46 protein-coding genes (1 of these 46 running past the window's edge) are annotated in these 57,671 nt (G+C 65.1%); 25 read left to right on the top strand and 21 right to left on the bottom strand.

Annotation, left to right across the window (positions count from 1 at the left end; all coding sequences use genetic code 11):
* Positions 1–269 precede the first annotated feature (269 nt).
* The 5 genes from ACQ4MJ_RS04345 to ACQ4MJ_RS04325 all read left to right on the top strand — a co-directional run bounded on the left by ACQ4MJ_RS04345 (position 270) and on the right by ACQ4MJ_RS04325 (position 7,280).
* Positions 270–578: a DUF3649 domain-containing protein gene (locus tag ACQ4MJ_RS04345; RefSeq protein WP_176886506.1), complete on the top strand. Its 309-nt coding sequence runs from the start codon at positions 270–272 to the stop codon at positions 576–578.
* Positions 575–2,338 (top strand): PepSY-associated TM helix domain-containing protein, encoded by a 1,764-nt coding sequence (locus ACQ4MJ_RS04340; protein WP_431149795.1) that lies wholly within the window; start codon positions 575–577, stop codon positions 2,336–2,338. The genes ACQ4MJ_RS04345 and ACQ4MJ_RS04340 overlap by 4 nt, the downstream gene beginning before the upstream one ends.
* A 3-nt stretch (positions 2,339–2,341) precedes the next feature.
* Positions 2,342–2,677 (top strand): DUF3325 domain-containing protein, encoded by a 336-nt coding sequence (locus ACQ4MJ_RS04335; RefSeq protein ID WP_306555691.1) that lies wholly within the window; start codon positions 2,342–2,344, stop codon positions 2,675–2,677.
* A 171-nt stretch (positions 2,678–2,848) separates the two neighbouring features.
* Entirely contained in the window at positions 2,849–5,026 is a 2,178-nt protein-coding gene (locus tag ACQ4MJ_RS04330; RefSeq protein ID WP_431149797.1) for a TonB-dependent receptor, read from the top strand.
* A gap of 121 nt (positions 5,027–5,147) precedes the next feature.
* Entirely contained in the window at positions 5,148–7,280 is a 2,133-nt protein-coding gene (locus ACQ4MJ_RS04325; RefSeq protein WP_431149799.1) for a TonB-dependent siderophore receptor, read from the top strand.
* Between the two features lie 217 nt (positions 7,281–7,497).
* On the opposite strand, the gene ACQ4MJ_RS04320 is transcribed toward ACQ4MJ_RS04325, so the two are convergent.
* The 5 genes from ACQ4MJ_RS04320 to ACQ4MJ_RS04300 all read right to left on the bottom strand — a co-directional run bounded on the left by ACQ4MJ_RS04320 (position 7,498) and on the right by ACQ4MJ_RS04300 (position 10,552).
* Entirely contained in the window at positions 7,498–8,064 is a 567-nt protein-coding gene (locus tag ACQ4MJ_RS04320; RefSeq protein ID WP_431149801.1) for a GNAT family N-acetyltransferase, read from the bottom strand.
* Between the two features lie 66 nt (positions 8,065–8,130).
* Complete coding sequence (locus ACQ4MJ_RS04315; RefSeq protein ID WP_431149803.1) at positions 8,131–8,664, bottom strand: GNAT family N-acetyltransferase; 534 nt, start codon at positions 8,662–8,664, stop codon at positions 8,131–8,133.
* Between the two features lie 20 nt (positions 8,665–8,684).
* Positions 8,685–9,143 carry a hypothetical protein gene (locus ACQ4MJ_RS04310; RefSeq protein ID WP_431149806.1) on the bottom strand — a complete coding sequence of 153 codons (459 nt, stop codon included), beginning with the start codon at positions 9,141–9,143 and terminating at the stop codon, positions 8,685–8,687.
* 129 nt (positions 9,144–9,272) lie between these two features.
* Entirely contained in the window at positions 9,273–9,674 is a 402-nt protein-coding gene (locus tag ACQ4MJ_RS04305) for a hypothetical protein (protein WP_431149808.1), read from the bottom strand.
* Positions 9,675–9,781: 107 nt separating this feature from the next.
* Positions 9,782–10,552 carry a hypothetical protein gene (locus ACQ4MJ_RS04300; RefSeq protein WP_431149810.1) on the bottom strand — a complete coding sequence of 257 codons (771 nt, stop codon included), beginning with the start codon at positions 10,550–10,552 and terminating at the stop codon, positions 9,782–9,784.
* A gap of 477 nt (positions 10,553–11,029) precedes the next feature.
* Here ACQ4MJ_RS04300 and ACQ4MJ_RS04295 point away from each other — a divergent pair, with 477 nt between their 5' ends.
* The 10 genes from ACQ4MJ_RS04295 to ACQ4MJ_RS04250 all read left to right on the top strand — a co-directional run bounded on the left by ACQ4MJ_RS04295 (position 11,030) and on the right by ACQ4MJ_RS04250 (position 24,382).
* A complete protein-coding gene (locus ACQ4MJ_RS04295; RefSeq protein ID WP_431149812.1) occupies positions 11,030–12,259 on the top strand; it encodes a PepSY-associated TM helix domain-containing protein in 1,230 nt (409 codons plus the stop codon).
* Positions 12,256–12,516: a hypothetical protein gene (locus ACQ4MJ_RS04290; RefSeq protein WP_431149814.1), complete on the top strand. Its 261-nt coding sequence runs from the start codon at positions 12,256–12,258 to the stop codon at positions 12,514–12,516. The genes ACQ4MJ_RS04295 and ACQ4MJ_RS04290 overlap by 4 nt, the downstream gene beginning before the upstream one ends.
* A gap of 25 nt (positions 12,517–12,541) precedes the next feature.
* Positions 12,542–14,764 (top strand): TonB-dependent receptor, encoded by a 2,223-nt coding sequence (locus ACQ4MJ_RS04285; RefSeq protein WP_431149816.1) that lies wholly within the window; start codon positions 12,542–12,544, stop codon positions 14,762–14,764.
* Positions 14,765–14,950: 186 nt separating this feature from the next.
* Entirely contained in the window at positions 14,951–15,688 is a 738-nt protein-coding gene (locus ACQ4MJ_RS04280) for a TonB-dependent receptor (protein ID WP_431149818.1), read from the top strand.
* A 153-nt stretch (positions 15,689–15,841) separates the two neighbouring features.
* A complete protein-coding gene (locus ACQ4MJ_RS04275; RefSeq protein WP_431149820.1) occupies positions 15,842–17,977 on the top strand; it encodes a TonB-dependent siderophore receptor in 2,136 nt (711 codons plus the stop codon).
* A gap of 127 nt (positions 17,978–18,104) precedes the next feature.
* Positions 18,105–20,291, top strand: a complete 2,187-nt coding sequence (locus ACQ4MJ_RS04270; protein WP_431149822.1) for a TonB-dependent siderophore receptor — start codon at positions 18,105–18,107, stop codon at positions 20,289–20,291.
* A gap of 179 nt (positions 20,292–20,470) precedes the next feature.
* On the top strand, positions 20,471–21,307 hold the full coding sequence (locus tag ACQ4MJ_RS04265; protein WP_176886518.1) for a glycosyltransferase family 2 protein: 837 nt from the start codon (positions 20,471–20,473) through the stop codon (positions 21,305–21,307).
* On the top strand, positions 21,304–21,720 hold the full coding sequence (locus ACQ4MJ_RS04260) for a sugar 3,4-ketoisomerase (protein WP_431149824.1): 417 nt from the start codon (positions 21,304–21,306) through the stop codon (positions 21,718–21,720). Before ACQ4MJ_RS04265 ends, ACQ4MJ_RS04260 begins: the two co-directional genes overlap by 4 nt.
* 5 nt (positions 21,721–21,725) lie before the next feature.
* Positions 21,726–22,934, top strand: coding sequence for an NAD(P)/FAD-dependent oxidoreductase (locus tag ACQ4MJ_RS04255; RefSeq protein ID WP_431149826.1), 1,209 nt, complete (start codon positions 21,726–21,728; stop codon positions 22,932–22,934).
* A gap of 482 nt (positions 22,935–23,416) precedes the next feature.
* The gene (locus ACQ4MJ_RS04250; protein WP_055399553.1) at positions 23,417–24,382 is read left to right on the top strand and encodes a porin; all 966 of its coding nucleotides are present in this window, start codon (positions 23,417–23,419) and stop codon (positions 24,380–24,382) included.
* Positions 24,383–24,502: 120 nt separating this feature from the next.
* On the opposite strand, the gene ACQ4MJ_RS04245 is transcribed toward ACQ4MJ_RS04250, so the two are convergent.
* From ACQ4MJ_RS04245 to ACQ4MJ_RS04230, 4 genes are all read right to left on the bottom strand, one after another.
* Positions 24,503–24,847: a PepSY domain-containing protein gene (locus ACQ4MJ_RS04245; RefSeq protein ID WP_055399544.1), complete on the bottom strand. Its 345-nt coding sequence runs from the start codon at positions 24,845–24,847 to the stop codon at positions 24,503–24,505.
* A 211-nt stretch (positions 24,848–25,058) separates the two neighbouring features.
* On the bottom strand, positions 25,059–25,742 hold the full coding sequence (locus tag ACQ4MJ_RS04240) for a GNAT family N-acetyltransferase (RefSeq protein WP_431149827.1): 684 nt from the start codon (positions 25,740–25,742) through the stop codon (positions 25,059–25,061).
* Positions 25,739–26,287, bottom strand: coding sequence for a MarR family winged helix-turn-helix transcriptional regulator (locus ACQ4MJ_RS04235; protein WP_431149829.1), 549 nt, complete (start codon positions 26,285–26,287; stop codon positions 25,739–25,741). Before ACQ4MJ_RS04235 ends, ACQ4MJ_RS04240 begins: the two co-directional genes overlap by 4 nt.
* A 233-nt stretch (positions 26,288–26,520) precedes the next feature.
* The gene (locus ACQ4MJ_RS04230) at positions 26,521–27,957 is read right to left on the bottom strand and encodes an NAD-dependent succinate-semialdehyde dehydrogenase (protein WP_431149830.1); all 1,437 of its coding nucleotides are present in this window, start codon (positions 27,955–27,957) and stop codon (positions 26,521–26,523) included.
* Between the two features lie 88 nt (positions 27,958–28,045).
* Here ACQ4MJ_RS04230 and ACQ4MJ_RS04225 point away from each other — a divergent pair, with 88 nt between their 5' ends.
* On the top strand, positions 28,046–29,218 hold the full coding sequence (locus tag ACQ4MJ_RS04225; RefSeq protein ID WP_431149832.1) for a pyridoxal phosphate-dependent aminotransferase: 1,173 nt from the start codon (positions 28,046–28,048) through the stop codon (positions 29,216–29,218).
* A 997-nt stretch (positions 29,219–30,215) separates the two neighbouring features.
* Here ACQ4MJ_RS04225 and ACQ4MJ_RS04220 read toward each other — a convergent pair.
* The 4 genes from ACQ4MJ_RS04220 to ACQ4MJ_RS04205 all read right to left on the bottom strand — a co-directional run bounded on the left by ACQ4MJ_RS04220 (position 30,216) and on the right by ACQ4MJ_RS04205 (position 37,710).
* Complete coding sequence (locus ACQ4MJ_RS04220) at positions 30,216–31,715, bottom strand: efflux transporter outer membrane subunit (RefSeq protein WP_431149835.1); 1,500 nt, start codon at positions 31,713–31,715, stop codon at positions 30,216–30,218.
* Positions 31,716–31,815: 100 nt separating this feature from the next.
* Positions 31,816–35,049, bottom strand: coding sequence for an efflux RND transporter permease subunit (locus ACQ4MJ_RS04215; RefSeq protein WP_431149836.1), 3,234 nt, complete (start codon positions 35,047–35,049; stop codon positions 31,816–31,818).
* Between the two features lie 28 nt (positions 35,050–35,077).
* The gene (locus tag ACQ4MJ_RS04210; RefSeq protein WP_055400929.1) at positions 35,078–36,331 is read right to left on the bottom strand and encodes an efflux RND transporter periplasmic adaptor subunit; all 1,254 of its coding nucleotides are present in this window, start codon (positions 36,329–36,331) and stop codon (positions 35,078–35,080) included.
* Positions 36,332–36,831: 500 nt separating this feature from the next.
* Positions 36,832–37,710, bottom strand: a complete 879-nt coding sequence (locus tag ACQ4MJ_RS04205) for an alpha/beta hydrolase (RefSeq protein WP_176886528.1) — start codon at positions 37,708–37,710, stop codon at positions 36,832–36,834.
* Between the two features lie 176 nt (positions 37,711–37,886).
* Between ACQ4MJ_RS04205 and ACQ4MJ_RS04200 the strand changes: the two genes are divergently transcribed.
* From ACQ4MJ_RS04200 to ACQ4MJ_RS04190, 3 genes are read left to right on the top strand one after another with little or no spacing between them, the layout of a single operon-like run.
* Positions 37,887–38,804: a LysR family transcriptional regulator gene (locus tag ACQ4MJ_RS04200; protein ID WP_055400927.1), complete on the top strand. Its 918-nt coding sequence runs from the start codon at positions 37,887–37,889 to the stop codon at positions 38,802–38,804.
* Between the two features lie 43 nt (positions 38,805–38,847).
* Positions 38,848–39,180, top strand: coding sequence for a VF530 family DNA-binding protein (locus tag ACQ4MJ_RS04195; RefSeq protein ID WP_431149840.1), 333 nt, complete (start codon positions 38,848–38,850; stop codon positions 39,178–39,180).
* Between the two features lie 6 nt (positions 39,181–39,186).
* Entirely contained in the window at positions 39,187–39,678 is a 492-nt protein-coding gene (locus tag ACQ4MJ_RS04190; protein WP_431149843.1) for a hypothetical protein, read from the top strand.
* Here the strand turns inward: ACQ4MJ_RS04190 and ACQ4MJ_RS04185 are convergent.
* From ACQ4MJ_RS04185 to ACQ4MJ_RS04175, 3 genes are all read right to left on the bottom strand, one after another.
* Positions 39,644–40,603 (bottom strand): alpha-E domain-containing protein, encoded by a 960-nt coding sequence (locus ACQ4MJ_RS04185; protein WP_055400923.1) that lies wholly within the window; start codon positions 40,601–40,603, stop codon positions 39,644–39,646. The genes ACQ4MJ_RS04190 and ACQ4MJ_RS04185 overlap by 35 nt on opposite strands.
* 2 nt (positions 40,604–40,605) lie before the next feature.
* A complete protein-coding gene (locus tag ACQ4MJ_RS04180) occupies positions 40,606–42,141 on the bottom strand; it encodes a circularly permuted type 2 ATP-grasp protein (RefSeq protein ID WP_431149846.1) in 1,536 nt (511 codons plus the stop codon).
* 67 nt (positions 42,142–42,208) lie between these two features.
* Positions 42,209–44,689: a DNA internalization-related competence protein ComEC/Rec2 gene (locus ACQ4MJ_RS04175; protein WP_431153118.1), complete on the bottom strand. Its 2,481-nt coding sequence runs from the start codon at positions 44,687–44,689 to the stop codon at positions 42,209–42,211.
* 265 nt (positions 44,690–44,954) lie between these two features.
* Here ACQ4MJ_RS04175 and ACQ4MJ_RS04170 point away from each other — a divergent pair, with 265 nt between their 5' ends.
* Entirely contained in the window at positions 44,955–45,413 is a 459-nt protein-coding gene (locus tag ACQ4MJ_RS04170; RefSeq protein WP_121505846.1) for a RidA family protein, read from the top strand.
* Positions 45,414–45,545: 132 nt separating this feature from the next.
* Here the strand turns inward: ACQ4MJ_RS04170 and ACQ4MJ_RS04165 are convergent, their stop codons facing one another.
* From ACQ4MJ_RS04165 to ACQ4MJ_RS04145, 5 genes are all read right to left on the bottom strand, one after another.
* On the bottom strand, positions 45,546–47,351 hold the full coding sequence (locus ACQ4MJ_RS04165; RefSeq protein WP_431149849.1) for a methyl-accepting chemotaxis protein: 1,806 nt from the start codon (positions 47,349–47,351) through the stop codon (positions 45,546–45,548).
* Positions 47,352–47,682: 331 nt separating this feature from the next.
* Positions 47,683–48,789, bottom strand: coding sequence for a DNA glycosylase AlkZ-like family protein (locus ACQ4MJ_RS04160; RefSeq protein WP_431149851.1), 1,107 nt, complete (start codon positions 48,787–48,789; stop codon positions 47,683–47,685).
* A 4-nt stretch (positions 48,790–48,793) separates the two neighbouring features.
* Positions 48,794–51,151: a DNA topoisomerase IV subunit A gene (gene parC / locus ACQ4MJ_RS04155; RefSeq protein ID WP_431149853.1), complete on the bottom strand. Its 2,358-nt coding sequence runs from the start codon at positions 51,149–51,151 to the stop codon at positions 48,794–48,796.
* Positions 51,148–51,981: a lytic transglycosylase domain-containing protein gene (locus ACQ4MJ_RS04150; protein ID WP_431149855.1), complete on the bottom strand. Its 834-nt coding sequence runs from the start codon at positions 51,979–51,981 to the stop codon at positions 51,148–51,150. The genes parC and ACQ4MJ_RS04150 overlap by 4 nt, the downstream gene beginning before the upstream one ends.
* A 39-nt stretch (positions 51,982–52,020) precedes the next feature.
* Complete coding sequence (locus ACQ4MJ_RS04145) at positions 52,021–54,003, bottom strand: DNA topoisomerase IV subunit B (protein WP_431149857.1); 1,983 nt, start codon at positions 54,001–54,003, stop codon at positions 52,021–52,023.
* A gap of 130 nt (positions 54,004–54,133) precedes the next feature.
* On the opposite strand from ACQ4MJ_RS04145, the gene ACQ4MJ_RS04140 reads away from it, so the two are divergent.
* The 5 genes from ACQ4MJ_RS04140 to bamC form a co-directional block, all read left to right on the top strand.
* Complete coding sequence (locus ACQ4MJ_RS04140; protein WP_431149858.1) at positions 54,134–55,351, top strand: MFS transporter; 1,218 nt, start codon at positions 54,134–54,136, stop codon at positions 55,349–55,351.
* A gap of 24 nt (positions 55,352–55,375) precedes the next feature.
* Positions 55,376–55,543 (top strand): hypothetical protein, encoded by a 168-nt coding sequence (locus ACQ4MJ_RS04135; protein ID WP_176886539.1) that lies wholly within the window; start codon positions 55,376–55,378, stop codon positions 55,541–55,543.
* Positions 55,544–55,622: 79 nt separating this feature from the next.
* Positions 55,623–56,177, top strand: a complete 555-nt coding sequence (locus ACQ4MJ_RS04130; protein WP_431149861.1) for a class I SAM-dependent methyltransferase — start codon at positions 55,623–55,625, stop codon at positions 56,175–56,177.
* 30 nt (positions 56,178–56,207) lie between these two features.
* Positions 56,208–57,104, top strand: coding sequence for a 4-hydroxy-tetrahydrodipicolinate synthase (gene dapA, locus ACQ4MJ_RS04125; RefSeq protein WP_431149863.1), 897 nt, complete (start codon positions 56,208–56,210; stop codon positions 57,102–57,104).
* Between the two features lie 45 nt (positions 57,105–57,149).
* A protein-coding gene (bamC, locus tag ACQ4MJ_RS04120; protein WP_431149865.1) for an outer membrane protein assembly factor BamC crosses the window boundary here: on the top strand, positions 57,150–57,671 show its 5' portion. It continues 570 nt past the right edge of the window; only the first 522 of its 1,092 coding nucleotides appear in the window; it begins with the start codon at positions 57,150–57,152; its stop codon lies beyond the right edge, outside the window.

Genomic DNA, 57,671 nt, shown 5'->3' with positions numbered 1-57,671 from the left:
AAAAGTAGAATGCGTTCTTACGACCAAGGCCATTCCTTCTTGCAGCTCCCGATCTGCAAGGGCAGGTCCCGTGATTCCCTTTAACACCTAGCCAGCCAGTCAGCCGGGCTCTCCGCCGCTGCAGCCAGCGTTTGTACGTTTGCCGTACGACACCTACTGCCTGGAGCCTTTCTGATGCCGCGCAGCACCGCCAGCCCCTGCCCTGCAGGAGTTCTGCTTCTCTCCTTTTTTGAAGGCCGCACCGCCCTGGGTGCCGCCGCAGGTCGGCCATGAAGGCGGCCCGCGTTGACTGGCGCTACCGCCTGGTCATCACCTCCCGCGCCATGGCGGCCATCGCTGGCGGCTATGCGCTGGCGGCGGGGTTCACCGCTGCGCTTTCGCTGGTGTTGGCGCTGTGGATGCCTCGCGTGGAGGCCGTGCTGACCGCCACCATGCTGGCCTGGCTGGCCTATGCCATGGCGGCGGGATGGGCGTTTTATGCGCGCACGGCCTGGGGCGCCTGGGGCGGCACACTGCTGCCCGCCCTGGCACTGGGCGCGTGCGCCATGGCGCCGCAATGGATGAGGGGCACGCCATGACCACAGCGACCTCCACCGTGCGCAAGAGCGCCGACCGCGAAGGCTTTCGCCAGGCGATGTCGTGGCTGCACACCTGGGCAGGGCTCATCCTGGGCTGGCTGCTGTTTGCGATCTTCCTCACGGGCACGCTGTCGTTCTTCAAGAACGAGTTCAACCTGTGGATGCGGCCCGAGATGCACGGGCTGCCGCGCACCGACGCGGCCGATGCGCAGGTGGCCCAGAAGTCCGTGGACGCGCTGGTGCGCAAGGCCCCCGACGTCACCCAGTGGATCCTGCACCTGCCCGATGACCGCGACCCAGCTGTCAACATGCTCTGGCGCGGCACCGGCAACGGGCGCTTTGAAACGCTGCGCATGAACCCACAGACGGGCGAGCCCATCGAGGCGCGCCAGACCATGGGCGGTGATTTTTTCTACCGCTTTCACTTCGAGCTGCGTACCGCGCAAAAAGGCCGCTGGACTATCCAAGGCCGGTGGGTGGTGGGCGTGGCCACGATGCTGATGTTTGTGGCGCTGATCACTGGCGTGATCACACACCGCCGCATCTTCAAGGACTTCTTCACCTTCCGCCCTACCAAGGGCGGGCAGCGTGCCTGGCTGGATGCGCACAACGTCAGCGGCGTGCTGGTGCTGCCGTTCTATCTGATGATCACCTTCAGCGGGCTGATGATCTTCCACACGCTGTACATGCCTGCGGGCATTGCCGCCAACTACAAGAACGAGAAAGGCGTGGACTCCAACGCGTACTTTGCCGACCTTCAGGGCGAAAAGCCCGAAAGCCGTCCCCGCCGGGGTGCGGGCGACAAGGTGGAGCCCCTGCCCGCCATCGCCCTGCAGCCCATCATCGACGCGGCCACCACCCGCTGGCAGGGCGGGCGCATCGGCAGCGTGCAGGCGCGCCGCGATGCCAACGGCCGCGCCGTGGTGGAGGTAACGCGCCACGAAGGCGACCGCCTGCAGTACCGCCCACCGCGCCTGCTGTTTGATGCCACCACCGGCCAATGGCTGGACCAGGCCGACGCCACCAGCCCCGCCGTCAAGACCTATGGCGTGCTGTATGGCCTGCACATGGCGCGGTTTGCCGATGTGGGCCTGCGCTGGGCGCTGTTCGGTTTTGGGGTGCTGGGCAGCCTGATGATTGCTACGGGCATGGTGCTGTGGTCGGTCAAGCGCAGCGCCAAGTCGCAGACACAGGCCAGCCGCAAAGGGGCAGCCACAGCCACAGCCACAGCCACAGCCACCAGCACCGCGCCCGCTGCGCACCCCAAAGCGCCGTTTGGCGAGCGCCTGGTGGCTGGCATCAACATCACGACACTGGCCGGGCTGCCGCTGGCCTGTGGCGTGTACCTGGCCGCCAACCGCCTGATCCCTGTGGGCATCGAGGGCCGAGCGGATGCAGAGCTGGCCTGGTTCTTCAGCGCCTGGGGCATCACGCTGCTGTGGGCGCTGGCCTGCGCGGTGGTGCGCCCGCACCGCCTGGGCTGGACGGTGCCGCTGGCCGCTGCGGGCCTGGTGTGGGTCGCGCTGCCGCTGATCAACGCGCTGACCACACACACCCACCTGGGCGTGAGCCTGCCCGCGCGCGAATGGGTGTGGGCCAGCATGGACCTGTCGTTTTTGGCCACCGGGCTGCTGCTGGGCTGGCTGGCGTGGCGCGTGCGCCCCGGCCGCGTACCCCGTCGCGGTGCGCCTGCAAAGAATGCGCGGCCTGCCCCGTCGGTGCCCGTGGCGCCTGCCGAAACCTCCACCTCGGGAGCCTGAGCCATGTCTGCCTTTCTTCTGTGCTTTGCCGCCTGGTCGGCCATTGCGCTGGGCATGGATCGCCACCACGAAGACGCCCTGGGCCAGGAAGGCGCCGCGCGCCGCCTGGTGGCATTGCGCCGCTCGGGCTGGCTGCTGCTGGTGCTGTCTCTGTGGCTGGCAGCAGCGCACCCGCCAGGGGGCGTGCCTGCATCCCTGGGCGTAACGGCATGGACCGTGGCCCTGTCGGTGGCCGCCGTGGCGGTCACGGCAACCGTCACCTGGCAGCCCCGGCGCACGCCCGAACTGGCTGGCGCCGCCCTGCTGGCGGGCTTGCTGGCGCGGGCGCTGGGGTGGTGATGGACAGGCTCCACGCTCCCGCAGCCGTGCGCTGAGCCGCTCGGGCTCGAACTCGCTTATCTGTTTTCACGGCCCCACCACATCCCAGACAGCGGGCCTTTGCGGCGCGCGCCAGGCCACGAGGTGCAAGGGCTTTTCGCCAACCGCGTTGCGCTCACTCCAAGGAAAACCATGCACGCTTACACACCAACCCCCTATCGGCTCCACCCGCTGGTGGCCGCCCTGCTTGCCACGCTGTGTGGCACGGCACTGGCGCAGACGACGGCGCCGCCCCCTGCAGTTGCGCAGACCACGCCGCAGACGCTGGGCGAAGTCACCGTGCAGTCCACCACGGGCGATGACGGCTATTCGCCCGCCGCCAGCACCTCGGCCACCAAAGGCAGCGCGCCACTGCGCGATGTGCCCCAGGCCGTGAACGTGGTGCCCGCACAGCTCCTGCGCGACCAGGGTGCGCGTTCCATGGAAGACGCGCTGCGCAACGTGCCCGGCGTGGCCATGAGCCACGGCGACGGCCAGCGCGACCAGGTGGTGATCCGGGGCTTCACCGCCATTGCCGACCAGTTTGTCGACGGCGTGCGCGACGACGCGCTGTACTTCCGTGACCTGGCCGACATCGAGCGTATGGAAGTGCTCAAGGGCCCTGCCGCAGTGCTGTACGGGCGCGGATCGTCGGGTGGCCTGATCAACCGCGTGACCAAGAAGCCCAAGTTTGGCGAGACCTCGGGCGAGGCATCGCTGGGCCTGGGCAATTTCGATTACCGCCGCGCCACGGCCGACGTGAATGTGGGCATCAGCGACACCGCCGCCTTCCGCATCAACGCCGCCGTGGAAGACTCCGGCAGCTACCGCGACCAGCAGTTCGTCAAGCGCCACAACTTCGCGCCGTCGCTCGCGCTCAAGCTCGCGGCGCAGACCGACCTGCTGCTGCAGTACACCAATGCACGCGACAAGCGCCTGACGGACTTCGGCATTCCCGCGCTCAACGGCCGCCCCGTCAACGTGCCCGCCAGCACCTACTACGGCTCCAGCAACGCCGCGCAGGACGACACCACCACCAGCACACTGCAGTCGTTCGCGGCCACGCTGAACCACCGCTTCAACGACGACTGGTCGGTGCGCAACGTCACGCGCCTATACGACTACACGCTGGACCGTTACAACACCTTGCCCGGCGGCACCACCGACCCGGTGAACCTGACGGTGGGCCGCACGCGCTCGTTCATCCTGCGCGACGAAAAAGGCTTCTTCAACCAGACCGACGTGACGTGGCGCAACCAGCTGGGCGGCTTCAAGCAGGAGTGGCTGATGGGTGTGGAACTGGGCCAGCAAAAGAAACGTTCTGAGTCCGTCACCGGTGGCGCAGACCGCGTGCCACTCTTCAACCCCGGAAACCGCCCTGCCCCCGCCATCCCAGCGGCCAACTACAACGCCGACAACGCCATCCCCAGCCACACCACGCAAGACACGGCCGCGCTGTACTGGCAAAACCAGATCACGCTGGCGCCCCAATGGAAGGCGCTGGTGGGCGCACGCTACGACGTGTTCGGGCAGGAGACCACGTTCGACCGCAAGCTCAACAAACTCTCGCGCACCGACAAGAAGTTCAGCCCCCGCGCCGGCCTGGTGTGGCAGCCCAGCGACGTGGTGTCGTACTACGTGTCGTACAGCAAATCCTTCCAGCCCTCGGCAGAGACCTTTGCGCTGGCGGCTAACAACACTGCGGCCGAGCCCGAGATCACCGAGAACAAGGAAATCGGTGTGAAGCTCGACCTGCTCGATGGCCGCATGAACATCACCGGCGCGCTCTTCAACCTGGAGCGCACCAACATCAAGAACACCGACCCCACCAACCCATCGCGCCAGATCAACGTGGGCACCCAGCGCACCAACGGCCTGGAGCTGACCGCCAACGGCCGCCTGCCCGGCCGCTGGGATGTGAGCACCGGCTACGCCTGGCTGGACGGCCGCATGACGAAGTCACTGGCCACCACCACCTCCACACAGCTGCCCACCGCCGCCATCGCCGCCCAAGGCAAGGTGCCCGCACTCACGCCGCGCAACTCCGCCTTCCTGTGGGCCATGAAAGACCTGGGCCACGGCCTGCGCGTGGGCGGCGGCGTGAACTATGTGGGTGCGCGCTTCACCTCGCTGACCAATCTGGTCACCCTGCCCGGCTACACCACGCTGGACGCGGCCCTGCAGTACACGCTCGGCCAGTGGGATGTGGACGTGAACATCAAGAACCTGGCCAACCGCAAGTACTACGTGTCGGCCCACGGCAGCAACGACAACCTGATCCTGCCCGGCTCGCCGCGCGCGGTGCAGGTGACGCTGCGCACGCGGTTCTGACGCTGCGCCTGCAGGCGCAGCACGCAAATTTGAACAATTTTTGGCTGCTAGCGCTTGATGGATAAGCGCTAGAAGCTATTAATTTAATAGCAGATATCAAACACCGAGGAGGAGAAGCACCATGCAAATGCACCCACTGGCCCTTGCCGCCCTGCTGGCCACCGTGGCAACGGCGCAAGCACAGACCAGCTCCGGCCCCACCACGGGCACCCCCACCACGACAGCGCTGCCCGAAGTGAAGGTGACCGACGAGGCCAACAGCGCGGGGACCGAAGGCTCGGGCCAGTACACCGCCCGCGAAGTCAGCGTAGGCAAGCTCCAGCAGGCACCGCGCGAGACGCCGCAGTCCCTCAGCGTGGTCACGCGCCAGCAGCTGGATGACCGCAACCTGACCAAGGTGGAAGACGCCATCAAGCTGAGCACCGGCATGACGGTCACGCGCTTTGATGGTGCGGGCAACTACAACACCTTCCAGGCGCGCGGGTTCGATCTGGGCGCCATCCAGCTCGATGGCGTTCCGATTCCCCAGGGCAACTACAGCACGCTCGACACGGCCATGTATGACCGCATCGAAGTGCTGCGCGGCCCGGCCGGGCTGCTGCAGGGCGCGAGCGAGCCCGGCGGCACCGTGAACCTTGTGCGCAAGCGCGCCCCGGCCAAGCTGGCCATTGGCGCCGATGCGGCGGTGGGCTCCTTCGGCCTGCGCCGGGGCACCGTAGACGTGGGCGGCGGCCTCAATGCCGAAGGCACGATCCGCGCGCGCGCCGTCGCGGTGGTGGAAGACAAAGACAGTTTTGTAGATACCCTGTTCAACAACAAGCGCCTGGGCTACGGCACGCTGGAATGGGACATCGCGCCCTCCACCACCGTGTCGGTGGGCGCGGCGCAGCAACGCGTGCGCGCCGCCATCGACCAGGGCCTGCCCACCTATGCCAATGGCCGCCTGGCCGACCTGCCCCGCGGCGCCTTTGCCGGCCTGCGCGCCAACCGCCAAGACCTGGAGACCACCGACGTTTTCGCAGAGCTGGAACACCGGCTGGATGGCGGCGGCTTGGTGCGCCTGTCCGCGCGCGACATCGACCGCACGGCGTTCTACCGCTCGGCCCGCGCCAACAGTGCCCTGGCCGCCGACGGCAGCTTCACCATGGAAACCGTGGACGGCGACTTTCACGTGCGCACCCGCAACTACGACGCCTTCCTGGCCACACCGGTGCAGGTGGCAGGCCGCACCCACAAGCTGCTGGTGGGCGCGAGCCATAACGAGGGCAAGAGCTGGGACGGCAACTACGCCTACGGCCCCAGCCTGCCGTTCAACCTGCTGCAGCCCCACTACGACCTGGCCTACCCAGACATCCGGTTGCCGGGCTTCACCTCGATCGTCACGCGCCGCGAGAACGCGCTGTACGGACAGTCGCAGATCGGCCTGACCGACACGGTCAAGCTGCTGGCAGGCGGGCGTCTGTCGTGGGCGGAGGTGGTGACGCGCAGCACCAGCACGGGCGCAGTCACCGCATCGGCAGACCCCGGCCGCCAATTCGTGCCGTCGCTGGCTCTGATGTGGGACTTCCACCCGCAGTACACCGGCTACGCCAGCTATGCAGAGACCTTCGTGGTGCAAAGCCAGCTCAACGCGGCCAAGCAGTTGCTTGCCCCACGCACAGGCAAGCAGGTGGAGCTGGGCGTGAAGGGCGAGTTTTTGCACAAGCGCCTGCAGGCCCATGCAGCGCTGTTTCGCATCATTGACGAGAACCGCGCCATCGCCGACCCGGTGGTGGCAAACGCCTACATCGCCGGCGGCAAGGTGCGCGCGCAAGGCTTCGAAACCGAGATCAGCGGCCAGCCCCTGCCCGGCTGGGACATCTTGGCGGGCTACGCCTACAACGACACCCGCTACCTCCAGGCCCCCGTGGCGCAGCAGGGCCAGGTGTTCAGCCCCGTCACGCCGCGCCACAGCGTGAACCTGTTCACCCGCTATGCCTTCACCAGCCCGGCGCTGCGCGGCTTCAGCGTGGGCGGCGGCATGACCTACCGCAGCGAGTTCTTTGCGCAAAGCGGTGCGTTGCGCATCAACGCACCGGGCTACGCAGTGTTCAACGCCCAGGTGGGCTACCAGATCAACGACCACCTGTCTCTGAACCTGTCGGTGGACAACCTGCTGGACAAGACCTACTACGAGAAGGTGTCAGGCATTTCGCGCCAGAACTTTTATGGCGAGCCGCGGCGTGTGACGGTGGCGCTCAAGGCGCGGTATTGAAGCTCGCGCCCGACACACCCCGCGCCGAGTACCCCCGGCCGGGAGGACCTCTCATGAGGAGCGCCTGCACACTCAGCGCTTTTCAGTTCGCCTTGGCGAAGGTCGGTCAGGATGCGCCGGCTGGTGCAGTACCGCCAGCGCAGCCGCTGCTGGAGGCCTGGACACAACCCGCAGGCTTCTGAGAACAGCACAAGTCCGATTCACGGTTCAACGCCGCTCAGCGGGCGTCGAAGGCCGTCGGATGCCGCGGCTTGTCATGCCGATCTTTGGCAAGCGTCATGTGAACACCGTCGTGATACTGACCATCAAGGCATACAGCTTCAGACTCGACGCCGTACTCCACAAAGCCTATTGATTTGTAAAGCACGATGGCCGATTCGTTGGGCAGGTACACCTGCAGGTTCACCCGGTGCACGCCGTTGTCGAAGGCGTGTTGAAGTGCGGTTTCCACGACTTGCCGGCCTAGTCCCCGGCGACGGTGCCGAGGGGACGTGAACACGCCCCACATCACCATCTTGTGATGCGATGATGGGAACTGGCCTGCGCGGCTCACAGCCGCTGTCGCGGCAAGCTCACCCAGAACAAAACAGCCGAACACAGCGTTTGGAAGAGGTGCGGACAACTGCGCTCGAAAGCCTTCCAACGTGCGCGTGAGTTCTTCCTCGAACGTCAAACCCATGGGCACGGGGTCTGCTCGTGTGACCTCTCGTCGCAAAGCCGAAAACGCCGCAGCGTCATCGGCACCAAGACGGCGGACCTCCACTGGCTGTGCAATTTGGCTCATAGGGCAAAGCGTTCTTCGGAAAGGGTGGCCTGCGCTTTGGCGCAAGACCTTCCTTTGACGGCGGCGTCAGACGCCTGGGGGAACGAGGGAAAAGACATAGGCATCCGTAAAGCAGCCATGCACCTTGAGCCGATTCCGCGCGAGGCACTCTCGCACTGCGCCCGACTGCTCGGCCAGGCTGAGACTGGGTGTGTTGTGCTGGGCCACGACGATTTCAACGCGGCCCAGCTTGAGCTCTGCAAAGGCGAACTGACTGAGTGCCTGAACGGCGGCGAGCGCTGCGCCTTGGCGCTGCCAGGACTGGCGGACCCAGTAGCCCAGGTTGCAGAAGCCGTTGACTAGGTTGAATTGATTGAGGCCGCAGCCGCCCACAAGGGTATTGGACCCGGCGTCGAAAATGCCGAACTCGTAGCTGGAACCGCGCTCCCACTCGGCCTCGCAATGCGCAAACCAGGACGCAGCATCGGCGGTTGAGTAATTGGGATGGGCCCAGGGCATCCACTTCCCGACGGTGGCAGTGGACTCCAGAACGGCCTCGACGAAGGAGGGGAGATCGGATTCAGCGAAGGGACGGAGCTCGAAACGACCGGAGGCAAGCATGGGGCAGGAACTGCAGAGGTTTAACGTCGAAGCTGACCGGAACGCAGCGCCTTGCGATAGCGTTTGAGGTTCTTCGCCTTGCGTCCCGTCGGAAACTGAGTTAACTCCATGCCGCAGCCAGCGACCGCCAGCGCCGCAATCAGGTCGGCGGGAAAATGGTCAGACTGTACGACCACATCGCGCATAGCGATCCCAAAGTCCAAAGTCGCATGCTCCACGCCTGCAACTTCGCTCATGTTCTTCAAAATGCTTGAATGGGCACGGAGAAACTGGATTGCGTCGGCCTGCTGCTGCTCCAGGTCTTCAAACTCAGCGTCACTCACCACCAAGGTCAGCCCAGAAGTCACTGCAGGCCGACTATTCGGCCGGGAACTGCGCGGCACACCGCGCCGCCAAACGTTGCACGGTTCAACCGGACTCAGCGCGACGAGGCTTTCCACATCAGCCTCGCGGCCCACAAAGTGAAGGATGCAACCCATACGATTTAAGGTTCGAGAAGAGCGCTGGCACTGGGGACTGAAAAATTTGGTGCCCAGCGATTGACTACACGGATTTCACAGGTCTTCCATCGTAAGAAGATGGTTGATGTGCGCAAAAAATACCCACGGCTACCCATCCACATCTTCGTCACGCACAGCAGCAATCTCGCCAAACTCGGACTGCAACGCATTGCGAATCAGCGCGGGATAAGCAAACCAGTAGTGCCGACGAACCGCATCACGAACGAACTCCGCTCCAAACATCTCACTGAAATGGCGCTGCTCCCACACGGCAAGCCGGCTGCGATCATCCGCCAACAACGACCTGCGGTGCCGGGTCATCAGGCGTTTGAGATTACCTCGGTCTGCTATCCCAAACCTGCGTAGCTCTGGCAACAAGTCCTCGTACAGCGCCATGTCCTCCACGTAGTCGTTTTTCGGCGGAAAGATGCCACTCATGACCTGTCGCACCAGTTCAGCGTTCAGCAACTGAAGCGATGCTCTCTTTCTTGCGGAAACGTGCTTTTTCATGGATTCGGCAACTAACTTTTCAGGATTGGATGAATCGGAGAGGGCGACGCGTGCTCGCGAAGCCTTGCACAACAAGCTGCGGGCTCCTTCGACGAACCCGCTCCGCATCATGGGGGCGTCCCGCCTTTCTTGTGCACCTTGAAACTTTCATCAAGGTAGACCGTAGAACTCGTCATGCCGTAGCCTTCGCAGACAAACCCGTTCAAAGGCAGCACGCCAGGCGCATCGGTGAGCCGGCCTCTCACTTCCTTGTACTTCTTTCCCACACGCCGTGAATGAATGGCGGCGTTGGTCAGGTAGTTGAGACTCACTCGGTAAGAGGAGTTGCTGGAATAGTCTTCGTCATCCTGTTGCTCGCCGATGTGTTCCAGGTCTTCGGTCTTGGCGTTGTAGCGGAACTGCAGCGTGAAGCCCGAGAACCGAGCGGCGTCTGCGTAGTAGACCGCCTGAACGAACAACGAATTGTTTTTGATGTCCAGGTTGTAGAACTTGCTGGGGTGGCAGAACTCGCCGGAAACCGAGAGCACCTGATAGCTGCCATCTGCCCTTCCGGTCAGGACAAGCAACCGCTCCTCTCGCTGGCCTTCTCCTTTGTGCCTTGTCAGCAACAGGGCCAGGTCGGGAACGCCGTCGCCGTTCAAGTCGCCTTCTGCAGTGGTCCAGACAAAATCGGAATGCCGAAACTCGAGGGGTATTGCGAGCCGGGCCCTTTGCTCTGCGGATGTGTTTCCGTCTGCGGCATGTGCATTGCCCGTGCACAGCATGGCCAGAACAGCGGGCCCGAGCAAGGCAGCCCTGTGCAGCGCCCGACACAAGGCACCCATGCAAGCCGCAGATGCGTGCGCGGCAGGCTGAACGGCGCGGGATATCGTGGACACGGAACTCTCCTGAAAGCGGCTCGCAACCTGGTTTTGAAGCCGATGCACTGGTTTCAAACGCATGTGTGAATGCCTTCAAAACCAACGCGTTGTGGCGATGGGAATATAGCCTGCAGACTCAAACCCCGCCCTGCATCCGCAGCCCCTGTGCGCAAAGCCATCCCTCCCACAAAGCGCCTGATGGGCAGCAGGCGGAGCCGATTTCGCAACACCCTTACCCCCACGTAGTCACGAATAAAAACAATTCCCATTTGCAATGTAAAATTAGGTTTCCGCAAGCCACAGCCCTCCCCCGGAGCCTTTTTTGAACAGGCCTCCCGGCTGCAGCCAGCACCCACCGTCTTCCGATGTTTCCGGGTTGTCTGGCTTGATGAACCACTTTTTCGCCTTTTCTGTTGCGACAGCGCGCTCCGTGCCGTGGGCGGCGCTAGCGGTGGTGCGACTGCCCGACTGCCCTTGCCACCCCGCCCCCACGCCATGCTGAGCCCCACCGCCCTGCGCCGCTGGAGCTGGACCCACAAGTGGTCCAGCCTGGTGTGCACCCTCTTCATGCTGCTGCTGTGCCTCACCGGCCTGCCGCTGATCTTTCACCACGAAATTGGCCACCTGCTGGGCACCGAGGTCGAGGCGCCCGCCATGCCCGCCAAGACGCCGCGCGCCAGCCTCGACAAGGTGCTGGCCACCGCGCAGGCACTGCACCCGGATCGTGTGGTGCAGTTCGCGTCGCACGCCGAGGACGATGACAACGTGTGGTTCGTCACGCTCACGCCCACACCGGCGCCCACGGACGATTTCCGCTCCGTGGCGGTGGATGCGCGCACGGGCCAGGTGCTGGCGCAGCCACGGTTTGACGAGGGCTTCATGTACGTGATGTTCAAGCTGCATGTGGACCTGTTTGCGGGGCTGCCGGGCAAGCTGTTTCTGGGCTTCATGGGCTTGTTGCTGCTGGTGGCTATCGTCACCGGCGTGGTGCTGTATGCCCCCTTCATGCGCAAGCTGGCGTTTGGCGAGGTGCGGCGGGACCGCTCCACGCGCGTGAAGTGGCTCGACCTGCACAACCTGCTGGGCATCGTCACGCTGGTGTGGGCATTTGTGGTGGGCGGCACGGGCATGATCAACACGTGGGCCGATCTGCTCATCAAGTACTGGCAGTACGACCAGCTGTCGGTGCTGCTCAAGCCCTATGAGGGCCAGCCCATCGTGCCCGCCGCAGAGCGCGGGCCGCTGCAACAAGCGCTGGAGGTGGCGCAGGCCCAGGCGCCGGGCACCAAGCTGTCGTTCATTGCGTTCCCGGGCACGGCGTTCTCCAGCCCACATCACAACACGTTTTTTCTGCGTGGCAACGAGCCGCTCACCTCGCGCCTGCTCAAGCCCGTGCTGGTGGATGCGCGCACGGCGCAGGTCACTGCAGCGCCCCAGCTGCCGTGGTACCTGACGGCGCTGCTGGTTTCGCAGCCGCTGCACTTTGGCGACTACGGTGGCATGCCGATGAAGATCCTCTGGGCGCTGCTCGACGTTGCCACCATCGTGGTGCTGGGCAGCGGGTTGTACCTATGGCTGCGCAAAGGTGCGCAGGCGGGCAGCGCCAGCAACGCCAGTACCAGCACCGCCACGGCGGCAGCCACCGTGCACGGCCACACCGGCCTGCCGCCAACGGCTGCCGCACGCACTGGCGGCGCGCTGCCAAGCACGGAGGGCCGCGCATGAAGGCGAGCCCTTTCTGGTCGCTGTGGGGCTGGCCCATCGTGATGGGTGTGCTGACCACCACCGGCCTCATCACGGCACTGGTGTCTGACACCTGGGGCGACTGGTGGTCGTGGGTGGGTCTGGGCATTCCGGTGGTGGTGATGGGCTGGACCTGCTGGCCGCGCACCACGCCAAGGGCCACTGCGCAACGCGACCATGACAAACCCCACACCGATGCCGACGAAGCGGGCACCAAGGCCAACGCCACGCCACTCTGAAAATTCCCCGCACCTTCACCACGCCATGCGCAATTCCCATTCCCCTCGCCGCCCTACCCTGACCCCAGCCGCACTGGCCGCCGCGTTGCTCTTCACACTGGCCGCGCCCGCCGCTTGGGCGCAAGCGACGGCCAGCGGTACCGAGCCCGACGGCAAAACCCTGTCCACCGTCACGGTCAACGCCAGCGCCGACGCATCGGTGCAAGGCCTGTCGCCCGCCTACCCCGGCGGCCAGGTGGCCCGTGGGGGCCGTGCGGGCATCCTGGGCACCAAGGACGCGATGGACACGCCGTTTTCCATCACCAGCTACACCAACGAACTGATCCAGGACCGCCATGCCCGCAGCGTGGGCGATGTGCTGCAGAACGACCCCACGGTGCGCGTGGCACGTGGCTTTGGCAATTTTCAGGAGGCGTTCTTCATCCGGGGGTTCATCCTCGATTCGGACGACACGGCCTACAACGGCCTGTATAGCCTGCTGCCGCGCCAATACATCGCCACCGAACTGTTCGAGCGTGTGGAGGTGCTGCGCGGTGCATCGGCCTTTTTGAACGGCGCCAGCCCCAACGGCGGCGGCCTGGGCGGCAGCATCAACCTGCTGCCCAAGCGCGCGCCCAACGAGCCCTTGAACCGCGTGACCTTTGGCGTGGCCAGCGGCGGCCAGACGCAGGTGGCGGCCGACATTGCCCGCCGCTTCGGGCCGGATGGCAACACTGGCATCCGCGTGAATGCTGCTGCCCGCAATGGCGGTACGGCGGTGGACCACGAAGACGTGCAGCTCGGCCTGCTGGCCGTGGGCCTGGACTGGCGCAGCCGTGACGTGCGCCTGTCGGGCGACATCGGCTGGCAAGACCACAAGCTCAAGAACACCCGCACCAACGTCACGCTGGGCAGCGCTGTGACCACGGTGCCGAGCGTGCCCGACAACCAGACCAACTTTGCCCAGCCCTGGAGCTACTCCAACGAACGCGATGTGTTCGGCACGCTGCGTGGCGAGTGGGACCTGACGCCCAGCACCACGGCCTGGGCTGCGGCGGGCGCGCGCCGTGGCGAAGAAGCCAATTCACTGGCCAACCTCACGGTGACCAACGCCGCCAGCGGCGCCGCCACCACCTACCGCTTTGACAACACCCGCAAGGACAGCGTGAACACCGGCGAGCTGGGCCTGCGTGGCAAGCTGCAGACCGGCAGCGTGGGGCATGAATGGGTGGCGGTGGCGTCGCACTACGACTTCGAAAAGAAGAACGCCTACGCCATGGATTGGCGCAACACGCACGCCACCAATCTTTACAACCCCATAGCCACCAACCTGCCCGGCTTCAGCGCCAACACCCTGTTTGGCGGCGACCTGGCCAATCCCCTGCGCACCGGCAGCACGCGCCTGTCCAGCTTTGCGCTGGGTGACACGATGGCTTTCATGGACAACCACCTGCTGTTCACTGTGGGCTTGCGCCACCAGAAGATGGAGATCGCCAATTACGACTACGGCACCGGACTGCAGACCGACCGCTACGACCAGAGCCGCACCAGCCCGCTGCTGGCGGCTGTCTACAAGGTCAACAAGGGCCTGTCGGTGTATGCCAACTATGTGGAAGGCCTGAGCCAGGGCCAGACCGCGCCCAGCACGGCGACCAACCGGGGCGAGATGCTGGCGCCGTATGTCTCCAAACAAAAGGAAGTGGGGATCAAGTTTGACGCCGGCCGCGTGGGCGGCAGCGTGGCCCTGTTCTCCACCACCAAGCCGCGTGCGTTTTTGAACACGGCCAACCTCTTCAGCACCAGCGGCAAGGACCGCCACCAGGGCATCGAGCTGGCCGTGCAAGGCGAGGCCACCAAGGGCCTGCGCCTGCTGGGCGGCCTGACGTGGCTGGATGCCAAGCAGCTGACCACCGGCGCTGCCGCCACCGACGGCCAGCGCGTCATCGGTGTGCCCAAGCTGCAAGCCAACCTGGGGGCGGAATGGGACGTGCCCGGCGTGCCCGGCCTGGCCGTGGACGGCCGCTGGGTGCACACCGGCGCCAGCTATGCCAACGCCACCAACACCCTGCGCGTGCCCGGCTGGAACCGGCTCGATGTGGGAGCCCGCTATATGACGGAAGTGCAAGGCAAGCTCGTTACGCTGCGCGCGCGCATCGAGAACCTGACCAACCGCAACTACTGGGCCTCAGTCGGCGGCTACCCCGGCGCGGGCTACCTGGTGGTGGGTGCGCCGCGCACCTTGTCGCTGAGCGTGAGCGTGGACTTCTAAAGCGGCACCCCGCCCCACACGGGCATTGCCAAGACCCGTTTCAGGGTCAAAAAGCCACCCAGCGCTTATCCAACAAGCGCAGGCAGCTATCAAAAATGAGTATTTTCCCCCTGTAGCGCCGGGGGTGTGGAGCACTGCGCTCCGCTGTTTTTTGCTGTCACCAAAACCACCGAAAGGAAAACGTCCATGTCCTCGAACCAACGCCTCCAAGCCCCGCTGCTGTCCGCCCTGCTGGCCTGCGGCGCCCTCACCGCGGTGAACTCCGCCCAAGCCCACCAGGTCTGGCTCGAAAACGCTGGCGGCCAGGCGCGCCTGCACTTTGGCGAGTTCAACGAGAACCTGCGCGAGACCTCGCCCGGCCGGCTGGACCAGTTCAAGGGTGTGCCTGCACTGGAACAACAACGCGCAGGTGCCGCCGCCCAGCGCGTGGAAGGCCAGCTCGCCAAAGACGCTTTTGTCTACACCACCACGGGCACGCCCGACACGCTGTTCGCCGCCGCCAGCTACCCGCTGATCGACCGCAGCAAGCGCAATCTGCCAGCGATGGTCTGGCAGCCCTCCGCCCGCTGGGTGGCCAGCTTGGCACAGCCCGTGGCCCCCACCGCGCCGCTGGATCTGGTGCCCACCGGCAAGCCCGGTCAGCTGAAGGTGGTCTACAAGGGCGCCCCGCTGCCCAAGGCCAAGGTGCAGCTGGCCGCCCCGTCGGGCTGGACGCGCGAGGCCGAGGCAGGTGAAGACGGCACGGTGACCTTCGTCACCCCCTGGAAGGGCCAGTACGTGGCCGAGGTAAAGCACAGCGACAAGACCCCCGGCGAAGTGCAAGGCGAGAAGTACGGCGAAGCCAGCTACGTGACCACGCTCACGTTTGTGCTGGCCGACGGCATGGCGTCGCCTGCCCTGCCCGAGCCGCCCAAGGCCCACTGAGCCCCGGCTGCCGCGCAGGCTAACCACAAGCCACCGCCCTCTCCCGGCGCGTGGCGCTGCCTTGGCATGCCCGGGCGGTCGGCATTCATATCAACAAAAACGGGCTGTAGCGCTTTACCAACAAGCGCAGACAGCTATTAATTCGATAGCGCCATGATTCACCCCAATCTCTTGCGCACCGCGGTGGCGCACGCCGCACTGCTGGCTGTGTGCGGCACCGCGTTCGCGCAGAACAGCACAGCACCCGCACCTATACCCTCCGACGCTCCAGCAGCCGCCCCCTCCTTGCGCCAGGTCGATGTCATCGACTCCACAGCAGGCGAAGCCGCCACGCCCGCACGGCGCGCGCAAAGCAGCTCGCGTCTGGGCCTGTCGGTGCTGGAGACGCCGCGCTCGGTCAGCGTGATCGACAACGCGCTTCTGGAGCAGCAGATGGCCACCACCGAGCGCGATGTGCTGCGCAATGCCTCGGGCGTGTCGTCGCGCAGCGAGTACTACGGCTCGTACTCGCAGTTCTCCATCCGAGGGCTGTGGGCCAACAACACCTACAACTTCCTTCGCGACGGCGCCAAGTTCATCCACCTGCTGGACCCACCGCTGTTCAACATCGAGCGGGTGGAAGTCATCAAGGGCCCGGCCGCGCTGGAGTTTGGCCAGGTCGCGCCCGGCGGCCTGATCAACTACGTGAGCAAGCGGCCCCAGGCCGAGCCCCTGCGCACCGTGAAGATCGGCGCAGGCAGCCATGGCTGGCGCAGTGCCGAATTTGACCTGACCGGCCCGCTCAACACCGACGGCACGCTTCGCTACCGCCTGGACGGCGGCGCCAGCCGGGGCGGCAGTTTTGTGGACGGCAACACCCCGCGCAAACAGGGCGTGGCGGGCAGCCTGGAGTGGCAGGTCACGCCCGACACCGTCTGGCGCGCGCAGGCCGAGACCCAAAGCATCAACGGCACTTCGACCTCCGGTTTGGCCGTGCCCGACCCCAAGAATCCACGCAGCGCGGACGTGCTGCCGGTGGGCGCGTTCTACGGCGAGCCGTGGTTGAAAACCGATGGCCATCTGCGCTTTTATTCCACCGAGCTGCAGCACCGCTTTTCGGACCAGCTGGAAGGCCGCGTGCACCTGTCGCGCAACGAGACCTTTCGCAACGTGAACATCGTGTCGCCCATGGGCCCGGTGACCAACGGCCGCGTGGCGCGCGGCTACTGGATGGCGCCGGGGCAAAAATACACGTCGGACACGGCTCTGGCCGAACTGCGCGCGCAGCTGCAGACCGGCGCGGTCAAGCACACGGTGCTGGCAGGCCTGGACTGGCGCGCCATTGCGGGCTTCTATGGCGCGCGCACCACAGGCAACCTGGGCGCCATCGATCTCTACAACCCGGTTGCAGGCCTGGTGCCACCCGTGGCCTCCACGGGCGTGGGCAAGCTCTCCTCCGACGCCCGCAACACCGGCGTGTTTGTGCAAGACCGCATGGTGCTGGGCGATTTCGGCCTGCTGCTGGGCCTGCGCCACGACCGCTTCAAAGACGCCTACACCACACCCGTCACCGACGTGAGCAAGACACAGCCGAGCGCGGCGATCAGCTGGGAGCCCCGCCCGGGCAGCATGCTCTACGCGAGCCATGCGCGCTCGTTCCAGGCCAACTCGGGCACGCTGGTATGGGGTGCGCAGTCGGCCCCGCCCTCGGAGGGCAAGCAGCTGGAGGTGGGCTGGAAGCAGGAATGGCTGAACCAGCGTCTGATGACCACCGTCTCTGCCTTTGACCTGGAGCTGACCAACGCCCCCGCCACCGACCCGGCGCACCCCGGCTACTCGGTGCTCACCGCGCGCCAGCGCATCAAGGGCATCGAGCTGGAGCTGCAGGGCCGCATCACGCCCGCCTGGACGGTGACGGCCAACGCCAGCATCCACGACCCCAAGGTGCTGGCCGACACCACGGCCGGTGCCAATGTGGGCAACCGCGTTGCGCTGGCCACGCGCCGCAACGCATCGCTGTGGACACAGTACCGCCTGCCCCAGCTGCCCGGCCTGTGGGTGGGTGGTGGCCTGGTGCACCAGGGCGACAAGTTCATCGCCAGCGACAACAAGTGGCGCCTGCCCGGCTACACCGTGGTGGACCTGGCCGTGGGGTACCAATTTGCGGGTGGCGTGCGGCTGCAGGCCAACCTGAAAAACGCCGCCAACCGCCGCTACTACCTGGACGGCACCACCACCGCCGCCGGTTTTGGCGCCGTCGTGCCGGGCACGCCGCGCAGCCTGCAGGTGTCGCTGGACTACACGTTCTGAAGACCGGCGCCAAGGCTGCGCCTGTCCCATCGCCAGCCCCGAAAGCCAAGCGTTCCAGGCACTCCACGCACCGTGCCTGGCCTTCGGGCCTGCCCCTTTTTTTTTCAACCATCGGAGAAACAGCACCATGCAATCTGGCATCACCGTTTGCCGCACCGCCATCGCACACGCGGCCCTGCTTGCCCTGTGCGGCGCGGCCCATGCGCAGCAGGCCACACCCACGGTCCCCACCGCACCCGCGGCGCCCGCTGCAGAGAAAGCCCTGGCCCCCGTCACCGTGAGTGCGGGCGCCGAGCAGGAAAGCCCCACCGCGCCGGTCACCGGCTTTGTGGCCAAGCGTGCGCTGAGCGCCACCAAAACCGACACGCCCCTCATCGAAACACCCCAGGCCATCAGCGTGATCACGCGCGACCAGATGGAAGCGCAGGGTGTGCAGACGCTGCGCCAAGTCACGGCGTACACGGCGGGTGCTGTGTCCAACTATTTCGACAGCCGCCAGGACACCTTCAAGGCGCGCGGCGGCGACGTGACGCAGTACCTCGATGGCATGGTGCGCTTCATCGGCTACTGGAACGACACGCGGCCCGACCCCTACACGCTGGAGCGTGTCGAGTTCCTGCGCGGCCCCTCGTCGGTGCTGTATGGCCAGGGCAGCGTGGGCGGTGTGCTCAACCTCACCAGCAAGCGCCCGCAAGCCGAAACGCAGCGCGAAGTGCAAGTGCAGCTGGGCAGCAACGCACGCAAGCAGCTCGCCGCCGACATGACCGGCAAGCTCACGCAGGATGGCGAATGGCTCTACCGCCTGGTGGCCGTGGGCCGCGACAGCGACACGCAGGTGGACCATGTGCGCGACGACCGCTTAGTGATCGCCCCCACCGTCACCTGGAAGCCCAGCGCCGCCACCTCGCTCACGCTGCAGCTCGCGCACCAGAAGGACAAGAGCGGTTCGCTCATCGGCTTCTTCCCCTGGCAGGGCACGCAGCTGCCCAACCGCTACGGGCAGATCCCGACCAACACCTTCATCAGCGAACCCGGCTGGGACCGCTACAACTCCGAAAGCACCTCCTGGGGCTACCTGTTCAGCCACCAGATCGACAGCGCCTGGACTGTGCGCCAGAACCTGCGCCGCAGTGTGAGCGACGTGGACTACCGCACGCTGTACACCAGCTTTGCCGCCAATGCCGCACTGGGCCGCCCCGCGCGCCCCGTGTTCAACGCCGACAACCGCACCGTGCTGCGCGACGCCTCGTGGACGCTGGGCAACGCGCGCATGCTGCTGGTAGATACGCAGGTCGAAGGCAAGCTGCGCTGGGGTGAAACCGAGCACACCGTGCTGGGTGGCCTCGATGTGCAGCGCAACCATTGGGGCCAGCAAAGCTGGCGCGCCGTGGCACCGGCCATCGATGTGTACAACCCCGTGTACGGCAACTTCACGGCGCCATCGGCATCGGCCCTGGCACGCGTGCCCAGCGTCGAGCAGCGCCAGCTGGGCTTCTATGCCCAGGACCAGATCAAGTGGGGCCGCTTTACCGCCACACTGGGCCTGCGCCACGACAACGCCAAGAGCGACACCGAAGGCCGCCCCGCCGCTGCCGCCGACGACAAGGCCTGGAGCAAACGCACGGGCGTCACCTACCAGATGGATGGCGGGTGGGCACCGTATGCGGGCTACTCCGAGTCCTTCCAGCCGCTGGGCGGCGCCAATGCCTACGGCACCCCCTTCAAGCCCCAGCGCGGCGAGCAGTGGGAGGCCGGTGTGAAATGGCAGCCGCCTGGCCAGGGCATCAACGCCTTCGCCGCCGTCTACCAGCTGCGCGAAAAGAACCGCAAGACCACCGACCCGGGCAACCCGCTCAACAGCCTTCAGATCGGCGAGGTCAAGGTCAAAGGTTTTGAGGCCGAAGTGCAGGCCAGCCTGGCGCGCAACTGGGACTTCACGGTCGGCTACGCCTTTACCGACGCCAAGATCAGCCGCAGCAACACCGGCGACCAGGGCCAGCCCGTTGCCAGCACCCCGCGCCACACCGCATCCGCCTGGTTGAGCCACCGCTTCGCCAGCGAAGGCCGTGGCGGCTGGACGGTGGGCGCTGGCGTGCGCTACACCGGCTCGCAGTGGAGCGGCACCAGCGCCATCAGCACCCCGGCCGCCACGCTGGCCGATGCCATGGTGGCCTACGACGCAGGCGACTGGCGCGTGGCCTTCAACGTGGTGAACCTAGCGGACAAAGTGCACATCACGCAGTGCTTGGCGCGAGGGGATTGTTTCTATGGGCAGGCGCGGACGTACACGCTGACTTCGACGTACCGGTTCTAACGACTGGAAGGGGCACCCCAAGCGCACTGGGGGTACGCCGTGGGGTGCCCCAACTTAGCCCCCACTCTGCCTCGGCATTCACGCACGCAGCAGGCGTGAAGTGGAGGTGGGCGGGTTACCGCACCGCCCACCTGTTCAGTCCCACTACACTGGGCGTTGGCGTTCACTTCACCCAACCCATGCAACCCCATTCAAAGCCCTCCAAAGTGGCCGCGCTGGTTCCGGCGTGGCAGTCTTCGGCGTTCATTCAAGCAACCCTCGACTCTCTCTCAGCCCAGACTTACCCACACCTGGAAGTCATCGTCTCTGTCGATGAGTGCAATGATTCGACCTATGAGATTTGCATCGCCCATGCTCAGAAAGATGCTCGTTTCCGAGTAATCCGCCAATCGCAGCGGCTAGGGTATGTGGGCAACTGCAACTTTTTGCTCAATCAGGCCGAAGCTGATTACGTACTTTTTGCATTTCATGATGACATCCTGAACCCTGACTACATCACGCTGCTGGCAGAAGTGCTTGACGCACGGCCAGAGGTCGTCATGAGTTATTCAGACGTTCACCTGACAAACACCAACGGAACGGAAGAACACTGGGTATTCACCGAACTTGAAGGCGTTCGTGACCCGGTTCAGCGGGGTGTTCTCATGATGAGTGGAAAAAATAAATGGTGGGTGCCCAACCGAGGGTTATTTCGCCTCGGTCAAGCTCGGCAAATCAACGGCCTCAAAACCCACCATGCGGGAGAATTTTCGGCAGACTGGCCATGGCTGTTCCATATGAGCCTTTTGGGAGAATTCGCACGGGTTCCCAAAACCCTGTGCTACAAGTATTACAAGCCTGGAAGCTTATCGAGAAGCTGGCAGTTTTCCAAGCACCAGATCTATGAAGTTTACGCGGCCATAATGCGCGAAATCTGGATATCCGGCCTTACCACTGAGCAAAAGCTCACGCTTGCCAGTCCCTTGGCAAGATGGCTCTACCACAATAATCCTGATCGACTCGGCGAGGGCAAGTGATAAATACCACCGACCCGGCTTCCTGTTCGAGCTGGTTTGGAGGGCGAGCTCGCCTGGTTGATCTCCCCATTCATTCAGACGAGCGTGGCGACCTGCTACCGCTCGACTTCGACCGCCTTCCGTTCATGCCACGCCGCGTATTCACCGTAACAGGCGTCCCCGCCGGCTCCATCCGGGGGGAGCATGGCCACCGCAGTGGGGAACAACTGCTCGTTTGCCTGCAAGGGAAAATCGACCTTTTGCTTAGAAAGGGGTACGAAGAAGCCACTACTGCGCTCACCCCAGCGGGGCCAGGCCTCCTTTTGGGCGCAGGCGTGTGGTGCCGCCAGACTTACCTCGTCTCGAATTCCGTACTATTGGTATTGGCCAGCGAACCGTATGATCCAGAGTCATATATATCCACCTGGAACTGATATAAATGCGAAAGACTCCCCGAATTGCCATCCTTGGCGCCGGAATCATGGGCTGTTCGACTGCGATATTTCTGGCCCGCAAAGGAATCGAAGTATCTGTCTTCGATATGGCAGAGCAACCATTCAGCGCAGCGAGCCGATGGAATGAAGGGAAAATCCACTTAGGCTGCCTCTACAGCGCAGATCCGTCCCTGAGCACGGCGGACCGTGTCATTCCCGGTGGGCTCAAATTTCGCCCCTTGATCGAGGAATTGGTCGGCACATCCCTCGCTCCAGCGATCACTTCCGAAGATGATCTGTACCTGTGTCACCGCAAATCCGTGACATCTGCAGCAGAAATGAAGACGTACATGGAGAAGGTCGTCGAGCGTGTACGCAATCACCCAGATGCGGCGCAATACCTGGCAGATGCGTCTGGCAGTCGGGTTCACCCGCTGAGCACTTCTGAACTGGCTGGATTGACCTCATCGACAGATATTGTTGCGGGCTTTCGGACTCCTGAGAGATCCGTTGACACCAATTGGGTGGCTGAACGATTCATACCTGCGATGGACGTAGAAGCATCGATCCAGCAGTTTATGAAAACCCGCATCACGGCGGTGCGCCCCGCAAAAGATGGAATCGACGGCAAGTGGGAAATTGAAACTTCCGAAGGCATCTTTGGACCATTCGACTACGTCATCAACTCGCTGTGGCAAGGCCGATTGGCCATAGACCGGACTGCTGGGCTGGAGCCCACGGGAGTTTGGTCACACAGATACCGCCAATCCCTGTTCTTGCGCACCAAAGAACCGGTTCATACGCCTTGCGTGGTCATTGCCACCGGCCCCTTCGGAGACATCAAAAATTACAATGGGCGGGATTTCTATCTCTCCTGGTATTCCGATGGCTTGCGCGTGGACAGCTCCGATATTTCACCACCAGAGCCTCATTTGACTGCCCAGAACTTGGAGAACTTGCCAAACTCCATTTTCGACCATCTCCAATCCTTGTTACCGTGGGTAGCACAAATTCGCGAGCAAGCGGAGCGCTCCACCATTCAAGGCGGATGGGTCTTTGCTGTCGGGCAAGGTGTGCTTTCGGACCGAGATTCCACACTGCACTCCCGTTCGGAATATGGCATTCAAAGACTCGGAAACTATATATCCGTCGACACCGGCAAATACTCAACAGCACCCGCCATGGCCCGCGCCTTGGTAGAAGCGATTATCTAACCGCCTCAGAAATATCGCTCCTGATGGGCGCCATATCCATCCGAGCATTTGATTGGCCCCGAAGTCTCTGAAGCCTGTGAATACTTGATCGTCGGAACTGCACGCGATCAGGCTTACACCACCCACACGCCGCGTGTAGGGCGTGCGGCCACAGAAGAGCCTCGTGCGCCGCATCGGTGCTCGCCCGGACGGGCCTGCACCATCGGCATCGACGAAGCGCCCGAGAGCCCAGCCGGGGCGCTGCAGGAAAAATGTTCCACTTTGTTGCACAGCACCAACACCCCCACGGGTAAAAGGTGTTTACCCCTGTGGCGGACATACAAATAGGCCATTAGCATCCCCCTCCGTTGCAAAGAGCAACGATCACATCACCACAGGCATCAAACTTGCTTGTAGCGACGGCCCGAAAGCATCACCCCTGTGCGTTTTTGGCCGGTGATTATTTGTCATCAAACAAAATTTGATTTAAGGAAACCTTGCTAATGAAAACGATTAACCGCTGCGCCCTCGCCGCGCTGGCCCTGGTGGGTACGTCTGCTGCCTTTGCACAGAGCAGCGTCACCCTGTACGGCCGGGTCAACACCACGTTCGAGCACCAAAAAGAAGGCAATGTGTCCAAGACCGGCCTGTTCAACAACTCCTCCCGCTTCGGCTTCAAGGGCCAGGAAGACCTGGGCGGCGGTTTGATGGCAGGCTTCCAGCTGGAAAGCGGCTTTGACTCCAGCACTGGCGCCACAAGCTCCACCTTCTTCGGCCGCCAGAGCGAAGTGAACCTTGCCGGTGGCTTCGGCATGCTGCGTCTGGGCAACTTCACTTCGGAGTCCTACTACGCCACCGCTGACTTCATCAGCAACCACAACCACGACACCGGTTCGTCGTCGGATGCGCTGTACGCCTACCCTGCCCGCGACGCAAACAAGATCGCCTATCGCGCCCCCAGCCTGGGCGGCGCCACGTTCGAAGCCGGCTGGGCCATGCATGAGCAAGCCAGCGGCACCGGCGGCAAGAACAGCCTCGACCTGGCTGCCAACTACGAGATCGGCAAGCTGGGCCTGGGCGCCGGTTACTCCAAGCTGGACGACCAGAATCAGTTCGCGGTGCGTGCTTCGTACTCGACCGGCCCCTTCGTGGTGGGCGCCTACGTGCAGCGCGACAAGAACGTGTTCTTCGCCAACGGCGGCAACCGCACCAACGTGCGCCTGTCGGGTGCCTACATCATGGGCGTGTCGGAATTCCACCTGAACGTGGGCCGTGCCGGCAAGTACTCCAACGTGGCCGACAGCGCCGCCACCCAGTACACCGTGGGCTACAACTACAACCTGAGCAAGCGCACCAAGATCTACACGTACTACACCCGCATCAACAACAACCACAACGCCAGCTACGGCGTGGCCACTGCGGGCAACGACTTCAGCTCCTTCGCGATGGGTGTGCGCCACAACTTCTGATGACCTGATCCCGCTGCTGCCCTAACTGGTGGGAGGGCAGACATACAGCTATTTACCCCCGCACTTCTTCGGAGTGCGGGGTTTTTTTACGCTACAGCATCCGGCCTTTTTGCAGCGGTTTTATTTGGCAATATTCTGCCGCACGAGTTTCGACGTGACAGGATCGAAATAGGCCTCAACCATATTGCCACTCTTGAATCCGTATATTTCGTAGCAACTGCCATTGGCGATTTTGAACGTGGCGATTTTGTAGCCACGAAACTCCGCCAGCAGGCGCATTTCCGCCTCAGGCAACCACTGGCTCCGCGGCTCCCGCGTACACACATCTTCAGTGCGCTCGCGGCTGAAACTGGATGGCCCCGCCGACTGGACGGGCGGCTTGTCGGCCTCCGCCGCCAGCGCGGACACCGCCAAGGCCAAGGCTCCCACCGCACTCGCAGCGACGTTTCTCACAGCATGGTTCATCGACAGGCCTCCAATGGAATGATGGTTCCATGCTAGCCATGCCAGATTAATTTTTGCTTAACTCAATTGATCCCGCAAAAAATATCAATGGTTCGGTGCATTTTATTTTCACTCTTCAGAATTTCATTATCCCAAGTCCGCTTAACCCCTTGAGATGGTCAGCATAAAATGCGGCGGTCTGGGATGGCGTGTCCTCAGCCGGTCTACTGCCTTATTTTCCCAAGACAGCCACCTGCACCTCCGTGCGGATTTCAAACCCCAAGCTTTCGTACAAGGCAATGGCGGCTTCATTCGTGGTCCAGGCATGCAAAAAGGGCTGGTCCCCCCGCTGTTGAATGGCGTGGGCCACTACGGATGAAAGCCGGCGGGCATAACCGCGCCCTCGAAACTCGGGGTGGACACACACGCCGCTCACTTCGGTGCCGCCTTCAAAACGCATGCGTTCACCCGCCATGGCCACCAGCACACCTTCGGACCGGATGCCCACAAAGCGGCCCATGGTGTGGGTGCGCGCAAGGAACGGACCGGGTTCGGTCAACTGCGCCAGGGCCAGCATGGCGGCAGCATCGGCATCACCCAGCACGACGACGGCCTCCGCGCCGGGCTCGGCTGCGATAGCCCGCCCGGCCACCATCTGCACGCCCTCGGCGCGGCGAAGGGCCTGCAGCCCCTTGGGCACCGGCATGGGCTGCGCTTGCAGCACGAAGACCGATTCCCCCTCGGCCATCAGACCGGCCAGCGCGGCAAGGCTGGCGTCATCGGCGTCATCCCGGGCCGAAGCAAACAGGTTGACGTCCCGCCGGTAGCGCTTGGCCAGGTCGCCACCTTCTGCCAGGCCGGGAGTGGAGGTCAGCGATGCCCAGACGGGCCGGTCGAAGGGGTTGGTGGTGGTCATCGTGCTGTTTCCTTTCCTGGGGCACGGGGAGTTTTCTTGCGACGGCCTGTGGCGTGCTCTGCGGCGATGGTGACAGCCGAGCGCTGCAGCAGCGAGGTGCGCGCGAGCCCCGCCTCCAGCGCCTCCAACTGGTCCAGCAAGGGGCCTTCAAGCGACGCACACACCTGGGCTACGGAGGCTTCCAGCACGGGCCAGACATCGCGTTGCGCCCGCTGCACAAGTGCCTGGCCTTGCGAGCTGAGCGCCACGCGGCGCACACGCCGGTCACCCTCCACCGCCTCCGACTGCACCAGCCCGCTGTCTTCCAGCCCTTTCAAGGAGCGCGTGACCACCGGCTGGCTGACGCCGACGGCCTGGCTCAGCTCGCCCACGCCCAGCGCACCATGCCAGTCCAGCGCCGCCAACAACGGGAAGTGCGCTGCAGGCATGTCGATGCCGTGCTGGGTCAGCAGTGCCTGCGTTTGCGCCTGCAGCGCCTCGCCAATACGCTTGAAGCGGGTGCCGAGCGTGAGGAATCCGAGTTCCTTGACGACGTCTTCGATCATGTTTTTTCCTTGGATATATATCATGATATGTATTTCACAGACTGCGTCAATCGATTTCTTCGCGGCTGCCTTGGCACTGCTTGTCAGACTGGTTCCAACGCGCAAAAACAAAAGCCTGCGGACGATCTCGCAGAAAGGCTCCTGAAAGATCGCCCGCAGGCTTTGACTGGGCTGCACCCGCAGCCGGGCTGCGCGCGACAGCCCAGCCGCGCCAGGTCTTCGGCGTTTCGTCCCTACACGTTCATGATCGAGACCAGGCGCGTGTTCAGGTGCGCCTCGATGGCCTCGGGGCCGCCTTCCGAGCCATAGCCCGAATCCTTCAGGCCGCCAAACGGCAGCTCGGCTGCCGGTGCAGCAGCCTGGTTGATCCACAACATGCCCACTTCCAGGCGCTGCGCCAGCAGGTGCGCGTTTTTCAGCGACGAAGTGAACGCATAACCGGCCAGGCCAAACGGCAGGCGGTTGGCTTCGGCAATGGCGTCTTCAATCTTTTCAAACCCGCGAATCGCGGCCACGGGGCCGAAGGGCTCTTCATTCACGATGCGGGCCGACAGGGGCACGTCGTTCAGCACCGTGGGCTGGAAGAAGTTGCCTTCGGTGCCGATGCGCTCACCGCCGGTCACCAGCGTGGCGCCCTGCTGCACGGCGTCGGCCATCAGGTCGGCCATGGCGGTGATGCGGCGCGGGTTGGCCAGCGGGCCCATCTGCGTGCCGGCCGTGAGGCCATCGCCCACCTTCAGGCCCTGCGCGTACTTGGCGAAGGCAGCCACGAAGTCGGCACGGATGCTTTCGTGCACCAGATAGCGCGTGGGCGAGATGCAGACCTGGCCTGCGTTGCGGAACTTGGCCCCGCTGCCGATCTTGATGGCGAGTTCGAGGTCGGCGTCTTCGGCCACGATGACCGGGGCGTGGCCGCCCAGTTCCATCGTCACGCGCTTCATGTGCTTGCCGGCCAGCGCGGCCAGTTGCTTGCCCACGGGCGTGGAGCCGGTGAAGGTAACCTTGCGGATGATGGGGTGCGGGATGAGGTAGCTGGAGATTTCAGCGGGGTCGCCATAAACCAGGCCCACGGTGCCTGCGGGCACGCCGGCATCGGCAAACGCGCGGATCAGTTCGGCGGGGCTGGCGGGGGTTTCTTCGGGTGCCTTGACCAGAATGGAGCAACCGGCGCCCAGCGCGGCGGCCAGCTTGCGCACCACCTGGTTGATGGGGAAGTTCCAGGGCGTGAAGGCCGCCACGGGGCCCACAGGGTCCTTCAGCACCATCTGCGTGGCCTTGAGGTTGCGCGAGGGCACGATGCGGCCATACACGCGCAGCGACTCGTCGGCAAACCATTCGATGATGTCGGCAGACGCCATGGTCTCGACCTTGGCCTCCGCCAGGGGCTTGCCTTGCTCTTGCACCATGATCGCCGCGATGGCCTCAGCACGCTCGCGCATCAGGGCCGCAGCGCGGCGCATGGTCTTGGCGCGCTCGGCGGCAGGCATGTCGCGCCAGGCTTCAAAACCCTTTTGTGCGGCGTCCAGCGCGCGGTCCAGGTCGACCTTGGTGGCGTGGGCCACACGGCCAATTTCCTTGCCCGTGGCGGGGTTGAACACGGCAAGGGTCTTGCCTTCAGCGGCGTCTTGCCACTGGCCTGCGATGAAGAGCTGGGTGTTGGGATAGGTCATGAGCGTTGGTTGGTCAGCCAAGGTGGTGAAAAAATCGAAAAAACGACTATACGCCTGCGATGATGGCTGTGTATTTCAAGGAGATTGCATGCGAGAAGTAGTCCAAAGCCTCGAGGAGTCGCGCATCCGCGAAGTGGCCAACGAAGGCCTGGGGCGCGGCGATGTGCTGAAGTTCTGGTTCGGCGAGAGCGACGAGGTGACGCCCGATTTCATCCGCGACGCGGCCATTGCGTCGCTGCAAAAGGGCGAGACCTTTTACGCCCACAACCTGGGCCTGCCCGAACTGCGCCACGCGATTGCGGGCTACATGCACGGCCTGCACCCGCAGCAGCATACCGATGCGTGGTTTGACCGCATCGCAGTGACATCCGGCGGCGTGAACGGCCTGATGGTGGCCGTGCAGGCGCTGGTGGACGCGGGCGACGAGGTGGTGCTGGTTACCCCCGTGTGGCCCAACCTGGTGGCGCAGCCGCGCATTCTGGGCGCACAGGTACGCACCGTGCCGCTGGTGGCCGACGCACAGGGCGCGTGGCAGCTGGACATGGACGCGCTGCTGGCCGCCATCACGCCCGGCACGCGCCTGCTGGTCGTCAACGCCCCCAACAACCCCACGGGCTGGACGCTGACGCGCGAGGAGCAAGCCACCATCCTGGCGCACTGCCGCCACACGGGCACGTGGATCCTGGCAGACGAGGTGTACGAGCGGCTGTACTACGCGGGCGACACGGCCAATGGCGCGGCCCCCAGTTTTCTGGACGTGGCCGAGCCCGAGGACCGGCTGATCGTGACGCACAGCTTTTCCAAGAGTTTTCTGATGACCGGCTGGCGCCTGGGCTGGCTGGTGCTGCCGCCGTCGCTGACGCATGCCGTCGGCAAGCTGATCGAGTTCAACACCTCGTGCGCACCGGTGTTTGTGCAGCGCGGGGCCACAGTGGCGCTGCAGCGCACGGAGGAGGTAACGCCCGCGCTGGTGAACCATCTACGCAACTGCCGCGACACGCTGGTGCCGCTGCTGGCCGAGGTGCCGGGAGTGTCGGTGGCCACGCCGCGTGGGGGCATGTATGCGTTCTTCCACATCGACGGTTACGACGACTGCCTGACGCTGGCCAAGCGGCTGGTGCGGGAGGCGGGGTTGGGGTTGGCGCCGGGCAGTGCGTTTGGGGGGGAGGCGTCGGGGTGGTTGCGGTGGTGTTTTGCGAGCCGGGATGTGGGGAGGTTGGGGGAAGGGGTGGGGAGGTTGAGGGGGTGGTTGAAGGGGTGATGGAAAGGGATTTTTGAACGATTTTGGCTGCTGGCGCTTTTGGAATAAGCGCTAGCAGCTATTGTTTTTATAGTTATTGGGGCTCTCCTTCCCGTTCGCGCTGAGCTTGTCGGAGCCGGTGGAAGCTCGTTCTCTAGTTTGGGCGGCGTGCTTGGGTTGAGGGCAGAGGCCGGGATGTCGCCCCGGCGGGCGAGTCCCTTTCTTTCGCGTCGCCGAAAGAAAGGAACCAAAGAAAGGGCGACCCTGCTGTCTGCGACCCCTTCGCTGCGCTGCGGGGCAACCTGGGGTGCTCGGTCACGGGGTGCACTGCAGAACTCGCTGCGCGCCTGCGGCGCTCCGCTCGGACAACTGCGGTGAGTCAGTTCACGAAGCATGCGCGCTCCGACGCGCATGCCACCCCGCGCCCTGCGCGCCCCGGCGCATCCAGAAGGGAACCCGGGGGAGCGGACTTCCACACGGGCCATTGCTTCGCTCGGCCCCATCTCGCGGGCGCAAGCGCCACGCGCTGCGGCGGCAGGGCCGAGCGCAGCGATGGCCCGAAGGGCAGTTTGGCTGTTCGGATGTTCTGCTGCCCCACCCCTGCTGGCTGCGCCTGCGGCGGGGCGGTTGCGGGGTGGCATGGGCGTCGAAGCGCCCATGCTTCGTGAACTGACTCGCCGTGGTTGTCCGAGCGGCGCTGCGCAGCAGCAAAGCGAGTTCCACGGCGCACCCCGCAACCGCCCCGACGCAGGTTTGCCCCGTAGCGAAGCGCAGGGGTCGCAGACTGGGGGTCGCCTCTCTTTTGCTTACTTTTCTTTGGCGAAGCAAAGAAAAGTGAGTCGCCCGCCGGGGCGACAACCCGGCCTCCGCCCTCAACCCCAGCATGCTTTTCAAACCAGCACGCCCCAGCTTCGACAAGCTCAGACCGAACGGCCCAAGTCAACCCCAGTAGCTACAAAAATAATAGCCACCTCCGCTTGATAGATAAGCGCCAGCAGCCAAAATCACTCAAAAAAAACTACTGCGACACCTGCGCCACCTTCACAGCAGGCTGATCCCCCCACCCGCCTCCAAGCGCCCGAATCAACCCCACCGTCGCCACATACTGCGCCGTCCGCACCTGCAACTCCTGCCGCCGATTGCGCAATTCGCTGCGCCGCGCGTCCAGCAACTCCAGCTGACTCACCAAGCCATTGCGATACCGCACATCCGACAACTGCGTGGCCCGCCGCGCCGCAGTCACCGCACGCCCTTGCGCCTCGGCCTGGCCGGATAACAGACGCAGCGAGGTCAGCTGATCCTCCACATCACGAAACGCGTTGAGGACCTGCCCCCGGTGGTCCGCCAGCGCAGCCTCCAGGCGGGCCTTGGCGCCCTCGATCTGTGCATCGCGCTGGCCGCCGTCAAAGATCGGCAGCGACAGCAGCGCACTCACGCCCCAAGCACGGGCCGACCACTTGAACAGGTCACCCAGCTCTGGCGACGCATGCCCCGCATTGCCGGTGAGCGTGACGGCCGGGAACCACGCCTTCTGCGCCACGCCCACGCGTGCCTGCGCGGCCAGCACGGCAGTTTGCGCGGCCGACACATCGGGCCGGCGCGCCAGCACCGTGCCGGGCACGCCCGGCGGAATCACCGGCAACGCGGCATCGCCCGTTGCGGGCGGCAGCACAAAGCCGCTGGCCACCTCGCCGGCCAGCACAGCCAGCGCGTTGGTCAGCAAGGCCTGCTGGCGCTGCAAGCCCAGGGCATCGGACTCGGTGGCCGCCACCTCGGTCTGTACACGGGCCACGTCCAGCTCGGCCACATCGCCGGCTTGCAGGCGGCGCTGTGTCAGGCGCAGGGTGTCCTGGTAAGCGGCCAGACTCTCTTGCACCAGCACCTGCTCGGCCTGCACGGCGCGCAGTTGCAGGTAGGTTTGCGCCACATCGGCCTGCACCATGAGGCGCGTGCTCTGGAGCAAGGCCTCGCGCGTGTCGGCGTCGAGGCGTGCGGCGTCGCTGGTTTGCGAGAGGCGGCCGAACAGGTCCAGCTCGTACGAAGCATTGAGCCCCGCCGTGCCCAGCGTGGATGGCACCACGCTGCCCGTGCTGTTGGCACCGGCCTGGCGTGCAACGCCCGCCGAGGCGCCCACTTGCACCGAGCGCGCGGCGTCGGCAGAACGCAGCAGCGTGCGCGCTTCGGCCAGCCGCGCGGCGGCCTGCTGGATGCTGGTGTTGGCCTGGCCCGCGCGCTGCACCAGATCGGCCAGCACCGGGTCTTGAAAGCCGAGCCACCACTCGCCGCGCGGCTGCGCTTCGGCGGGGGCAGCGACTGTCCAGGGCGCCGCGGGCAGTGCGTCGCCACCTGCCGTGAAACTGATGGGCACGGGCACACCCGCATGCGGCGCGGGGGCCACGGGCTGGGTCATGCAACCGGCCAGCACCAGGGCGGCGGCCAGGGGCGCCAGCAGGCTGCGCTTGCGCACGGCAAAGGCAGCACCCTCGGTGGAGTTTTTCTTCAAAAGCAAATCGGTCATGGTTGTTCTCCTGCCCCAGTCGTTACGCCCGCTGCATTCGGCAGTGCGGAGCACGTGGCGAGGGCCACAAAGATTTTTCTTGTCACCGTTTTCAAAAGCATCATTCGTGCTCCTTGCGCGGCGCTGCCAGCACCGGGTGGGCAATGCCGCCGCTGCCCGGGGTGTGCGAGATAGGCGCCACATGTGCGCCATGCTCCACCAGCGGGCGGTTGCCAGCCAGCTTGCGCAGCAGCACGTAGAACACGGGCGTGAGGAACAGGCCAAAGGCCGTCACCCCGATCATTCCGGAGAACACCGCCACACCCATGGCGCTGCGCATCTCGGCGCCGGCACCGGTGGACAGCACCAGGGGCAGGACACCCATGACGAAGGCCAGCGAGGTCATCAGGATGGGGCGCAGTCGCAGGCGGCTGGCCTCGATGGCGGCCTGCACGGGCGTGCGCCCGGCAAACTCCAGCTCGCGCGCAAACTCCACGATCAGGATCGCGTTCTTGGCCGATAGCCCCACCAGCACGATGAGCCCGATCTGCGTGAACACGTTGTTGTCGCCGTTGCTCAGCCACACCCCGGTCATGGCCGCCAGGATGCCCATGGGCACGATCAGGATGATGGCGATGGGCAGCGTGAGGCTTTCGTACTGCGCGGCCAACACCAGGAACACCAGCAGGATGGCCAGTGGGAACACCAGCACGGCAGAGTTGCCGGCCAGAATTTCCTGGTAGGTCAGCTCGGTCCACTCGAACGTGATGCCCTGGGGCAGCGTCTCCTTGGCGATGCGCTCGATGGCTGCCTGGGCCTGGCCCGATGAATAACCGGGCGCAGGGCCGCCGTTCACATCGGCAGCCAAGTAGCCGTTGTAGCGCATGGCACGCTCGGGGCCGAAGCTCGGCTCCATCTTCATCAGCGCCGACAGCGGCACCATCTCGCCGGTGCTGGAACGCACCTTGAGCAGGCCCACGTCTTCCGCCCGCGCACGGTAGGCCGCATCGGCCTGCACGCGCACGCTGTAGGTGCGGCCAAACTGGTTGAAGTCGTTGGCGTAGAGGCTGCCCAGGTAGATCTGCAGCGTGTCAAAGATGTCCGTTACCGGCACACCGAGCTGGCGTGCCTTGGTGCGGTCGATGTTGGCGTACAGCTGCGGCACATTGACCTGCCAGCTACTGAAGATGCCGGTCAGCTCGGGCGTCTGGTAGGCCTTGGCCATGAAGGCCTTCACGGCGCCGTCCATGGCTTCGTAGCCCAGCGAGGCACGGTCTTCGATCTGCAGCTTGAAGCCGCCCGTGGTGCCCAGGCCCGCCACCGGGGGTGGCGGGAACATGGCGATGAACGCGTCCTGGATGCTGCCAAAGGCCTGGTTCAGCTGGCCTGCCACCGCGCCGCCGCTCTGGTCGGCGCGGGTGCGCTCGGCAAAGGGCTTGAGCGTGGCGAACACGATGCCGGCGTTGGAGCTGTTGGTGAACCCATTGATCGACAGACCCGGGAAGGCGATCGCGTCTTCGACGTTCGGGTTCTCCTTCATGATCTCGCCCATGCGGCGGATCACGTTCTCGGTGCGGTCCAGCGTGGCGCCGTCAGGCAGCTGGGCAAAGCCGATGAGGTACTGCTTGTCCTGCGCGGGCACAAAGCCGCCGGGCACGATCTTGAACAGACCCATGGTGGCACCCACCAGCGCGAGATAGATCACAAACATCAGCGCCTTGCGGCCGATGACGCGTTTGACACCGCCGCTGTACGCCTCGGAGCCACGGTGGAACAGGCGGTTGAAGCCCCGGAACAGGCCGCCGAAGACTTTGTCCATACCGCGCGTGAGCGCGTCCTTGGGCTCGTTGTGGCCCTTGAGCAGCAGTGCTGACAGGGCGGGCGACAGCGTCAGCGAGTTGATCGCCGAGATCACCGTGGAGATCGCGATGGTCACCGCGAACTGCTTGTAGAACTGGCCTGTGAGGCCACTGATGAAGGCCAGCGGCACGAACACTGCCACCAGCACCAGCGCAATCGCGATGATGGGGCCGGACACTTCACGCATGGCGCGGTAGGTGGCCTCGCGCGGGGTCAATCCCGCCTCGATGTTGCGCTCCACGTTCTCCACCACCACGATGGCATCGTCCACCACAATGCCGATGGCCAGCACCAGGCCGAACAGGCTCAAGGCATTGATCGAGAAGCCCAGCAGGTGCAGCACCGCAAACGTACCCACCACCGACACCGGCACAGCCAGCAGCGGGATGATGGACGCGCGCCAGGTCTGCAGGAACAGGATCACCACCAGCACCACGAGGGCGATGGCTTCGAGCAGCGTGTGGATCACGGACTTGATCGAGGCACGCACGAACTGCGTGGGGTCGTACGCAATGCGGTACTCCACACCTTCGGGCATGTTCTTCTGGATCTCGTCCATGGTGGCGCGCACGTTCGACGAGATGTCGAGCGCGTTGGAGCCCGGCGCCTGGAACACGCCCATGCCCACGGCCGGGTCGTTGTTGAGCAGCGAACGCAGCGAGTAGTCGGCCGCGCCCAGCTCCAGGCGGGCGATGTCGCGCAGGCGCGTCACCGCGCCGTCGGCACCGGTCTTGACGATGATGTCGCCGAACTCTTCTTCGGTCTGCAGACGGCCCTGCGCGTTGATGGACAGCTGCAGGTCCACGCCGGGCAGTCCGGGCGATGCGCCCACCACCCCGGCAGCGGCCTGCACGTTCTGGCCGCGGATGGCGGTCACCACGTCGCTGGCCGACAGGCCGCGCTGCGCGACCTTTTGCGGGTCGAGCCAGACACGCATGGAGTAGTCGCCGCCGCCGAAGATCTGCACCTGGCCCACGCCGCCGATGCGGGCGAGGCGGTCCTTCACATTGAGCACCGCGTAGTTGCGCAGGTAGTCGATGTCGTAGCGGTTGTTGGGCGAGACCAGATGGACCACCATGGTCAGGTCCGGCGCGCTCTTCACAGTGGTGACGCCCAGGCGGCGCACTTCCTCGGGCAGGCGCGGCTCGGCCTGCGAGACGCGGTTTTGCACCAGCTGCTGGGCCTTGTCGGGATCAGTGCCCAGGGCAAAGGTCACGGTCAGCGTCATCACGCCGTCGGTGGTGGCCTGGCTGCCCATGTAGAGCATGCCTTCCACGCCGTTGATGGATTCCTCCAGCGGCGTGGCCACGGTCTCGGCGATCACCTTGGGGTTGGCGCCCGGGTACTGGGCGCGCACCACCACGGACGGCGGCGCGACTTCAGGGTATTCGGAGATGGGCAGACCGCGCAATGCGATCAGCCCCCCGAGGAAGATGAGCACCGACAGCACCCCGGCAAAGATGGGGCGGTCGATGAAAAAACGGGACAGGTTCATGGATGCAAATTCCTGGTGTCCAGCGCGCTCAGGCGGCTGGCGACTTGGCGGCGTTCTTGGCTTCCTTGCGATCACCCGCAATCTCGGCCTTGGCGGTCATGGGCACAGGCTGTGGCGCCACCACGGCGCCGGGGCGCACGCGCTGCAGGCCGTTGACGACGATGTTCTCGCCCGCCTTCAGGCCCGAGGTGACCACGCGCAAACCGTCAATCGGCGCGCCCAGGGTGACCTCGCGGTACTCGGCCTTGTTGCCCTCGCCCACCACCATCACGAACTTCTTGTTCTGGTCGGTGCCCACCGCACGTTCGTTGATGAGCAGCGCCTGCGTGTTGCGGGCCTGGCCCATGCGGACGCGGGCAAACTGGCCGGGGATGAGCGAGCCGTCTTCGTTGTCGAACACGGCGCGCACGCGCACGGTGCCGCTCTTGGCATCGACCTGGTTGTCGATGAGCTGCAGGCGACCGGCGTGCGGCGTGCCGCCCGCAGTGCCGGTGCCCATCTGCACAGGAATGCGCTCGATGAGCTGGCGGGCGCTGTTGCCGCGCTGGCCGCTTTGCAGGTCGGCCAGGGCCTTCACCACGATCTGCTCATCGGTGTCGAAGCTCGCGTAGATGGGGCTCACGGAAACCAGCGTGGTCAGCACGGGAGCGCCCGGACCGGCCGCCACCAGGTTGCCCACGGTGACTTCGATGCGGCCCACACGGCCCGCCACCGGGGCGCGCACCTGGGTGTAGCCCAGGTTCAGCTTCGCGGTCTGCAGCGCAGCCTGGGCGGCGCGCAGGTTGGCATCGGCTTCGCGCTGGGCGTTCAGGCGCTCATCGTGCTCGCGCTGGGCGATGGCTTTTTCTTCGAGCAGGCGCGTGGCGCGCTCCAGTTCGCTGCGGGTGTACGACACGCGTGCCTGTGCAGCCACCACCTGGGCTTCGGCGCGGTCCACTTCGGCGGCGTAAGGGGCGGGGTCCACCGTCACGAGCAGCTCGCCCTGCTTGACCAGCGAGCCTTCGCGGAAGTGCACGGCCTGCACGGCGCCCGAGACGCGCGGGCGCACGTCCACGCGCTGCACGGCTTCGAGGCGGCCGGAGAACTCGTCCCACAGGGCGATGTCTCTTTGGAGCACGGCCGCCACCGACACCGGCATGGCCGGGGGCGCAGCAGGGGTGCCATCGGCCTGGGCGGCGGGCGCCTGGAACACAAGGATGATGGCGGCCACGGTGGCCGTCACAGCAGTGGCAAGGGTGGCCAGTCCCAGCGGGCGGCTCTTGGAGAGAGGATTGGAGTTCATGGTCGTTTCAATCGTTAAGGCCGCCCTTGTGGAGCGAGCCGGTGGAGGTTTTCTGCCGCGCCCCGGTAGGTGGCGTTGTGCCGACAAGAGTCAAAAAAGGTGTCACAACCGTGGGCAGATGGGCAGTCTCGGCAATGACACCGTGGCAAAGTCAAGGCCCCGGCAGCACACCGACGGGACACTGAGAACCGACGTCAGAAGACGCGGCAACACTGTGTGTTGTGACAGCCGTGGCTGCAGACAGGCAAGTCGCCCAACGGGTTGTTCATGGTGTGATTTCCTCCGTATGTATCGTTGACATCAATGGCACCTGCCCGCCGTCTGCGCCCTGATGGGCTCGGCGTGCAGAAATACGTGGGCAAAGCTTCTCCCTCCGGCACGTGTGGGCCGGAAAAATCAGCGTTGATAACCAGGTGGTTGGCGGTAAGGCCGCAGTATCAAACCTCAACCAAAGTTGAGGTCAATGACTTTCTGGAGACAGCCTTGCCGGGTTCAGGGTCTCAGGAAGGCACCGGACATCGGGTGGCTTCAAAGAACAGGCGGAACTGTTCCTGCGCACCGGTTGCGCAAGGGCATTCGTGGGGGCCGGTTTGCAGCAAGGCATCGGGCCACTGCGCCGTTTTCGAGAAAACATGGCGGGTCACCTGCAGGCCCGCCGCCTCCAGCCGGGCGGCATAGGCCAGTGCCTCATCGTGCATGGGGTCGGTGTCGCCCACCAGCACCAGCGTAGGCGGCAAGCCGGCCAGACGGTGTGCTGCGGCAGGCACTGCATAGGGGTGCTCGGCATCGCGCGGGCAACGCAGAAAATTGCGCCAGCCTTCGGCCCATTTGCAGCCAGTGGCATTGCCCGTGGCTTCGCGCAGCGAGGCTGTGCCCACACACGGGTCCAGCATGGGCGAGAGCAGGATCTGCCCGGCCAGCGGCGGGTGCGACTGGTCGCGCGCCATCAGCCCCACAGCCGCAGCCAGATTGCCGCCCGCTTCTTCACCCGCCAGGTAGACCAGTGCACCTTGCCCGCCGAGCTTGGTGCGGTTGCGGTGCACCCACTTGAGCACGTCATAGCCCGTGTCCACCGGCTGCGGGAACGGGGTGAGCGGGTACGCCACCGACACCACAACGGCCCCCACACCTTCCAGCAGCGAGGCCACGGTGCAGCCGTTGTCCAGCCCCCCCGAGGTAAATGCGCCTCCATGAAAATGCACCACCACCGGCGACGCCTGGCCCGTCTTCTTGCGCCCATACATGCGCACGGCCACATCCTGCCCCTTGGTCACTTCAATAGTGGAGTCGGAGCACACGGAGGCGGCCTTGCCCCCTTCGGTGGGTTTGGCAACGGGTGGCAATGTGGAAGATAGCGAGGACGGCTGGTCGGGCTGCATGGCATGTACCCATTGGATTGACGATGGATGAAATGTAGTGGCTCGGGCCTTTCAGATAAACAGGTCAAACACCACCGCACTGTTTCCAAAAGCTCAACAATCAAATGGCAGTGCCCGTGTGAGAATTCCGCAGCACCCACTGGTGGGTGCTGACGTTCCAGATTCAAGGAGAAGCCATGGACCAAATACAGGCCATGCGCATATTCGTGCGGGTGGTGGAGGCCGGCACGTTTACCCGGGCAGCGGATTCGCTATCGCTGCCCAAAGCCACCGTGACCAAGCATGTGCAGGCGCTGGAGGAGCGCCTGCGCGTAAAGCTGCTCAACCGCACCACGCGGCGCGTGACAGTGACGCCCGACGGCGCCGCCTACTACGACCGCACCGTCCGGCTGCTGACCGACCTGGATGACATTGAGGCCAGCATGACCAATGCACGCGCCAATCCGCGCGGTCGCCTGCGCATCGATGTCGGCACGTCGGTGGCACAGCTGCTCATCATTCCGAACCTGGCAGAGTTTCATGCACGGTACCCGGACATCCAGGTGGACCTGGGGGTGAGCGACCGCATCGTGGACCTGATCGGAGATAACGTGGACTGCGTGATTCGCGGTGGCGAGCTCAGCGACCAGTCGCTGGTGGCGCGGCGGGTGGGCAACCTGGAGTTCATCACGGTGGCATCGCCCGACTATCTGGCGCGCAAGGGCACGCCCACCCATCCGCTGGAGATCGAGGAAAAACACGCCAGCGTGATCTATTTTTCTCCGCAAAGCGGCCGGCACTACCCGCTGGAGTTCGTCAAGGGCTCCGAATCCATCGACATCACGGGTCCCTACCAGTTGAGCGTGAATGAAGCCAATGCCTATGTGACGTCCGTGCTGGCGGGGCTGGGTATCGGGCAGATCACCAGCTACCAGGCGCAACAACACCTGCAAAATGGCGCCCTGGTGCGGCTGATGCCTGAGTGGACCCAGCCGCCACTGCCTGTGTACGTGGTGTATCCACCCAACCGCCACCTGAGCGCCAAGGTGCGTGCGTTTGTGGACTGGGCGGCCGAGCTGTTTCAGCGCGAGACCCACCTGCAACGCACGCAGTGAAGGCATTCCACAAAGGCAGGCGGGGGCCTTTATGCTTGGGCCCATGAACGCTACCGAGTCCACCCCCACCCCTGACGCGCGCACCACCGAGGGCAGCCACACCGCGCAAGCTGCTGAGCCCGCACCTCCAGCAGCTTCTGCCAAACAGCCCCGCAACCCCCTGCACGGCGTAACGCTGGAAGCCATGGTAGTGGGCCTGGCAGACTATTTTGGCTGGGACGAGCTGGGCCGACAGATCCCCATCCGCTGCTTTCAGATCGACCCCAGCGTGGGCTCCAGCCTCAAGTTTTTGCGCAAAACCCCCTGGGCACGTGAGAAGGTCGAGAGCCTTTACCTCTTCATGCTGCGCGACCAGCGGCGCAACGCGCAAGAATGACTGGCAATGCGCGCTACCACGCCCCAAACATCGCCAACCCCGAATGCGTATTCGGCACGGCTGAGCGCGCGGTATCGCAATTTTCTGGTACCCCTGCTGACGCTGGGCGTCATCGGTGGTTTCAATGCTTTGCTGGCGGCTCGGTCTGGAAGGGGTGATGCGGGATGGTGGCCTGTGGCCTGGCTGGCCACCATGTTCTTGGGGGTTTTCTTCAGTGCAGCCTTCATGGCCATGGCGGGTCGCCGCAAGCTGCCGGTGGCCTACGGCATCGCTCTGGGTGCGACTGTAGGTCTGGGGCTGACGACCTATGGGTTTCTGCAGACGAGCCTGCACGCCCCTTGGGGCGCAGTGATGCCCGACTGGCTGCGTGGCGCGCAGGCAAGAGCCTGGCTGGGCTCTCCCTGGGCACCGCTCATTCCCTACGCAGCGGGGCTGGCCTTGCATGGCGCGGCCATGCTGGTTTTCAATCGCCGGACGTCACCAGAAAATCGCGGCTGATGCCGCCACCCAGGTCGTTGACCCGGTCCAGGAACTGCGTGAGGAACGCGTGCAGGCCCGTGGCCAGGATCTCGTCGATGCGACCGTACTGCAGGTCGGCCAGCAAGCGCCCTGCCCTGCGGCTGGTTTCGGCGGACTGCCCGTTGGCCAGCACGGCCAGGTTGTCCACCACCTCGCGCAGACAGGCGTGCAGCGATCGGGGCATATCGCGGCTCAGGATCAGCAGGTCGGCCACGCGCCCCGGCGTGATCACATCGCGGTAGACCTTGCGGTACACCTCGAACGCCGACACGCTGCGCAAGATGGCGCTCCAGTGGTAGAAGTCGCTTTCCTGGTTGCGGTCGCTGGGGCGGCCAAAAAAGTCATTCTTCACGGCGTGGAACTTCACATCCAGCAGGCGCGCAGTGTTGTCCGCGCGCTCCAGGAAGGTGCCCATGCGCAAAAAGTGAAACGCCTCGTCCTGCAGCATCGTGCCGAGCACCACGCCGCGTGAGAGGTGCGAGCGGTACTTCACCCATTCAAAGAACTGCCCCGGGTCGCGCTCAAAGGCGCCCCCCTCCAGCTGGCGGTGCAGCTCCAGCCAGGTCTGGTTCTGCGTCTCCCACACCTCGGTGGTCAACGCACCGCGCACGGCCCGCGCGTTCTCGCGTGCGGCGCGCAGGCACGACAGGATGGACGACGGGTTGTTGCCATCGTGCACCATGAACTCCAGCACGTTGGCGGGCGTCACTTCACCATGTTTGGCGGTGTAGGCAGGAATCAGCTCGCTGATGGACAGCAGGCCCTCCCAGCCTTTCTGCGCCACATCGGCAGCCTGGGGCAGCAGGGAAGTCTCGTAGCTCACATTGAGCATTCTTGCTGTGTTCTCAGCCCGCTCGGTGTAGCGGGACATCCAGAACAGATGGTCGGCGGTGCGGCTCAGCATGTTCAGAGGCTCCCTTGCGATTGACTTTGCGACTGACCTTGTCCCTGCGATTGCGACTGGGATTGCACGGCCTTGGGTTGCGCGGCAGGCGCACCCTCGCCCAGCACCCAGGTGTCCTTGGTGCCGCCGCCCTGCGACGAATTCACCACCAGCGAGCCCTCTTGCAGTGCCACGCGCGTGAGGCCCCCTGCGGCCATCTGCACCTCGCGACCGCTGAGCACGAAGGGGCGCAGGTCGATGTGGCGCGGGGCGATGCCGCTTTCCACATAGGTCGGGCAGCTCGACAGGCTGAGCGTGGGCTGGGCGATGTAGCCCGCCGGGTTGGCCAGCAGCGCACGGCGGAAGTCCTCGATCTCGGCCTGCGTTGCGGCCGGGCCGATCAGCATGCCGTAGCCACCCGCGCCGTGCACTTCCTTCACGACCAGGTCCTTCAGGTTGGCCAGCACATACTGCAGATCCTCCTGCTTGCGGCACATCCACGTGGGCACGTTCTTGAGGATGGGCTCCTGCCCCAGGTAGAAGCGGATCATCTCGGGCACGTAGGGGTACACCGACTTGTCGTCGGCCACGCCCGTTCCCACGGCGTTGCAGATGCCCACGTTGCCTGCGCGGTAGGCCTCCATGAGACCGTGGCAGCCCAGCGTGGAGTTGCGGCGGAAGACCTGCGGATCGAGGAAGTCGTCGTCCACCCGGCGGTAGATCACGTCCACCCGCTGCAGGCCGCGCGTGGTGCGCATGTAGACGAACTTGTCCTTGACGACGAGGTCCTGCCCTTCGACCAGCTCCACGCCCATCTGCTGCGCGAGGAAGGCATGTTCGAAGTACGCGCTGTTGTGCATGCCGGGCGTGAGCACCACCACCGTGGGCTCGTCGGCCGCTGCGGGCGCGCTGGCGCGCAGGGTTTCGAGCAGCATATCGGGGTAGTGGGCCACGGGCGCCACCTTGTGCAGGCTGAAAAGCTCGGGGAAGAGCCGCATCATCATCTTGCGGTTTTCCAGCATGTAGCTCACGCCGCTGGGCACGCGCAGGTTGTCTTCCAGCACGTAGTACTCGCCCTCGCCCTGCGCGTTGGGCGCGCGCACGATGTCGATGCCGGCAATGTGCGCGTAGATGTTCTGCGGCACATGCAACCCGGCCATCTCGGGCCGGTACTGCGCGTTGTTGAGGATGAGGTCGGCGGGCACGATGCCGGCGCGGATGATGTCCTGGCCGTGGTACACGTCGTGGATGAAGCGATTGAGCGCCGTGACCCGCTGCACCAGCCCCTGCTGCATGCTGCTCCACTCATGGGCCGGAATGATGCGCGGAATCAGGTCAAACGGAATCAACCGTTCATTGCCCGCGCCGCCCTCGTCCTTTGCGCCGTAAACGGCGAAGGTAATGCCCACGCGCCGGAAGATCATCTCGGCTTCGGCCCTGCGGGCCTGCATCACATCAGGGGGCTGTTTGCTCAACCACTGCGCGTAGCGCTTGTAGTGTTCCCGCACATCGCTGCCATCAAAAGGCAGCATGGCGTACATCTCGTCAAATTTCTGCATGAACTGGCCTCCTGAAGACAGGATAGCAAGTTGCGCGCCCACACTCTGCAAACGGCCCCTGGTGGCACTACGGCATCGCGCCTGCTGAGTCCGCCCGGGGCACCATCTGGTGCTGCCAGTAGCGTCGGCCCGCATCGCGTTCACACCCTATTGCTGCGGGTTTGGCAGAGGCCCAGGTCGCGGCGCCACAGCGCGAAGACTCCACCACCTTGATGTCGCGAAGGCGATAGCGCTGCAGCACCTCCGGGGCTGGATGGACAAAGCGGTTGCGGTACCCGGCTTGCACCAAAGCAGTGCGCGGTTGGACGGCATCCAGAAACGCCGGGGATGACGATGTCTTGCTGCCGTGGTGGGGCACCAGCAGCAGGTCGGCCTGGAGCGCCGCACCGCGCGCCAGCAGGGCCTGTTCCTGCGGGGCTTCGATGTCGCCCACCAGCAAGGCCGACACGCCCTGCGGCCCGGCGGAGGTGATGCGCAGCACACAGCTCAGCGCATTGGGGCGCACGCTGCGCACCGCCGCGTCGTCCGGCTGCGGGTGCAGCACTTCGAAAGCCACACCATCCCATTCCCAGCGCTGGCCCGCCAGGCAGGGCTGGACTGGGCGCAAGGCCTGCAAGGTGTTCTCTGCCTCGATCGAGCCCACCAGCTCCGCATGCGACTGCTGCGCCAGCACCGCGGCCGCACCGCCGGTGTGGTCTGCATCGCGGTGGCTGAGCATGAGGGTGTCCACGCGCTCCCCCAGTGCCCGCAGCAGCGGCACCAGCACGCGGTGGCCCGCGTCGCTCTCGCGGCTGAAACGCGGCCCTGCGTCGTACAGCAGCGTGTGGGTGGCGGTGCGCACCAGCACCGCATTGCCCTGGCCGATGTCTGCGGCCAGCAGTTCAAACTGCCCTGCCGCCGGGCGCACCGGCTGCCACCACAGCGCGGGCCACAGGAGGGGAAATGCCAGCAGCCGCAGCCGCCAGGGCAGGCGCGTGGCCAGCAGCGCGCCTCCGGCCACGGCCAGCATGCCCGCCCACAACGGCGCGGCAGGCAGGAAGACCACGGCCCAGGGCCACAACGCCAGCCATTGCAGCAGAGCTGCCAGCGGCTGCAAACTGAGGGCGGCCAGGCTCCACAAGGGCGCCCACAGCACGCCGCCCAACGCCAGCGGGGTGACCACCAGGGTGACCCAGGGAATCGCCACCAGGTTGGCGGCAAAACCCACCACCGACACCTGGCCAAACAGCAGCAGGGTCAGGGGCGTGAGCGCCAGCGTCACCACCCACTGCTCCCGAATCAATGCATAAAAATGGTGCCTAGCGCTGGTTGGATAAGCGCTACCAGCTATTGAATTAGTAGCGAACAGAATACCCACCGCCACAAAGCTCAGCCAGAATCCTGCCTGCGCCAGCGCCCACGGGTCTGCCACCACCACAGCTGCACAGGCCCACAGCCACACCTGCGGCCAGGGCCAGCGGCGGCCGCTGAGCTGCAGCACGGCAATGGCCGCCAGCATGATCACCGTGCGCTGTGCAGGCACGCCCCAGCCGCTGAACAGCGCGTAGGCTGCCGCCAGCACCACCCCGGCGGCCAGTGCTGCGGAGGGCGCGGGCACCGCCAGGCACAGCCGGGTGGAACGCCGCCACAGGGCACCCACCACCAGCGCGGCCAGCCAGGCAAACAAGGTGATGTGAAGCCCGGAGATGCTCATGAGGTGAGCCACGCCCGTGGCGCGGAACACATCCCAATCGGCACGGTCAATGGCGCGCTGGTCACCCGTCACCAACGCCGCCACCACGCCCGCAACGCGCGTGCGGGCAGGGTCACTGCCATCCTGGTCGCCCGCCAGGCGCTCCAGGATCGCATCGCGCACCGACTGCCGCGCCCGCTCCACCGGATGCAGCCAGGTTGCTGTCACAAACTCGGGCGGCTCGTCCTTGGGCCCTGCACGCACGTAGCCTGTGGCCTGCACGCCCTGCTCCCACATCCACAACTCGTAGTCAAAACCATGGGGGTTGCGCAGCCCGTGCGGCGCCTTCAGGCGCACCGTCAACGCCCAGCGGTCGCCGGCTTTCAGGGCGGGCGGTGGACGCTGCAGGTCCAAGGTTCCGGCCGCATCGCGGAACGGGCCGCCGTACCAGGCCACATCGATGCGCGGCGGCAGCGTCACCGGGGCACCGTTCAGGCGCGCGGCCTCCACGTCCACGCGGATGCGGGTGCCAACCTCGTTGGTCTGCGGCATGGCCGCCACCACGCCGGTCACCCGGATGTCCTGGCCCTCCAGCGCGGGCGCAAGGCCCTGGGCCGCATAGTCCACAGCGCGCAGCCCACACAGGGCGAACATCACCAGCACTCCGGCGCCCACGGCCAGCGCAGTGGCAGCATGAGCGCCCCATCTGCTGCGTCTGGACGCTGCCCGCGCGCACCCGCCCACCACACACGCCGCCACCAGAACCGCCCCGTAGACCACCCCGGGCCACAACACCGGCTGCTGTAGCTGCAGCGCGGCCCCCAATACGGCCCCCAGCAGCCACGCAGGCAAGCGCCAGGGAACGGCGGCGACCATCGCGGAGCTTTCGCTGGCCACGGCGCCATCCAGGCCCACAGGGGCGGATGAAATGGCATTAGGGGCGCTTATGGCGGGCATGGGCTGATGCTAATGCGATGCCTGGGGGCTGGCCGCTGGATTCTGCACACCAGGCTGTGTAACACTCGCGGCCATCCGGGTGCCGCCGGACCGCGAAGCCACCGCGCTGACCAGCAGGCCATGCCGGCGCACCTGCACCGGCCAGCCCCCGCCATCCACCTTCACGCCAAACCGAGGAAAGACCATGAGCGTTTACGACAAGCTGAAAGAACTCAACATCACCCTGCCCCCCGTGTCGGTGCCCGCTGCCGCCTATGTGCCCTATGTACAGACGGGCAACCTGGTGTTCCTGTCCGGCCACATCGCACGCAAGGACGGCAAGCCCTGGGCCGCGCAGTTTGGCCGCGATATCGGCACCGAAGAAGGCAAGGAAGCTGCACGCTCGGTAGCAATTGACCTCATGGGCACGTTGCAGGCTGCCTGTGGCGGCGACCTCAACCGCGTCAAGCGCATCGTCAAGGTCATGAGCCTGGTGAATTCCACGGGTGATTTCACCGAGCAGCACCTGGTGACCAACGGTGCCAGCGAACTGCTGGGCCAGGTCTTTGGCGAAAAAGGCGTGCACGCCCGCAGCGCTTTTGGCGTGGCGCAGATCCCCCTGGGCGCCTGCGTGGAAATCGAGCTGATCGCAGAGCTGGCCTGACAGACCCCACCCCCCTCACCAAAAAAAAACCCATGGCATGACTGCCATGGGTTTTTTTGTTTTCTGCGCTGGGCGGTGACGGATACGCCCCTCCCAGCCGCCATGACACCATGGCTGCCAGTTGTCAGAGCGTCAGAAAGACTCCCAGTCCTCTTCCGATCCCTGGGCCACCGCGGGCTTGCGGCTGGCGGGTGCGGCAGATACCTTGGCAACAGCGGCCGCTGCAGCCGGAGCCTTGGCCACCGCAGCGGGCGTGCCGTGGAGTGCCTTCGCACCAGAACCCGGTGCAGGCCGTGCGGGTGCCGAGGGGACAGCGGTAGCGGCGGGTGCCTGTGGCCGCTGGGCAGCCGTAGCGCGCGCCGCACCAATGGCCGCCTGCGCGGGCCCATAGCTGGCGGCATTCACCTTGAACATGGACACCTCGCGCGCCAGGTGGTCTGCCTGCTCACGCAGGCTCTGGGCGGCGGCGGCGCTTTCTTCCACCAGCGCCGCATTCTGTTGCGTCATCTGGTCGAGGTTGCTGATCGCCTTGTTGACCTGCGACACCCCCGCACTCTGTTCGGACGATGCTGCGGTGATCTCGCCAATCATGTCGGTCACGCGCTGCACCGACTGCACGATGTCGGTCATGGTGGTGCCCGCGTCCGACACCAGGCGCGAGCCCGTCTCCACCTTCTCGACCGATGCACTGATGAGCAACTTGATCTCCTTGGCGGCCTCGGCGCTGCGCTGGGCAAGGCTGCGCACCTCGCTGGCCACCACCGCAAAACCCCGGCCCTGCTCACCCGCGCGGGCAGCTTCCACAGCGGCGTTCAGCGCGAGGATGTTGGTCTGAAACGCTATGCCATCAATCACGCCAATGATGTCCGCGATCTTCTTGCTGCTGTGGTTGATGTCCTCCATCGTGGCCACCACCTGGTTCACCACCTCGCCGCCCCGGCGCGCCACGCCCGTGGCGCCCGCCGCCAGGCTGCTGGCCTGCTGCGCACTGCCTGCGCTTTGCTGGATGGTGCTGGTGAACTGCTCCATGGCGGCCGCTGTCTGCTGCAGGTTGCTGGAGGTCTGCTCGGTGCGGGCCGACAGGTCGTGGTTGCCCGTAGCGATCTCGGCGCTGGCGATGGCGATGCTGTCGGTGCTCTGGCGCACCTGGTGCACCATGCGACCCAAGGCGCTGCTCATGGCATACAGCGAACGCAGCAGGTCGCCAAACTCGTCGCCCCGGGTCACGGATTCCTGCATGCTCAGGTCGCCCCCGGCAATGCGTTCGGCCAGCCCGTTGGCCTCCTCCAGGGGCCGCTGGATGCTGCCGATCAGGTAGTAGGCACCCACAATGATGGCCAGCAGCAGCAGGCCCACGGCCACGGCAGCAATCTTGACCGTCAGCATGCGCTCTGCCGCCATCTGCTTCTGAACGGCCTCGGCGCCTTGCTGCTGCTGCTGAACGAACTCACGCAGCGTGGTGGTGTAGGCCGCCACCGAAGGGTTGTACTTCTGGGTGATCAACGTCACAGCCTGTTCTTGCTGCCCATCGCTCTTGAGTTTGCGGGCCTCGCCGCGCAGGTCGATCATGGTCTTGCGCGCAGCGGCGATCTTGGCCATCTGCTGCTTGTCGGCCTCTGACAGGGCCATGGATTCCAGCGACTTTTGCACTTCGCTTATCTGCGCCGATGTGGCCGTGATCACATCCTTGAACTCGGCTTCGACGGCCGGGTCGCTGCTGACGATCAGGGCCTGGGTTCTGGCGGCATTGGTCTCGGTAAGACCCGACCAGCGCAATGCCGCCTGCACGCGCGACTCCATGTCTTTGCTCACCGCATCAGCATGGGCCTGTACCTTGGCAGACCGGTAGGCCGCAAAGCCCACCACCGCCACCAGCATGACCACAATCAAAATCACCGCCAGCCAGAGCTTGTGAGCCATCCGAAGATGCTTGGGCATGGTTGCCTCCTGAAGCGTTGTGTTTGTGTACAGATGTTGCACGCTTTTTCACGATTGCACAAACTCCGTCACTGCACATCAGGGTCTGCCCTGCCTGCATGGGCCCCAGCACACCTCCCGGGGCGTGCATCATCGCGCCGCCAGAGTTCGGCCACGGGGTTTCAGCAAGTCGTGTCGCTCGGGCGAATGCCCCATTCGCATGCCATCTGTACGCCCATCGTCGATAAAAGCGCGGTGCCAGCGGCCCCTGTCGCCTGCTGCAACACCCTGAAAAAAACTGGCGACGGGTGCTAACTCGCAGGCCCGGGGTGCCGGGTGCATGAGCGGGCTGTCAGGCTGCGGAGCCGAGGAAGGCCTCAAAACGCGCCAGTTCCTCGCCCAGCGCGCGCCGGAACCCCGCGTCGCGTGGTGGGCGCCCGGCCACAAAACCCAGAGCATGCTGCAGCCGACCGCGCTCCACGCGCAGGTTGGCCCAGCCCACCATCTGTTCGCCCCACAGCACCGGCAACGCATAGTGGCCCATGGTGCGCTTGGGCGCCGGTACATACGCCTCGAACCGGTACGCCCAGCCCCACAGCATCTCGAAGCGGCGTCGGTCCCACACCACGGGATCGAACGGTGCCAATAGCCGCACGCCGTTATCCGGCTGGTGGCGGCGCGATGCCGGACTTTCAGCGACAGGCCAAAACCAGGTGGTTCCATCGACCACCGCATGGCCGTAGCGTGACGGTGCGGCCTTGGCCACCGCGCGCGCCTCGGCAGCCAGCTGCGGTGCGCCATAGCGCAGCAGCGTGACCAGGTAGCCCAGGCTGGGGGCAGGCAACGGGGCATACAGCGCCACGATGCGATCCACCAGGGCTTCGGCGCGGGCCAAACGTGCGGCGGAGCTGACGTCCTGCTCGGGGTGCGCAACGGGTGCATACACCCGAGTGCCCGACTCGCGGCGGCACACCCGCAACCAGCCGTGGTGGTGCATCGCATCCAGCAGGCGTGTGCTGGCATTGAGCTCGCCGCCCCAGTAGCCCGCCACGCGGCCATGGTGCGCAAACGCTTCGCTCACTTCGCGCGGGTGCACCATGCCCCGCTCCTGCACAAACGCCAGCACCTCAAGCGCACGTTCGGTAGTGGCGGCGTCCCACGGCCTGCGGGGCGTGCGCGGGTGCAGCAGCGCCAGCATCTGGCGGGACACAAAGCCGTAGTTAACGAAGGCGTCTTCTTCAATACCCAAGCGCTCGTAGCGGCGTTCCAGGTCACCCGCGCGGTAGTCGCGCACCCGCAGACGCAAAATCAGGTCCTGCGCCCGCGCGGGTGCTCGCATCGGGTCAGCCTGCACAAACCCCAGCTTGCGGATTGCGCCGGGCAGCGTCAGCGGTTTGAACAGGCTGCGCGCAATCGCGTAGCGGCGCAGCTCATCCAGCGTGGGTGAGCGCGACGCCACAGTCTTACTCCACGCGCGTCACTGCGTTGGGCTTGAAGCCCAGGTCCGCCGCCTTGCCCCTGCGGCCGCGTGCAGCGCGGGCGTTGTTCAGGCTGCGGATCTCGAGCGTCTCGTCGCGCTGCTTGCCGCCCCGGCCAATGCCATCCAGGCGAATGCTGCGTGTGTAGGCTGCGGCTCCCGCCAGCTGGTCCTTGTCTTCCAGGTCAATCAGCATCAGCCCGCGACCGCCGTTGACCATGGTTTTCAGCTCGGTGATCTCGAACGTGAGGATGCGCCCGCCCGTGGAGGCACAGGCCACATGCGTGGCAGGCAGCACGGGCTTGCTGCCCGTGGTGCCCGCAGCATGCGAAGGCACACACACCGTCTCGCCCTCGCCCAAAGTGAGGAAGGCCTTGCCGCCCTTCTGGCGCGAGACCATGTTCTCCACCGCCGCCAGAAAGCCGTAGCCACCGGAGTTGGACAGCAGCAGCATGGCGTTGGCGGGCCCTGCAAAGTAGTGCAGCAGTTGGGTGCCGGCTTCCAACTCAATCAGCGTGGTCACCGGCTGGCCGTCACCGCGTGCGCCGGGCAGCAATGACACCGCCACCGAGTACACGCGGCCATTGCTGCCAAAGGCCAGCAAGGTATCGACCGTGCGGCATTCAAACGTGCCATACAGGCCATCGCCCGCCTTGAAGGCAAAACTGGCAGCCTCGTGGCCATGGCCGGTGCGAGCGCGCACCCAGCCTTTTTGCGAGACGATCACCGTGACGGGCTCGTCCACCACCTTCACTTCGGCCACAGCCTTTTTCTCGGCCTGGATCAGCGTGCGGCGCGCATCGGCAAAGGTCTTGGCGTCGGCCTCGATCTCCTTGACCATGGTGCGGCGCAGCGAGCCGGGGTTGTTCAGAATGTCTTCTAGCTTGCCCTGGCTTTCGCGCAGTTCTTTCAGTTCCTGCTCGATCTTGATGGCTTCGAGCCGCGCAAGCTGGCGCAGGCGAATTTCAAGGATGTCTTCGGCCTGTCGATCGCTGAGGTTGAAGCGCGCAATCAGCGCGGCCTTGGGCTCCTCGGCCGCACGGATGATGGCGATCACCTCGTCGATGTTGAGCAGCACGGTCTGCCGCCCTTCGAGGATGTGGATGCGCTCGAGCACCTTGTTCAGGCGGTGCTGGCTGCGGCGCGTGATCGTTGTCTGGCGGAAGGCGATCCACTCTTCCAGCATCACCCGCAGCGACTTTTGCACCGGCTTGCCGTCGAGCCCCACCATGGTGAGGTTGATGGGGGCCGAGGTCTCCAGGCTGGTGTGCGCCAGCAGCGCGGTGATCAGCTCCTGCTGCGGGGTCTTGCCCGTCTTGGGCTCGAACACCAGGCGCACGGGGGCGTCTTTGCTGGATTCGTCGCGCACGACATCCAGCACGGCCAGGATGCTGGCCTTCAGTTGCGTCTGGTCCTGGCTCAGCGCCTTCTTGCCGGCCTTGACTTTGGGGTTGGTGATTTCCTCGATCTCTTCGAGCACGCGCTGCGTGCTCACGCCCGGTGGCAATTCGTTGACCACCAGTTGCCACTGGCCACGCGCCAGTTCCTCGATCTTCCAGCGCGCGCGCACCTTGAGGCTGCCCCGGCCGGTGCGGTAGGCATCGGCAATGTCGCCGGGGCTGCTGATGATCTGGCCACCGCCGGGGTAGTCGGGCCCGGGCACGATGGCCAGCAGCTCGTCCTGGCTCAGCGAAGGTGTCTTGATGAGCGCAATGCAGGCGTCGGCAATCTCGCGCAGGTTGTGGCTGGGGATTTCGGTGGCCAGGCCCACGGCGATGCCGCTGGCGCCGTTGAGCAACGCAAACGGCAGGCGGGCGGGTAACTGGCGCGGCTCCTCGGTGCTGCCGTCGTAGTTGGGCATGAAATCCACGGTGCCTTCGTCGATTTCATCGAGCAGCAGGCTGGTGATGCGCGACAGGCGCGCCTCGGTGTAGCGCATGGCGGCAGCGCCATCGCCATCGCGGCTGCCGAAGTTGCCCTGGCCGTCGATGAGCGGGTAGCGCTGCGCAAAGTCCTGCGCCATGCGCACCAGCGCGTCGTAGGCCGACTGGTCACCATGCGGGTGGAAGCGGCCCAGCACATCGCCCACCACGCGGGCGCTCTTGACCGGCTTGGCGGCAGTATTGCGCGTGGGGCCGCTGTAGCCCAGGCCCATGCGGTCCATCGAATAAAGGATGCGCCTCTGCACGGGCTTGAGACCGTCGCACACATCGGGCAACGCGCGGCCCTTGACGACCGACAGTGCGTATTCAAGGTAGGCGCGCTGGGCATAGCCCGCCAGGCCCAGGGAGTCACCCCCGTCATCGCCTGCGGTGGTGAAATCCAAAGTCGGTTGGTCGCTCATTCGTTAACTACAGGTTCTTGATTCAGGTTCTGGTCGCGTGTCTGCGCGACGCGGGTGGGCGGCAGGTTGCCCCTGTTGGTGGCACCGCCCGAGAGCTCCATGCGTACGCGGCCAGGCGCTGCACGCTGTGCCAGCACGGGTGCCGGGGGCTTGAGCTGGGCATACAGGCCCAGCACGGTGCGCACGTAGCTCTGCGTTTCCTTGTACGCGGGGATTTGGTTGCCCGCGCGCTGTACCGCACCTTCACCGGCGTTGTAGGCCGCCACGGCCAGGTCCATGCGGCCGGGGAACAGGTCCAGCAGGTGGCGCAGGTAACGGGTGCCAGTGGGCACATTCACCGCCGGGTCGGCCAGCTTCTGTTCCACCGTGCGCTTGGCGTCGCTGCTCACGCCAAAGCGGTTGGCGGTGGCGGGCATCACCTGCATCAGGCCCACGGCGCCCTTGGGCGACACGGCGGTGGCGTCAAAGCCGGACTCGGTCGCGATCACGGCCTGCAGCAGCTCGTAGTCCACACCGTGTTTGGCGGACGCAGCGCGCAGGTGGTGTTTGACGCGTTTGTAGTCGGGGGCGATGTCAAAAAAGGCCAGCAGGCGCGCGCCCGCTGCGGGCAGCGCATAGGGCATGGGCGACGCATTGGCAGGCGCATCGCGGGTGGAGTCAAAGTCGTTGCCGCGAAAAAACAGCTGGTAGCGCGCATCGACCTGCTCGGCCGCAAAGTGCGTCACGCCACGCTCGTCCACATGCGCCCACAGGTCCGCATGGGCCACTTGCTGCACAAAACATAGCAGCAAACCCAATACAGACAAGCGCAGGGCACTGTTTTTATTCATATTTTGATCACAAACACCGGGCGGAGCGCGTCGATGCGGTCAGATATCGATCTCGACCGCATCGCCATGCAACTCCATCAGCTCACGGCGCGCGGCGGCTTCGCCCTTGCCCATGAGCTTGGTGATGAGACCCTCGGTGGCGGCAAAGTCCATGTCGCCCAGCTGCACGGGCAGCAGGCGGCGGGTGTCGGGGTTGAGCGTGGTTTCCCACAGCTGCTCGGCGTTCATCTCGCCCAGGCCCTTGAAGCGGCTGATCTGGCACTTCTCTTTGGGCACACCGTCCTTGGCGCACTTGTCGAGGATGGCAGTCAGTTCGCCATCGTCCAGCGCATACATCTTGGCGGCGGGCTTCTTGCCGCGCGCGGGTACATCCACGCGGAACAGCGGCGGGCGCGCCACGTAGATGTGACCGGTTTCGATGAGCTTGGGGAAGTGGCGGAAGAAGAGCGTGAGCAGCAGCACCTGGATGTGCGAGCCATCCACGTCGGCGTCACTCAAGATGCAAACCTTGCCGTAGCGCAGGCCGCTCAAATCCGGCGTGTCGTTGGAGCCATGCGGATCAACGCCGATGGCCACCGAGATGTCGTGGATTTCGTTGTTGGCAAACAGGCGGTCGCGCTCCACCTCCCAGGTGTTGAGCACCTTGCCGCGCAGCGGCAGGATGGCCTGGCTTTCCTTGTCGCGGCCCATCTTGGCGCTGCCGCCAGCCGAGTCGCCCTCGACCAGGAAGACTTCGTTGTGGGCGATGTCCTTGCTTTCGCAGTCGGTGAGCTTGCCGGGCAACACGGCCACGCCGGAGCCCTTGCGTTTTTCGACCTTCTGGCCCGCCTTCTGGCGAGTCTGCGCGGCCTTGATGGCCAGCTCGGCAAGCTTCTTGCCGTATTCAACGTGCTGGTTGAGCCAGAGTTCGAGCGCGGGGCGCACAAAGCCGCTGACCAGCCGCACCGCGTCGCGCGAGTTCAGGCGCTCCTTGATCTGGCCCTGGAACTGCGGGTCGAGCACCTTGGCTGAGAGGACATAGCTGGCGCGCGCAAACACGTCCTCGGGCAGCAGCTTCACACCCTTGGGCAGCAGGCTGTGCAGCTCGATGAAGCTCTTGACCGCATTGAACAGGCCGTCGCGCAGGCCGCTCTCGTGCGTGCCGCCCGCGCTCGTGGGAATCAGGTTGACGTAGCTCTCGCGCACGGGCTGGCCGTCTTCGGTGAAGGCGACACACCAGGATGCGCCCTCGCCTTCGGCAAAACTTTCGTTGTTGCGGTCGGCAAAACCCTCGCCTTCAAACAGCGGGATCACCGGGTCGCCGTTGAGCGTCTGCATGAGGTAGTCGCGCAGGCCGCCCTTGTACTGCCAGGTTTGCGTGTCGCGGGTTTTCTCGTTGACAAGCTGCACCGTGACGCCCGGCATGAGCACCGCCTTGCTGCGCAGCAGGTGGGTCAACTCGCCCATGGGCAACGCGCTCGACTCGAAATACTTGGCGTCGGGCCACACGCGCACCGAGGTGCCCTGCTTGCGTTCGCCCGCCTCCAGCGGCCGGGCCACCAGGGGTTCGATCACGTCACCGGCCGAGAACACCAGGCGTGCCGCCTTGCCTTCGCGGTAGCTCGTCGCCTCCAGCCGTGTGGCCAAAGCGTTGGTCACACTCACGCCCACGCCGTGCAGGCCGCCCGAGAAGCTGTAGGCGCCGCCCTTGCCCTTGTCGAACTTGCCACCCGCGTGCAGCCGGGTGAACACCAGTTCGATCACCGGGGCGTTTTCCTCGGGGTGCATGCCAAACGGAATGCCCCGGCCGTCGTCCTCCACGCTGACCGAGCCGTCGGCATGCAGCGTGACGCGGATCTTCTTGCCGTGCCCGGCCAGCGCCTCGTCGGCCGCGTTGTCCAGCACCTCCTGAACGATGTGCAGGGGGTTGTCGGTGCGGGTGTACATGCCCGGGCGTTGCTTGACGGGCTCCAGGCCCTTGAGCACGCGGATCGAGCCTTCGGAATATTCGCTGGCGGATGCAGAAGACGGTTTGGCAGACATGGGGCGGATTGTAGTGCGGCAACGCAGCAATAGCTGGATATAAAACCAGCCCCACCTTCGCCCCTGCTGCCAACTGTATTGGTCCCCGGTGTATCAGCACGTTTCACGCAATCTGGCTACATTCCTGCGCATGCATACGAATCCTCCCAAACTGTCCATGTTCCAGGTGCTGGCCTGCGGCGCGGCCATCGTGACCCTGTCGATGGGCATCCGCCACGGCTTCGGACTCTGGCTCTTGCCCATCACCCAGGAGATGGGCTGGACGCGCCAGTCGTTCGCACTGGCAATTGCCATCCAGAACCTGTCCTGGGGCCTGATCGGCATTTTTGCGGGCATGGTGGCCGACCGGTTTGGCGCGTTCCGCGTGCTGATGGGCGGTGCCGTGCTGTACGGCCTGGGCCTGGCGGGCATGGCACTGTCGCCCACGCCCACGCTGTTTGCGCTGACGGCGGGCGTGCTGATTGGCGCGGCCCAGGCAGGCACCACCTACGCCGTGATCTACGGTGTGCTGGGGCGCCAGATTGCACCCGAACGCCGGTCCTGGGCCATGGGTGTGGCCGCGGCGGCTGGCTCGTTCGGCCAGTTCCTCATGGTGCCGGTGGAAGGCTGGCTGATTGCCGGATTGGGTTGGCAGCAGGCGTTGCTGGCGTTGTCCTTGATGGTGCTGCTCATCGTGCCGCTGGCCTTTGGGCTGCGCGAGCCCAACTTCGCGGGAGCGGCCCCGGTCAAGCGCGAGCAGACGATCCTGCAAGCGCTGGGCGAGGCGTTCCGCTACCCCAGTTTCAACCTGTTGATGGCGGGCTACTTCGTCTGTGGATTCCAGGTGGTGTTCATCGGCGTGCACATGCCCAGCTACCTCAAGGACCACGGCCTGTCGCCCCAGGTGGCCAGCTATGCACTGGCGCTGATTGGCCTGTTCAATGTGCTGGGCACCTATGTGGCCGGCACGCTGGGCCAGCGCATGCCCAAGCGGTTCATCCTTGCTTTTATCTACTTTGCGCGGGCTGCGGCCATCAGCGTGTTCGTGCTGGTGCCGCTGTCGCCGCTGTCGGTGTATGTGTTCTCGGCGGTGATGGGCACGCTGTGGCTGTCTACCATCCCGCCCACCAACGCCACCATCGCGCAAATCTTTGGCGTGCAGCATCTGTCGATGCTGGGCGGCTTCGTGTTCTTCAGCCACCAGATCGGCAGCTTCCTGGGCGTGTGGCTGGGGGGCTATCTGTATGACGCGACGGGCAGCTACGATATCGTCTGGTACATCGCCATCGGCCTGGGTATTTTTGCCGGGCTGGTAAACCTGCCGGTCCGGGAAAGCCCCATCCAGCGCGGCGCAGCCCAACCTGCCTGACCATCCCCTGCAAAGAACTTCTTCATGCCCACCGTCAGCGCATCCACCACCCCGCCCGGCAGCAGCGTGCCACGGGTATGGCGCTGGCTTGGCTGGATCACGGCGGTGGTGCTGTGCCTGGCGGTGTTTGGCATGTACACGGTGCCGGACTTCATGGTGATGCTGGCCGACCAGATGTGGGCGTGCTTCTGAGCCCGCGCCTTCCTCTTTCAAGTTTTTTGGCCGCTAGCGCTTGATGGACAAGCGCTGATAGCTATATTTTCAATAGCACATGCACGGTAACGAAGCTCCCTCCGACTGGGTCCGCCGCTGGTCCCACCTGATTGCGCCGGGCAGCACGGTGCTCGACGTGGCTTGCGGCGCCGGGCGCCACCTGCGCTGGCTGCGCGGCCTGGGGCACTCCGTGGTGGGGGTGGACCGCTCTGCCAAGGCTCTGGCCGCTTGCGAGGGTCTGGGTGAACTGGTACTGGCCGACATCGAGAGCGGCCCATGGCCCTTTGCAGGCCACCAGTTTGGTGCCGTGGTGGTCACCAACTACCTGTGGCGGCCCCTGCTGGCCACCCTGGTGGAGAGCGTGGCCCCAGGCGGCGTGCTGATCTACGAGACCTTTGCACACGGCAACGAAACCGTGGGCCGCCCGGCCCGGCCGGAGTTCCTGCTGCAGCCCGGAGAACTGCTGACCGCCTGCACGGGCCTGCGCACGCTGGCCTATGAAGACGGCTTCCAAAAAAACCCCGACCGTTTCGTGCAACGCATCACGGCCGTGCGGGAACTCCCGCCGCCTGGGGGACCCTCACGACATCTTCTGCCCATGTGGGCTAGTTAGAATGCTCTTTTACCGTTTACCACTGCGGACATGACCTCTTCCTCCGTCGCTCTCACCGGCAGCATCGTCGCCCTCGTCACTCCCATGCACGAGGACGGTAGCGTGGACTACCCGGCTCTGCGCAAACTGATCGACTGGCACATTGCCGAAGGCACCGACTGCATCGGCGTGGTGGGCACCACGGGCGAGTCGCCCACCGTCAACGTCGAAGAACATTGCGAGATCATTCGCGTGGCCGTGGAGCAATCTGCCAAGCGCGTGCCCATCATGGCGGGCTGTGGCGCCAATTCGACCGCCGAAGCCATCGAGCTGGCCAAGTTCGCGCGCGGCGTGGGGGCCGACAGCCAGTTGCAGGTCGTGCCGTACTACAACAAGCCTACGCAAGAGGGCCAGTTCCAGCATTTCAAGGCGATTGCCGAAGCCACGGGCGACCTGCCCATCGTGCTGTACAACGTGCCCGGCCGCTCGGTGGCCGATATGCAACACGACACCGTGCTGCGCCTGACCCAGGTGCCCGGCATCATCGGCATCAAGGAAGCCACCGGCAATATCGAACGCGCCCAGTGGCTCATCCGCGATGTGCCCAAGGGCTTTGGTGTGTATTCGGGCGACGACCCGACCGCTGTGGCGCTGATGCTGTGCGGAGGCCACGGCAACATCAGCGTGACCGCCAACGTCGCCCCGCTCCTCATGCACGAACTGTGTGTGGCTGCCCTGGCGGGCGATGCACGCCGGGCCATGGAAATCCAGTTCAAGCTGATGCCGGTGCACAAGAACCTGTTTGTCGAAGCCAACCCCATCCCGGTCAAGTGGGCCATGGCCCGCATGGGCCTGTGCGGTGGCACGATGCGCCTGCCGATGACGCCGCTGACCAACAGCAACGAGGCTGTGGTCGAATCTGCGCTGCGCACCAGCGGCCTGATCTAATCCGGGCTGCGCCCGCTCCCCGAGACACTCTCCAAGGATTTCCGCGTGAAAGCTGCTACCACCCGCTTGAGCCTGCTGGCCCTTGCCATGGCCCTGTCTGCCTGTGCCGCCCTGGAGGGCGACAAGATCGACTACAAGAGCGCGACCAAAGGCTCGACCCTGGAAGTCCCGCCAGACCTGACCCAGCTGTCGCGTGATTCACGCTACAACGTCCCAGGCGGCGCCGTCTCGGCCGCTGCCATGCAGGCCGGCCAGGCTGCTCAGCCATCGGGCACCGCCAACGCCGCAGCCCTGCAACTGGGCGACGTGCGCATCGAGCGCGACGGCAACCAGCGCTGGCTGGTGGTCAACCGCCCGGCCGACAAGCTCTGGGAACCCGTGCGCGACTTCTGGCAGGAAAGCGGCTTCAACCTGGCGCAGGCAGACGCCAACGTGGGCATCATGGAAACCGACTGGGCCGAAAACCGTGCCAAGCTGCCGCAGGATTTCATCCGCTCGACCCTGGGCAAGCTGCTCGACTCGCTGTACTCCACCGGTGAACGCGACAAGTTCCGCACGCGCCTGGAG

The organism is Acidovorax facilis (assembly GCF_050626955.1).
Classification (GTDB): Bacteria; Pseudomonadota; Gammaproteobacteria; order Burkholderiales; family Burkholderiaceae_C; genus Acidovorax; species Acidovorax facilis.
The sequence above is the reverse complement of the archived record's forward strand: the minus strand, read 5'-3'. Positions and strand labels throughout refer to the sequence as shown.

Coding starts and splice junctions, on each gene's coding strand:
- ACQ4MJ_RS04345 (WP_176886506.1), top strand. CDS start 270: ATGAAGGCGGCCCGCGTTGACTGGCGCTACCGCCTGGTCATCACCTCC.
- ACQ4MJ_RS04340 (WP_431149795.1), top strand. CDS start 575: ATGACCACAGCGACCTCCACCGTGCGCAAGAGCGCCGACCGCGAAGGC.
- ACQ4MJ_RS04335 (WP_306555691.1), top strand. CDS start 2,342: ATGTCTGCCTTTCTTCTGTGCTTTGCCGCCTGGTCGGCCATTGCGCTG.
- ACQ4MJ_RS04330 (WP_431149797.1), top strand. CDS start 2,849: ATGCACGCTTACACACCAACCCCCTATCGGCTCCACCCGCTGGTGGCC.
- ACQ4MJ_RS04325 (WP_431149799.1), top strand. CDS start 5,148: ATGCAAATGCACCCACTGGCCCTTGCCGCCCTGCTGGCCACCGTGGCA.
- ACQ4MJ_RS04320 (WP_431149801.1), bottom strand. CDS start 8,064: ATGAGCCAAATTGCACAGCCAGTGGAGGTCCGCCGTCTTGGTGCCGAT.
- ACQ4MJ_RS04315 (WP_431149803.1), bottom strand. CDS start 8,664: ATGCTTGCCTCCGGTCGTTTCGAGCTCCGTCCCTTCGCTGAATCCGAT.
- ACQ4MJ_RS04310 (WP_431149806.1), bottom strand. CDS start 9,143: ATGGGTTGCATCCTTCACTTTGTGGGCCGCGAGGCTGATGTGGAAAGC.
- ACQ4MJ_RS04305 (WP_431149808.1), bottom strand. CDS start 9,674: ATGAAAAAGCACGTTTCCGCAAGAAAGAGAGCATCGCTTCAGTTGCTG.
- ACQ4MJ_RS04295 (WP_431149812.1), top strand. CDS start 11,030: ATGCTGAGCCCCACCGCCCTGCGCCGCTGGAGCTGGACCCACAAGTGG.
- ACQ4MJ_RS04290 (WP_431149814.1), top strand. CDS start 12,256: ATGAAGGCGAGCCCTTTCTGGTCGCTGTGGGGCTGGCCCATCGTGATG.
- ACQ4MJ_RS04285 (WP_431149816.1), top strand. CDS start 12,542: ATGCGCAATTCCCATTCCCCTCGCCGCCCTACCCTGACCCCAGCCGCA.
- ACQ4MJ_RS04280 (WP_431149818.1), top strand. CDS start 14,951: ATGTCCTCGAACCAACGCCTCCAAGCCCCGCTGCTGTCCGCCCTGCTG.
- ACQ4MJ_RS04275 (WP_431149820.1), top strand. CDS start 15,842: ATGATTCACCCCAATCTCTTGCGCACCGCGGTGGCGCACGCCGCACTG.
- ACQ4MJ_RS04270 (WP_431149822.1), top strand. CDS start 18,105: ATGCAATCTGGCATCACCGTTTGCCGCACCGCCATCGCACACGCGGCC.
- ACQ4MJ_RS04265 (WP_176886518.1), top strand. CDS start 20,471: ATGCAACCCCATTCAAAGCCCTCCAAAGTGGCCGCGCTGGTTCCGGCG.
- ACQ4MJ_RS04255 (WP_431149826.1), top strand. CDS start 21,726: ATGCGAAAGACTCCCCGAATTGCCATCCTTGGCGCCGGAATCATGGGC.
- ACQ4MJ_RS04250 (WP_055399553.1), top strand. CDS start 23,417: ATGAAAACGATTAACCGCTGCGCCCTCGCCGCGCTGGCCCTGGTGGGT.
- ACQ4MJ_RS04245 (WP_055399544.1), bottom strand. CDS start 24,847: ATGAACCATGCTGTGAGAAACGTCGCTGCGAGTGCGGTGGGAGCCTTG.
- ACQ4MJ_RS04240 (WP_431149827.1), bottom strand. CDS start 25,742: ATGACCACCACCAACCCCTTCGACCGGCCCGTCTGGGCATCGCTGACC.
- ACQ4MJ_RS04235 (WP_431149829.1), bottom strand. CDS start 26,287: ATGATCGAAGACGTCGTCAAGGAACTCGGATTCCTCACGCTCGGCACC.
- ACQ4MJ_RS04230 (WP_431149830.1), bottom strand. CDS start 27,957: ATGACCTATCCCAACACCCAGCTCTTCATCGCAGGCCAGTGGCAAGAC.
- ACQ4MJ_RS04225 (WP_431149832.1), top strand. CDS start 28,046: ATGCGAGAAGTAGTCCAAAGCCTCGAGGAGTCGCGCATCCGCGAAGTG.
- ACQ4MJ_RS04220 (WP_431149835.1), bottom strand. CDS start 31,715: ATGACCGATTTGCTTTTGAAGAAAAACTCCACCGAGGGTGCTGCCTTT.
- ACQ4MJ_RS04215 (WP_431149836.1), bottom strand. CDS start 35,049: ATGAACCTGTCCCGTTTTTTCATCGACCGCCCCATCTTTGCCGGGGTG.
- ACQ4MJ_RS04210 (WP_055400929.1), bottom strand. CDS start 36,331: ATGAACTCCAATCCTCTCTCCAAGAGCCGCCCGCTGGGACTGGCCACC.
- ACQ4MJ_RS04205 (WP_176886528.1), bottom strand. CDS start 37,710: ATGCAGCCCGACCAGCCGTCCTCGCTATCTTCCACATTGCCACCCGTT.
- ACQ4MJ_RS04200 (WP_055400927.1), top strand. CDS start 37,887: ATGGACCAAATACAGGCCATGCGCATATTCGTGCGGGTGGTGGAGGCC.
- ACQ4MJ_RS04195 (WP_431149840.1), top strand. CDS start 38,848: ATGAACGCTACCGAGTCCACCCCCACCCCTGACGCGCGCACCACCGAG.
- ACQ4MJ_RS04190 (WP_431149843.1), top strand. CDS start 39,187: ATGCGCGCTACCACGCCCCAAACATCGCCAACCCCGAATGCGTATTCG.
- ACQ4MJ_RS04185 (WP_055400923.1), bottom strand. CDS start 40,603: ATGCTGAGCCGCACCGCCGACCATCTGTTCTGGATGTCCCGCTACACC.
- ACQ4MJ_RS04180 (WP_431149846.1), bottom strand. CDS start 42,141: ATGCAGAAATTTGACGAGATGTACGCCATGCTGCCTTTTGATGGCAGC.
- ACQ4MJ_RS04175 (WP_431153118.1), bottom strand. CDS start 44,689: ATGGTCGCCGCCGTTCCCTGGCGCTTGCCTGCGTGGCTGCTGGGGGCC.
- ACQ4MJ_RS04170 (WP_121505846.1), top strand. CDS start 44,955: ATGAGCGTTTACGACAAGCTGAAAGAACTCAACATCACCCTGCCCCCC.
- ACQ4MJ_RS04165 (WP_431149849.1), bottom strand. CDS start 47,351: ATGCCCAAGCATCTTCGGATGGCTCACAAGCTCTGGCTGGCGGTGATT.
- parC (WP_431149853.1), bottom strand. CDS start 51,151: ATGAGCGACCAACCGACTTTGGATTTCACCACCGCAGGCGATGACGGG.
- ACQ4MJ_RS04150 (WP_431149855.1), bottom strand. CDS start 51,981: ATGAATAAAAACAGTGCCCTGCGCTTGTCTGTATTGGGTTTGCTGCTA.
- ACQ4MJ_RS04145 (WP_431149857.1), bottom strand. CDS start 54,003: ATGTCTGCCAAACCGTCTTCTGCATCCGCCAGCGAATATTCCGAAGGC.
- ACQ4MJ_RS04140 (WP_431149858.1), top strand. CDS start 54,134: ATGCATACGAATCCTCCCAAACTGTCCATGTTCCAGGTGCTGGCCTGC.
- ACQ4MJ_RS04135 (WP_176886539.1), top strand. CDS start 55,376: ATGCCCACCGTCAGCGCATCCACCACCCCGCCCGGCAGCAGCGTGCCA.
- ACQ4MJ_RS04130 (WP_431149861.1), top strand. CDS start 55,623: ATGCACGGTAACGAAGCTCCCTCCGACTGGGTCCGCCGCTGGTCCCAC.
- dapA (WP_431149863.1), top strand. CDS start 56,208: ATGACCTCTTCCTCCGTCGCTCTCACCGGCAGCATCGTCGCCCTCGTC.